The following is a 57,138-nucleotide window of genomic DNA, read 5'->3' as shown; positions in this document are numbered from 1 at the left end:
CTGCGCGGTGGACAGTTCCTCGGTGCGGAACAGCGTGACCGCGCGGTCCGTGTCCGGGATGGCCGCGGCCTGGCCGAGGCCCGCGTCGACCAGACGGGTACGCACTTCGTCGACCACGGGCCCCAGATCCAGCTGCACGGTGTCGCCGGAGACGCGCAGCGGGCCCTCGCCGGACCCGGTGAGCATGTGCACCACGGCGGAGTGCGCCCGTTCGTTGGCGGTCTCCCACGCCTGCTGGAACGCGTCGCTCGTCACGACGCGGGTGACGACGCCCTCGACGACGCCCCGGACGGCGGAACGCAGCGGTACGGTCAGGTTCTCGGCGGCCTCGGCCACGCCGGGCGGGGCGCCGGCGTCCAGGAGGGCCTTCGTGAGGGCGTCCGTGACCGCCTCGACGTTCACGTTGGCCACCACACGGTCGGTCAGCCGCTCGATCATGACGTCCTGGACGGCCGGTTCGGACGCCAGCGGCGCCACGGTCTGCACGTACCGGCCGGTGTCGGAGACCTCGTCGTCCACCCAGAAGGCGACCACGGCCAGCGGCGCGAGCAGCAGCGCCAGCACGAGCAGCACACCGGCGCCCGCGCCGCGCGCTCGGCGGTGCCGTACCCGCGCGGCCCGGCGCAGCCGGTCGTACTCGGCCTGCTCCTGCGCGCTCAGGACACGGCCGGACGCCCCGGACCCACCGGAAGGGGGCGGGGCGGATGCTCCGGTCGGGGCCATGGCACCTCCTCGTGGGGCGGACGGCGCGGCCCGGGGCCGCGTCCACCGGGGTCAGGTGGTCGTGGGGGGCCTGCGGGACGCGCCGGCGACGCCCGCTCCGCGCAGCGCGGCCCGCCAGGTGAAGGCCAGCCCCGCCTCGGCGAGTCCGAGCAGCACCAGCCACAGACCGAGCAGTCGCGTCAGCGCCCGGGCCGACTCCGCGGGCAGGGCCAGCACCACGACGCCCGCGACGAGGGCCAGCACGGCGACGCCGAGGACGAAGCCGCGGTGCGGCAGGTCCGTGGCGGCGAGGGCGGTGTAGAGCGTCAGCATGCCGGACACGAGCCAGACCAGTCCGACGATCAGGGACAGCGCGGTGATGGTCTGCAGCGGATTGCGCAGGCACAGCACCCCGGCCAGGACGAACAGCACGGCCAGCAGGAGACTGGGCAGGCGGTGGCCCTGCTCGATCCGGGCGAAGGTCTCGACGAACCGGAACACCCCGGCGGCCAGCAGGTACAGGCCGACGAGGACCGCCACGACCTGCAGGGTCGCCTCCGGCCAGACCAGCAGCAGGACGCCCGGCACGAGTGTCGCGACGGCCGAGGCGAGGAGCCAGGTCCAGGACCGCCCGAGGGTCGTCAGGACCTGCGCGGGATCCGCCCCGCGGGCGGGTCCGGGGGCTCCGGGCCCGTACCCGGCGCCGGGGTGCGGTGTCCGGCCTGGCGAGGCGGTCATGGTTCCTCCTGGGGGCGGGGCGCTCCCGGACCGCCGCAGGCGGCGGGCCCTCGGACCAGCGTCGCGGCGGCCGCCGGGCGCCGGGTCACCCGCGGCGGGTGATCCGTGGCCGGGGCACGCGGCGTTGAGGTGGTAGTCAGCGCGCACCGGTTGCCCGCGGGCCGGGCACAGGAGAGACATGAGAGATGAACCAACCAGCGGGCGACCCGATCGGGCACGACTTCAAGCGCCACCTGCGGCAGCCGGGGGCGCGGCGGCGCGCGGCGATCATCGCGCTGGTGCGTCCCGCGCTCATCGCGGCCGGACTCGTCGCCGTCTACTACGTGCTGCCCCTGGACGGGCGGCGTCTGACGCCCGGTGACGAGGTGGTGCTCGCGAGCGGCCTGCTGCTGGTCGTGGTGGTCTTCTGGTGGGAGGTGCGGGCCATCGTGCGGTCGTCCCATCCCCGTCTGAAGGCCGCCGAGGCGCTGGCCACGACGCTGGCGCCGTTCCTGCTGCTGTTCGCGAGCTCCTACTTCCTCGTCGAGCACACCACTCCGGGCTCGTTCAGCGAGCCGCTGACCAAGACGGACTCCCTGTACTTCACGCTCACCACGTTCGCCACCGTCGGCTACGGGGACATCGTGGCCCGCTCCCAGACCGGGCGGGTGCTGGCCATGCTGCAGATGGCGGGCGGCCTGATGCTGGTCGGCATCGCCGCGAAGATCCTCGCCGGCGCCGTGCGGGCGAGTCTGCGCCGGCAGGGCCGGCACCCGGAGGACCCCCCTCGCGACCGGAGGACAGAACCATGACCGCAGCGAGTTCCACCACCGGTTTCCTGTCCCCCGCGGAGCGGGCCGCCGAGGGCCGCAACGCACGGCGGCGCTCCCCGCGTTCGTCGCACGCCGGGTTCGAGCCGGGGCCGGGCCGGTTCGACCCGGTCGAGGTGGTGGAGCGCCAGTCGGCGACGCGCGTCCCGGAGTTGGTGCCGATCCGCTACGGCCGCATGCTCGAGTCCCCGTTCCGTTTCTACCGGGGCGCCGCGGCGATCATGGCGGCGGATCTCGGGGCCCGGGCCGACACCGGGCTGCGCGTCCAGCTCTGCGGGGACGCCCATCTGCTGAACTTCCGGCTGCTGGCCTCGCCCGAGCGCCATCTGGTGTTCGACATCAACGACTTCGACGAGACGCTGCCCGGCCCGTTCGAGTGGGACGTGAAACGGCTCGCGGCCAGCTTCGCCATCGCCGGACGGGCCGCCGGCTTCACGCCGGAGGAGCAGGACAGGGCGGTGCGGACCTGCGTCCAGGCGTACCGGCGGCGGATGCGGGAGTTCGCGGGCATGCGCACCCTGGACATCTGGTACGCGCAGGACGACGCCGACCGCATGCGGGAGCTGATGGCCGCGTCGATGACCAAGGAGGTGCGGCGCCGCACCGCCGAGGCGACGGCGAAGGCCCGCACCCGCACCCACCTCCAGGCCTACGCGAAACTCACGGCGGCCACCCCCGGGGGCCGGCTGATCGCCCCGGACCCGCCGCTGATCACCCCGCTGCGGGACCTGCTGACGGGCTCCGCCTCGCACGCGCAGGAGAGGGAACTGCAGAACGTCCTGGACGGCTACGCCCGCTCCCTGTCGTCGGAGCGGCGGCATCTGCTGCGCCGGTTCCGGCTGGTGGACATCGCCCGCAAGGTCGTGGGCGTCGGCAGTGTCGGCACCCGCTGCTGGATCGTGCTCATGCTCGGCCGGGACGACGACGATCCGCTGCTGCTCCAGGCCAAGGAGGCCCAGGAGTCGGTGCTCGCGCCGCACACCGACGGCATCCGTTACGACAACGAGGGCCGCCGCGTGGTCGCGGGGCAGCGGCTGATCCAGACGACCAGCGACATCCTGCTGGGCTGGACGCACGCCGTGGGCCTCGACGGGAACGAACGGGACTTCTACGTAAGGCAGTTGCGCGACTGGAAGGGCATCGCGCGTCCGGAGACCATGGCCCCCGGGATGCTCCGGCTGTTCGCGCGGCTGTGCGGGGCGAGTCTGGCCCGGGCCCACGCCCGCTCCGGCGACCCCATCGCCATCGCGGCCTATCTGGGCGGCGGCGACCGCTTCGACCGCGCGCTCGTCCTGTTCGCCCAGGCCTACGCCGACCAGAACGAGCGGGACTTCGAGGCGCTCGGCGCGGCGGCGCGCTCCGGCAGGGTCAGCACGGCGTCTCTGTAAGGGCCGCGAGGGACGGGGCGTGACGGACGTGACGGACGTGACGGGCGTCGGGCGCCGGGCGTGACGGAAGCCGGTGTCGCTCCGCCCGGCCGGTGTCGCTCCGCCCGGCCGGGGTCACTCCGGCAGCTGGCGCATCTCCACGACCCGCAGCCCCAGCGACTGGAAGCGGGCCAGCAGCTCGTACAGGTGCGCCGAGTCGACCACGGGGCCGAACAGCACGGTCTGACCGGCCATCACCACGTGGTCCAGCTCCGGGAAGACCTTGGCCAGGGTGTCGGACATCTGCCCGTCGACGCGGATCTCGTACTGCATGTGCTGCTCCCGGGCGTGATACCGCAGGGCTCACAGCAGCCGCAGGTCGCGGGCGCGGCGGACCGCGTCGGCGCGCCGGCTCACCGCGAGCTTGCGGTAGATGCTCTTGAGGTGGGTCTTCACCGTGTTCACGGACACGTGGAGTTCGGCGGCGATCTCCTCGGTCGACATCATCTCGGCCAGCGCGAGCAGGACGTCCCGCTCGCGCGCGCTCAGCTCCTCCACGGCCAGGGCCGGGACCCGGGCGGGCGGGGCGGCCCCGGGGTCGCGCGGGGCGCGGGACCGGTCCGGGTCCAGGACGAGCCAGCCGCCGGCCAGCTCCCGCAGCCGGCCGGTGCCGAGCAGCGGGCGGATCCAGGGGCCGGCCTCCAGGAACGGCCGGCGCAGTTGTTCGCGCCGTCCGTCCAGGAGCGCGCGGGCCACGAGGCGGCGGGCGAGGGCCGGGTCGCCGGTGTCGTGAGCGGCCTGGGCGTGGACGAGCGTGGCGCGGACGGTCACCGCGGGGCCGGGCCGGTCGTCCCCGGGCAGGTTGCCGACGATCGCGAGCGCCTCGTGGGGGCGGCCTTCCGCGAGCCGGGCCCGGGCCGTCTGGACCGCGCCGGCCGTACGGTGGTGCGCGAGTCGCTCCACCGCCTTTCCGGCCGGGCCGGGACGTCCCTGGGCCAGGTGGGCCGCGGAGGCGAGCAGGGCGCTCTGGTCCCGCACCCAGGGTGAACTCTCGGCCGCCGGTACGGGCGTGTCCGCCGCCGCCAGCGCGGCCCGGGCGTCCCCGCGGGCGAGCAGCAGCCGTCCCCGGGTGAGGGCCCGGCCCGCGGCGACCACCGGGTCCTCGGCCGGCCCGGCGGGCGCCGCCTCGTCGAGGAGTGCCTGGGCCTCGTCGAGTTCGTCGCGGTCGATGTGCACGGCGGCGAGGACCACGGGCCCGAGTCCGGCGCCGGGCCGCCGGGGCAGGCCGTAGCGCTCCGCCTGGAGGGCCGCCGCGAGGGCCTTGTGCTCCGCCCGGCCGGGCCAGCCGTTGAGCTGGTCGATCAGTGCCAGATGGCCGAGGGCGTCCCACCGGGGCAGCGCCATGTCCGCTCCGCCCGGGCGTCCGGCGACCGCCGCCAGGGTGGCCCGGGCGTCGTCGAACCGTCCGGCCCACAGCCGGGCGGCTCCCAGGTGGGTGAGGAGGAGGGCGGTGAGTTCCGGGTGCTCGTCGAGGAGCCGCGCGGGCACGTCCTGCCGCAGGAGCCGGGCCTGCTCGGCGGCGGACTCCGCGCGGGCCGGGGAGCCGGTCAGCCGGGCGGCCAGGGCTTCCAGCAGGGCGAATCCGAGCCGGACGGGTGCGGGCGCGGTCTCGTCCCGGGCCAGTTCCTCCCCGGCCCGGCGCAGCGGGGGCAGGGCGTGTTCGAGGTCGCGACGGGCCAGTTCGCGGGCCGCGCGGACGAGGTCTGGTGCCGGGCCGGTGACGTCGGGGCTCATCCGCGCGAACAGGCCGGCCAGGTCCTCGGAGCGCAGGCCGGTGAAGAGCCGGCCGAGCGCGAGGTCGTCGACGAGGGCGCGGGCGGTGAACTCCCAGTCGTCCGCCGCGGCGCCCTGCACGAGCGCTTCGCGCAGCGCTCCGGAACGCCGCAGCCACCGGGCGGCCCGGCCGCGCAGCTCCGGCTCCAGGCCGGGCGAGCGCTCCCGGAGGTGGGCGCGGAGGATCTCCGCGAACAGCGGGTGCAGGCTGTACCACGACTGTCCGAGGTAGTGGACGAACGCGTTGTCCCGGTGCAGGGCGGCGAGGACGGTCCCGGCGTCGGCGCGCAGGGTGAGCGCGTTGACCAGGTCGGGGCAGAAGCGGTCCAGGACGCTGATGCTGAGCAGCAGGTCCTGGGTGCCGGGTGCCTGCCGGGCGAGCACCTCGGCCAACAGGAAGTCGGCCACGGCGCTGTGGTCGGCCTCGAACTGCTTGACGTAGGCGTCGGGGTCCGTGCTCTGCCGGGCGGCGAGCGCGCACAGCCGCAGCCCGGCGGCCCAGCCCTCGGTCCGCTCGACCAGGGCCCGCACAGCCGTCGCGTGCAGGTGCAGGCCGTGGCGTGACAGCAGTTCCTGGGCCTCCTCGGAGGTGAAGGCCAGCTCCGCGTCGCGGATCTCCGTCATCTCGCCCGACGCCCGGTAGCGGTGCAGCGGCAGCAGGGGTTCCGTGCGGGTGACCAGGACCAGGCGCAGGCCTCGTCCCGCGTACTGCAGGACGAACCGCAACTGCTCCGCCGTCTCGGGCGAGGTCACCCGGTCGAACTCGTCGAGGACGACGACGGTGGGGCGGTCGCGGCGCTCCAGGGCGGCGGCGACGCGGGCCAGGGTCTGCCGGTCGACGCGGCTCCCCTCGGCGGGGCGGCCCGCCTCGCCCGGCACGGGGACCCCGGCGGCGCGCAGCGCCTCCAGCAGGTAGGCCCAGAAGATGCCGGGCGCCTGGTCGGCGGTGTCGGCCGTGAGCCAGACGACGGGGTCGCGCAGCCCCGCGGCCCAGTCGGCGACCAGCAGGGTCTTGCCGGCCCCGGCCGCCCCGTTGACCACCGTCAGGGGTGTGCCGAGCGCCTGGTCCAGGTGCCGGGTCAGCCGCGCCCGCCGTACGAAGGTGCCGGGACGCTTCGGTACCGCGAATCGGGTGCGCAGCAATGTCTCGCCCACAGGGTCGACGCCCGCCGGAGGCGGCTCCACGTCGATCTCGCCCGTCCCGGCCATAGGCTCACCACCGCTCACCGTCCGCCGGATCACGAACAACGCTCGTCTCCAGGTTCGCAGCATCGACGCTCAGACGCATGTGCGAGCGGGGAGGGCTGCCCGGGGGCAGGGATGAGGAGCGGGGTGCGGGCGAGGGAGAACCGCAGGCCAGGGGCGGGCGAGTGCGGATGGGCAGGGCGACAGGTCAGATGCCCGGGCGGCGGGAGAGCGGGGCGGCAGGTCAGTTGCCCGGGCGGCGGACGAGCGGGGCGGCAGGTCAGATGCCCGGGCGGCGGACGAGCGGGGCGACAGCCCCACGACCAGCCGGGAGCGGGCCCGGCAGGGCGGCCGCCCCGCGGCAAGCCCACCCGGGCCAGGCAACGCCACACCCCCGCGGCAAGCCGAGAGCGGGCCAAGCCGCGCCACACTCCCGCGGGCAACCGCACACGAGCCAAGCCGCGCCACACCCCCCCCGGGCGGGCCGGGCAACCCGGCAGCCCGATGGGGCGGAGCGTGCTCGCACGTGTCGGCCGTGACCACCCGTGGCGGGCGATGTGGCCGCCCCACCCGGCGCGGTTCGCTGGGACGGTACGCGTCGTCCGCCCGGCGGCGCGTGGGAGACGCCATCGCTCACGGAGCCGCACGGCAGCGCCGGGGCGGCTCGGAACAGGGGAACCGATCATGTGCCGCTGGCTCGCCTACTCGGGCACCCCCGTACTGCTCGACGACATCCTCTACCGCCCGAAGCACTCGCTGATCGACCAGAGCCTGCACGCGCGGATGGGCGTGGAGACCACCAACGGCGACGGGTTCGGCGTCGGCTGGTACGCCTGGCACCTGCGCACCCCGGCCGTCGTCCGTGACACGGGACCGGCCTGGAGCAACCGCAACCTCCGGGAGATCGCCGACCACGTCCGCTCGCCGCTGTTCTTCGCGCACGTGCGCGCCTCCACCGGCACGGCCGTGCAGCAGACCAACTGCCACCCCTTCCGCCACGAACACTGGATGTGGATGCACAACGGGGCGATCAGCGGCTACTCCGCCCTGCGCCGGGACCTCATGATGGCCGTGGACCCGGACCTGTTCTCGTCGCTTGAGGGCACGACGGACTCCGAGGTGATGTTCCACGTGGCTCTGACCTTCGGCCTGGACGGCGACCCGCCCGGCGCGGTGGCCCGGATGGCGGGGCTCGTCGAGCGGCTGGGCCACGAGCACGGCGTGCCCGATCCGCTCCAGATGACGATCGCCGTGACCGACGGCGAACGGATGTGGTTCTTCCGCTACTCCAGCGGCGGGGAGTCACGGACGCTGTACTACAGCAGCCAGGTCGAGGACATCCGGGCCCTGCACCCCGACATCGCGTTCCTTCGGCACATCTCCGACGAGACCCGGCTGATCGTGTCGGAGCCGCTGGGCGATCTCCCCGGCGTGTGGAACGCCGTGCCGGAGAGCAGTTACGGCGTCGTCCAGACCGGCCGGGACGTGCTGCGGCACTTCGAGCCGGAGCCCGTCTGAGCCGGCCCCGGCCGCCTCAGCCCAGCCGCGCGGCGAACACCTCGTACGCCTGCCGGTCGAAGAGCACGAACCTGACCTTCTCGACCGCCGTGTCCGCCGCCCGTACGGTCTCGACCGCGATGCGCGCGCCGTCGTCCATGGGCCAGCCGTAGACGCCGGTGGAGATGGCGGGGAACGCGACCGTGCGGGCGCCGAGTTCGTCGGCGACGCGCAGGGACTCGCGGTAGCAGGAGGCGAGCAGCCCGGAGCGGTCCTCGGTGGCGCTGTACACGGGGCCGACCGTGTGGATGACCCAGCGGGCGTCCAGGTCGCCCGCGGTGGTCGCGACCGCCCGGCCGGTGGGCAGGCCCTTGCCGAACCGCGAGGCCCGCAGCGTGCGGCAGGCGTCGAGGATGGCGGGGCCGCCGCGCCGGTGGATCGCTCCGTCGACCCCTCCCCCGCCCAGCAGCGAGGAGTTGGCGGCGTTGACGATGGCGTCGGCGCGCTCGCGGGTGATGTCGCCCTGGGCCAGTTCGATGGTGGTCACGTCTGCCTCAGTCGCTTCCAGACGGCCTTCGCCGCGTTGTGCCCGGACATCCCGTGGACCCCGGGGCCCGGCGGGGTCGCCGACGAGCAGAGGAACACGGCCGGGTGGGGCGTGTGGTAGGGGAAGAGGGTGAGCTTCGGGCGCAGCAGGAGCTGGAGACCGGAGGCCGCTCCGGAGGCGATGTCGCCGCCGACGTAGTTCGCGTTGCGCGCGGCGAGTTCGCGCGGTCCGGCGGTGGCGCGGGCCAGCACCCGGTCGCGGAATCCTGGGGCGAAGCGCTCCAGTTGACGCTCGACGGCGTCGGTGAGGTCGCCCGTCCAGCCGTTCGGGACGTGTCCGTACGCCCAGAAGACGTGCTTGCCCTCGGGGGCCCGGGTCGGGTCGACGACGCTCGGCTGGACCGTGATGAGGAACGGCTTGTCGGGGGCGCGGTTCTCGCGGGACGCCGCGTTCAGGGCGGCGCCGATCTCCGCGCGGTCGGCTCCGATCTGCACCGTGCCGGCGGCACGCGCCTCCTTCGCGGTCCACGGCACGGGCCCGTCCAGCGCATAGTCGATCTTGAAGACGCCCGGCCCGTAGCGGTAGCCGGCGTAGTGGTCGCCGAAACCGGCGATGCGGGCCAGGGCCGTGGGCGAGGTGTCGAAGACGTACGCCCGGGCGGGCGGCAGGTCGTCGAGGCGCTTGACCTCGAAGTCGGTGTGGACGCTGCCGCCCAGGTCGCGAAGATGGGCGGTGAGGGCGTCGGCGATCGCCTGGGAGCCGCCGCGGGCGACCGGCCAGCCGCGGGCGTGCGCCGCGAGGGCGAAGACCAGGCCGACGGCGCCGGTGGCGAATCCGCCGAGGGGGGCCATGACATGGGCGACGAGCCCGGCGAACAGCGCCCTGGCCGGTTCGTCGCGGAAGCGGCGCATCAGCCAGGTCGACGGCGGCAGGCCGACGAGGCCGAAGCGGGCGAGGGTGACCGGGTCGCGGGGCAGTGCGGTGAGCGGCAGGGACATGAAGTCCCGGGCGAGCGCGTCCCACTTGTGCAGGAAGGGCTCGACCAGCCTGCGGTACGTGCCGGCGTCGCGCGGCCCGAAGGAGGCGGCCGTCTCACCGACCGACCGGGAGAGCACGGCGGCCGTGCCGTCCGGGAAGGGGTGCGCCATGGGCAGTTCGGCGTGCAGCCACTGCAGTCCGTAGCGCTGCAGGGGCAGGGCGCGGAACGCCGGGGAGTTGACCGCGAGCGGGTGTGCGGCGGCGCACGGGTCGTGCCGGAAGCCCGGCAGGGTGAGCTCCTCGGTGCGCGATCCGCCGCCCACCGTGTCCCGGGCCTCGAAGACGGCGACGGAGAAGCCGCGGCGGGCCAGCTCCACGGCCGCGGTCAGCCCGTTCGGTCCCGCACCCACTACGACGGCATCGAGCATCGACGGCACCTTCGGACCCCTTCGTCAGCCGACGGCCACTGATGGTCAGGATATGCCCGGGGGCGGACCGTCACCGGCCGTGGGTGACGTCCGCCGCGGAGGGCGGCCCTCCGGCCGCACCGGCCACCCGGCACACACGCCGGGTGACCACCCCGCTGCGGCCGCCGGGCTCCGGGCTCCCGCGCTCGGTCACGCCCCGCCCGTCACCCGGTCACGTCACGCCCCTCCCGCCAGCAGCGCCGCCACCCGGCGGGCCGTGGCCGCGTCGCGGGCCGCCGTGAACGGCAGGGCGTTGCCGCCGGTGATGCGGAACGGCTCGCCCGTGCGGGTCAGATGGGCGCCGCCCGCCTCCTCCACCAGGAGCAGACCGGCCGCGTGGTCCCACGCCGCCTCCCAGGAGAAAGCGGTGGCGTCCAACTGCCCCCGGGCGATGGCGAGGTACTCCAGCCCGGCCGAGCCGCACGGGCGCGGTGCCAGGCCCTCGGTGCGCAGGCCGAGCAGGGCGTGCTTCTGCTCGTCCGTCGTGTAGTCCGGGTGGGAGGTGGCCACGCGCAGGTCCCGGCCGGGCTCGGGCACACCGGCGAACAGCCGCTCCCCGTCGAGGTAGGCGCCCTTGCCGCGCTGGGCGGTGGCGAGCCGGTCGCGGGCGGGCGCGTAGGTCCAGGACGCGAGCACGCTGCCGCCGAGGGCCAGCGCGACCAGGGTGCAGAACCCGGCTTCGCCGCGCACGAACTGCCGGGTGCCGTCGACCGGGTCGACGATCCAGACCGGGGCCTCGCCGCGTATCGCCTCGTAGGACGCCGGGTTGGCGTGGACGGCCTCCTCGCCGACGACGACCGAGCCGGGCAGCAGGTCGACGAGGGCTTCGGTCAGATACAGCTCGGCCCTGCGGTCGGCGTCGGTCACCAGGTCGTGCGGGCCGCTCTTCTGGTCGATCTCGTGCGCGGCGAGCTGACGCCAGCGCGGCATGATCTCGGCGGCCGCGGCCTTGCGGACCGCGTCCTCGACGTCACGGGCGTGCTGTGCGAGAAACTCTTCGATGGTTTCGTTGCTGTCGATCACCCCTCCATCACAACACGCGCCACTGACAAACCCCACCCGCCGGGTGGAGCGGGGGCGGCGCCGCGGTGAACAGCGGCGCCCGCGGGCCGGTCAGCGGCCGACGGCGTAGCCCTGCATGCCGCGCGGGTTGGCCGCCGCCGACAGGACGCCGGTCTCCGGGTCCCGGGCGACCGCGCACAGCCGGCCCTCCGACCAGGGGGCGCCGACGGTCACGTCGTGGCCGCGCCGCCGCAGCCCGGCCACGACGTCCGGGTCCGTGCGGGCCTCCACGGTGACGCTCCCCGGGAGCATGCCGCGCGGGTAGAACGAGCCCGGGAAGCTGTCGTTGTGCCAGTTCGGGGCGTCGATCGCGCCTTGCAGGTCGGGGCCGCCGCGCACCGGGCCGCGCAGCGCCACCGCCAGCAGGAAGTGCAGCTGCCACTGGTCCTGCTGGTCCCCGCCGGGCGTGCCGAACGCCATGACGGGCACGCCCTCGCGCAGCGCGATCGACGGGGACAGGGTGCTGCGGGGACGGCGGCCGGGGGCGAGGGAGCTGGGCAGGCCCTCCTCCAGCCAGGTCATCTGCAGCCGGGTGCCGAGCGGGAAGCCCAGTTCGGGCACCACGGGGTTGGACTGCAGCCAGCCGCCGCTGGGCGTGGCCGAGACCATGGTGCCCCAGCGGTCGACGATGTCCAGGTGGCAGGTGTCGCCGCGGGTGGTGCCGTCGGAGAGGATCTGCGGTTCGCCGGGCACGGGGGACGTCGGGGGCTTGGCGACGGTCGGTTCGCCGATGCCCAGGGCGTCGAAGCGCTCCTGGGCGCGGGCCGCCCCGCGCGCGTGCGCGGACAGGCGCGGGGTCCGTCCGCCGGGGCTGCCGGGCCTCAGCTCCCGGGCCGCCCGCTCGCCGACGAGGGCGCGGCGGGCCGCGTTGTAGGCGTCGGACAGCAGGTCGTCGAGGGGCACGTCGGCGGCGTCGCCGTACCAGGCCTCCCGGTCGGCCATGGCGAGCTTGCAGTTCTCGACCAGGAGGTGGACGTAGTCGGCCGAGCCGTAGCGGGGCAGCTCGGGCGGGAGCAGGGCCAGTTGCTGCAGGAGGACCGGGCCCTGGCTCCAGGGACCCGGCTTGCAGACGGTCCAGCCGTTCCAGTCGTACGTGACCGGTGTCTCCCAGGTCGCGGACCAGGCGGCGAGGTCGTCGGCCGTGAGGGTGCCGGTGTGGTGGGTGCCGCTGGTGTCCAGGGTGGGGCGCGCGGCCTGCCGGACGAGGGCCTCGGCGATGAATCCGGTGCGCCACACCCGCCGCGCTGCCTCGATCCGCGCCTCCCGGTCGCCGGCCCCGGCGGTCTCGGCGAGCAGCCGCTTCCAGGTGGCGGCGAGCGCGGGGTTGCGGAACAGCTCGCCGGGGCGGGGGGCCTTCCCGCCCGGCAGGTAGACCTCGGCGGACGAGGTCCACTCGGTCTCGAACAGCGCGCGCACGGTCTCGACGGTCTCGCCGACGCGCTCCACGGGCGCGTGGCCGTGCTCGGCGTATCCGATGGCGTACTTCAGGACGTCGTCGAGGGACTTGGTGCCGTGGTCGCGCAGCAGCAGCATCCAGGCGTCGAAGGCGCCCGGCACGGCGGCGGCGAGCGGGCCGGTGCCGGGGACGAGGTCCAGGCCGAGACCGCGGTAGTGCGCGACGCCCGCACCGGCCGGGGCGACGCCCTGCCCGCACAGCACCCGCACCCGGCCGTCGGCCGGCGCGAGCAGGATCGGCACCTCTCCGGCGGGGCCGTTGAGGTGCGGCTCGACGACGTGCAGCACGAAGGCGCCGGCGACGGCCGCGTCACAGGCGTTCCCGCCGTCCTCCAGGACGGCCATCGCGGACTGCGCGGCCAGCCAGTGGGTGGACGACACCATGCCGAAGGTGCCCTGCAGGGTCGGGCGGGACGTGAACATCGCGGTCGGTCACCTCTCGTCGTCGTGCGCCACGGGTCCCCCTGCCCTTGTCGCGGCCACGGTGAAACCTCGTGGCGGGCCGGGCCCGACCAGGCACAAAGCGCCCACGCGCCGCCCAAACCACCGAAACCACGACCACCGACGTCGAGCCACCGTCACCGCGCGGGCACGGAGCGAGTTCGCTCTTCCGCCCCACAGGGACTCGTGTGAAACTGTCGTCCCGTCCGCCGTGCGGACCCGTTCCGCACCGTCCGTTCCCCCACCTGAAGGGCGCCGTGCGTTCACTGTCCCTGCCCCTGGCCCTGACCGCCCGCCTGTCGCCGGTGGCCGTGCTCGCCGTGGCGGGCTGGGCCCTGTCGTCCGGTCCGCTCGCCGCGCCGCAGGCCGCCGAGCACAAGCCGGCGGAGGAGAAGACCGAGACGCAGTCGGCCTCCGCCCCGTCGACGGCGACGGTGTCGAAGACGTACACGGCCGCGCCCGCCCCGTGCGAGAGCGTCGCCGAGAAGACGATCGAGTCGCTGGTGCCGGGCGCCAGGACGGCCGGCAAGGAGATCCCGTCCACGGACTCCGACCTGCGCCGCACCTGCTCGTGGAACGCGCTCAAGGGGTACGACTACCGCTGGCTCGACGTGTCCTACGAGGTCATGGCGTCCGACGAGGCGGCGGAGAAGTCGTACCGGACGCGCCTCGAGGAGAAGAGCGGCGGCGGGGCCGTGCCCGGTCTGGGCGACAGCGCGTACTCGGTCGTGAACCTCACCACCGAGGACAAGCAGCAGACCCGCGAGGGCGTCGTGGTCGCCCGCGCCTCGAACGCGCTCGTGGTGATCACCTACAACGGCAGCGACTTCGAGTCGAAGAAGGCGCCCGACACGGACACGATCAACAAGGGCGCCATCAAGGCCGCGAAGGAAGCGGTGGCGGCGCTGGAGAGCGAGAAGGACTGAGCGCTCCCCAGCGCGGCGGCCCGCCTCAGCCGGTCCTGCGGCGGCCCGGCGCCATCAGCAGCAGGTACAGCAGCATCGACGTGCCCAGGCCCACCGCCCAGCCGTAGTCGGCGAGACCGGCGAGCGCCGGGACGGGGCGGCCGTCGATCAGCGGCTCGAAGCTCGCGCCGCCGACGGCGAGCACGCCGCCCGCCGCGAAGGCGACGACGGCCCGCCAGTTCCAGCCGCCCGTGTACCAGTACCGGCCGCCCGTGCGGTACAGGTCGGCCAGGTCGAGCCGGGAGCGGCGCAGGATCCAGTAGTCGGCGATGAGGATGCCCGCGACGGTGCCGAGCAGCCCGCCGACCAGGCCGAGCCAGGTGAAGATGTAGCCCTGCGGGTCGGAGTACAGCTTCCACGGGAGGATCAGCACGCCGAGGACGCAGGTGGCGAGGGCGCCGGCGCGGAAACTGACGCGGCGGGGCGCGATGTTGGAGAAGTCGAACGCCGGGGAGACCAGGTTGGCCGCCACGTTGACGGACAGGGTCGCGACCAGGACGGTGATCAGCGCGAAGAGCAGGCCCACGGTGTTGTCGGTCTTCGCCGCGAGCTGCACCGGGTCCCAGACGGCCTCGCCGTAGACGGCCTGGGAGCCGGAGGTGACCATCACCGACAGGAACGCGAAGAGGGTCATGGTGGTCGGCAGGCCGAGGGCCTGGCCCCAGGTCTGCGCCTTCTGGCTCCGGCCGTAGCGGGTGAAGTCCGGGATGTTCAGCGACAGGGTCGACCAGAAGCCGATCATGCCCATGAGGGCGGGGGCGAACAGCGTCCAGAAGTCGGCGCCCCAGCCGAGCCTCGAGGGCTGGTCGAGCAGCGGTCCGAAGCCGCCCGCCTTGTCGCTCATCCACCACAGCATCACGAAGGCGCCGACGAGCACGAAGGGGGCGGCCCAGTTCTCGAAGCGGCGGATGGTCTCCATGCCGCGGTGGATGATGACGACCTGCAGCGCCCAGAAGAGCGCGAACGACAGCCACATGGTCCAGGGGTGGCCGCCGACCCGCGCGGCGTCCGTCCAGCCGCCGCCGATCAGCTTCCCGGCCAGGAAGTAGATGGCCTCGCCGCCGATCCAGGTCTGGATGCCGAACCAGCCGCACGCCACCAGCGCCCGTACGACGGCGGGCAGGTTGGCCCCGCGGATGCCGAAGGAGGCCCGCGCGAAGACGGGGAAGGGTATGCCGTACTTGGGTCCCGCGTGCCCGGTGAGCAGCATGGGTATCAGCACGATCACGTTGGCGAGGGCGATGGTGAACACCGCCTGCTTCCAGTCCATGCCGACGGCGATGAGCCCGGAGGCCAGGGTCCAGGAGGCCGTGTTGTGGGCCATGCCGACCCACAGCGCGGAGAAGTTGTACGTGGTCCAGGTGCGCTGGGCGACGGGGACGGGCAGCAGGTCTGCGTTGGCGTAGGGGCCGCTGGGCGCGGGGGCGCCCGGGGCGATCTCCACCCGCCCGTCGGCGAGGGTGACTTGGGTGGTCGGTGGTGGGGCCGTGGGAGCGGTATCGGTCATGGGCCGGGCCAATCGGGGAGGTGGGACGGGAATGGCCGTGCGGGTGATGCCGATGGGGGGTGCGCTCGGGAGGCGTCCTGGGCCCCCTTCCCGGGGCGCCGGGAAGGGGGAGTCGGAAGGCGGTGCGGCGGCAGGGGGTCAGCCGTTGACGGCGGGGATCACCCGGGATCCGTAGGCGTCGATCACGGCCTCCTGCGCGTCGTGCATGTCGTAGACGGCGAACTGGTCCACGCCGAGCGCGCGCAGCGCGTTCAGCTTCTCGATGTGCCGCTCGACGGGGCCGATCAGGCAGAACCGGTCGACGATCTCGTCGGGCACGAACTGGGTGTCGGGGTTGCCGGCGCGGCCGTGGTGGGAGTAGTCGTAGCCCTCGCGCGCCTTGATGTAGTCGGTGAGTTCGTCGGGGACGGCGGCCGAGTGCTCGCCGTACCTGGACACCAGGTCGGCCACGTGGTTGCCGACCATGCCGCCGAACCAGCGGCACTGCTCGCGCGCGTGGGCCAGCGCCTCGGGCGAGTCGTCTTCGGTGACGTAGGCGGGGGCGGCCACGCAGACGGTCACCTCCACCGGGTCGCGCCCGGCGGCGACGGCGGCGTCCTTCACGGCCTTGACCATGTACTCGGTGAGGTAGAGGTCGGCCAGCTGGAGGATGAAGCCGTCCGCCTCCTCGCCGGTCATTTTCAGCGCCTTGGGGCCGTACGCGGCCATCCACACGGGCAGTCGGGCGTCCGGCTTGATCCACGGGAAGCGGACGACGGTGCCGCCGCCGAGGTCGGCCTCCCGGCCGCTGCCGAGGGCCCGGATGACCTTCATGGCCTCGCTGATGCGGGCCAGCGTGTTGGGCTTGCGTCCGGCGACCCGCATCGCCGAGTCGCCGCGGCCGATGCCGCAGACGGTGCGGTTGCCGAACATGTCGTTGAGGGTGGCGAAGGTGGAGGCGGTGACCTCCCAGGTGCGGGTGCCCGGGTTGGTCACCATCGTGCCGACCTTCAGGGTCGTGGTGTTGGCCAGGATCTGGCTGTAGATCACGAACGGCTCCTGCCACAGCACGGCGGAGTCGAAGGTCCAGCCGTGGGAGAAACCGTTGCGTTCCGCGCGCTTCATCAGGCTGATCACCCGCGAGGCCGGCGGGTCGGTCTGCAGGACGAGTCCGAAGTCCATCCGCACCACTCCTAGTTGAGGTACTGACAGGTGGAACGCGGGGTGAAGACGCCGTGCCCGGCGTGTCCGGTGTACTCCCGCTCGGTGACGACGGGCACGCCGCGCGAGAGCACCGTCTCGACCCGGCCGGTGACGCGCCGTCCCTCGTAGGCCGAGTAGTCGACGTTCATGTGGTGGGTCTCGGCCGAGAGGACCTGCTCGGCGTGCGGGTCGTAGATCACGACGTCGGCGTCCGCGCCGGGGGCGATCGTGCCCTTCTTCGGGTAGAGGCCGAACATCCGGGCCGGGGTGGCGCAGGCGATCTCGATCCAGCGGCGCCGGGAGATGTGCCCGTCGACGACGGCCTGGTGCAGCAGGTCCATGCGGTTCTCGACGCCCGGCAGGCCGTTGGGGATCTTGGAGAAGTCGCCGCGGCCGAGTTCCTTCTGGCCCGTGAAGCAGAAGGGGCAGTGGTCGGTGGAGACGACCTGGAGGTCGTTCGTGCGCAGCCCCTGCCACAGCTTCGCCTGGTGCTCGCGGGGCCGCAGGGGCGTGCTGCACACGTACTTCGCGCCCTCGAAGTCGGGCTCGGCGAGGTTGTCGGTGGACAGGAACAGGTACTGCGGGCAGGTCTCGCCGAAGACGGGCAGCCCTTCGTCCCGGGCCCGGGCCAGTTCGGCGACCGCCTCCATCGCCGAGACGTGCACGACGTACAGCGGCGCCCCGGCGACCTGGGCGAGCTTGATGGCGCGGTGGGTGGCCTCGGCCTCCAGCAGGGCCTTGCGGACCTCGCCGTGGTGGCGCGGGTCCCTCTCGCCGCGGGCCAGGGCCTGTTCGACCAGGACGTCGATCGCGATGCCGTTCTCGGCGTGCATCATGATCAGGCCGCCGTTGCCGGCGGAGCGCTGCATGGCGCGCAGGATCTGGCCGTCGTCGCTGTAGAAGACGCCCGGATAGGCCATGAACTGCTTGAAGGAGGTGATGCCCTCCTCCACCAGGTGGTCCATCTCCTTGAGCGTGTGCTCGTCGACGTCGGAGACGATCATGTGGAAGCCGTAGTCGATCGCGCAGTTGCCGTCGGCCTTGGCGTGCCAGGCGTCGAGGCCCTCGCGCAGGCTGTGCCCGACGCTCTGCACGGCGAAGTCGATGATCGTCGTCGTGCCGCCCCAGGCGGCGGCGCGGGTGCCGGTCTCGAAGGTGTCGGAGGCGAAGGTGCCGCCGAACGGCAGCTCCATGTGGGTGTGGGCGTCGACACCGCCGGGGATGACGTACTTTCCGGTGGCGTCGATGGTGCGGTCGGCGGTGAAGGCCGCCGCGGCCGGGGTGTGGGAGGTGGCGAGGGCGGCGATTCGGCCGTCCTCGATCAGGACGTCGGCGTGGATCTCGTCGGATGCGGTGATCACCAGGCCGCCGCGGATCACTGTACGGCTGCTCATGTCGTGGTCGCTCCCCTCGGTCGGTGCGTGCCGGTGGTGGGTGGTTGCCCGCGCAGGACCCGCGCCCCTAGAGGCCCGTGAGCGGCCCGTACGTCGCGGGCGCCCGGTCCCGGTAGAACTGCCAGCGGTCGCGGACCTCCCGGAGCCTGGCCATGTCCAGGTCGCGGACGATCAGTTCCGGCTGCTTGTCGCTCGCCACCTCGCCGACGAACCGGGCCTCGGGGTCCACGAAGTACGACGTGCCGTAGAAGTCGTTGTCGCCGTACTCCTCCACGCCGACCCGGTTGATCGCGCCGACGAAGTACTCGTTGGCCACGGCCGCCGCCGGCTGCTCCAGCTGCCAGAGGTAGCCGGACAGGCCCCGGGAGGTGGCCGAGGGGTTGAAGACCAGTTCGGCGCCCGCGAGGCCCAGGGCGCGCCAGCCCTCGGGGAAGTGCCGGTCGTAGCAGATGTAGACGCCGACCCTGCCGACCGCGGTGTCGAAGACGGGCCAGCCGGAGTTGCCGGGGCGGAAGTAGAACTTCTCCCAGAAGCCCCTCACCTGGGGGATGTGGGTCTTGCGGTACTTGCCGAGGTAGGAGCCGTCCGCGTCGATCACGGCGGCGGTGTTGTAGAGGACGCCGGGCTGCTCCTCCTCGTACATCGGCAGCACCAGCACCAGGCCGAGTTCCCTCGCGAGGGCCTGGAAGCGGCGGACGATCGGGCCCTCGGGGATCTGCTCGGCGTACGCGTAGAAGGCGGGGTCCTGCACCTGGCAGAAGTACGGGCCGTAGAACAGCTCCTGGAAGCAGAGGACCTGGGTGCCCTGCGCGGCGGCGTCGCGGGCCGCCTGCTCGTGGACCTGGATCATCGACTCCTTGTCGCCGGTCCAGGCGGTCTGGAAGACGGCGGCACGGATCACTCGGCTCATCGGGACCTCCGGTCGCTCGGTGTGCCGTGAGCCTAGGAAGCCGGGACGTCGTCGTTGAGTGGCACCGTGTCACGTCCCGGGGCGTGCGGCGTGCCACCGTGTCACTCTCGAACGGGCTCATGTTTCACCGCCGTTGTCCCAGGTGGTCGCGTGTTTCACTGCTGTTGCGCGTCGTGCGCGAGGAGGGCGATGTGCACCGAGGCGGCCTGCTCGAAGTCGTCGAGGTCCACCCCGAGCCGGACCTGTATGGCCTCCAGGCGGCGGTAGAGCGCCGGCCGGGAGACGTGGTGGAGCTGCGCGGTGCGGGACTTGTTGCGGCCGGTGGCGAGATAGGTGCGCAGCACGGACAGCAGGTCCTCGTCCGCCGCGCACAGCAGGCCGTCCAGCTCCCGTTCCGCGAAGGACTGCACGTGCGGGTCGTCGCGCAGCAGGCGGATCAGACCGCGCAGGTGGACGTCCCTCAGGCGGACGACCGGGGGCAGGTCGAGGGCGGCGGAGGAGTCGGCGACGGCGTCCGCGACGTGCTGGGCCTCGCGCAGACCGGTGGGCACCTCGTCCCAGGCGGCCCGGGGTTCGGCCGCCGCGACGACCGTGCGGTCCGTGCCCGACTCCGTGCGCAGCCGGGTCGCGAAGTGCGTGGCGAGAGCGCCCGCGTCCTGGTCACGGGCGAGGCTGAGCAGCACGGCCGTGACGCCGTCGGCCAGTTCGGCCACCAGCCCGGACAGTCCGAGCAGCCGCAGCAGCCGTTCCAGCCGTGCGGGGTCTTTGTCGCGGACGGCCAGCGGGACGAACGTCCGCCGGTTGACGGGCAGTCCGGCCGCCCGGGCCCGGGGCAGCAGCTGCCGCGCCGGTACGACGCCGCTGACCAGGTCGGTCAGCAGACTCTGCGCGGACTGCTCCTCCCAGGAGCACGCCGCGCCGCCGCCGAGCATGCGGTGCAGGACGAGGGCCTCGGCGGCGCGGTCGGCCAGCAGCCGCCCGGTGGCGGTGTCGCCGCGATAGCCGCACAGCACGATCCGGCCCCAGTGCTCCCCGCGCCCGCCCAGTTCGGCCCGGATCCAGCCGTCGCCCTCGGTGCCGCCCCCCGTGCCTGAGCGGCCTGGGCGGTGCCCCCAGGCCTGCCGGGCGATGCGCTCCCAGTCGCGCAGCACGTCGTCCACGGCCGGCCGCTCCCCCGCCGTGCCGAGGACGCGGTGGGCGAGGTTGGTGACGACGACCGGGCAGGCGCTGTGCCGGGCGATCTCGTCGAGCAGGCGCTGCAGCGGGGCGCCCGCGGTGATCAGGGCGGTCAGTTCGGTGCGTACGGCCTCGGAGAGGCTGACGGCGGCGAACTTCCGCCGCACCAGCCGCGACTGGACCTCCTCGGTCAGCTGCGCGAAGGGGAAGGGCCGGTGCAGGACGACCAGGGGCAGTCCGCACCGCTCGGCCGCCCGGCGCATCACGTCCGGCGCGGCGGGGAAGGCGCGGCCGAGTCCGAGGACGACGGCGGCGGCCTCCGCGCGGTGCAGCGACCGGACGTACTCGGCCTGCTTGCCCTCGTCTCCGGCGAGCAGCACGCCGGTGGTGAGGATCATCTCGCCGCCGCTGAGCATCACCCCGACGTCGGCGGCCTCGGCGACGTGCACCCAGCGCACCGGCCGGTCGAGGTGACCGGCCCCGGCCACCACCTCGGGCTCCCCGGCCAGCACCCGTTCCAGGCCGAGGACCTGACGGACCGACAGCGCGGGTCCCAGGGACTCCGAGGTGGTGGTCATGATGCCGTTCCCCTTGGTCGGGCCGCCGCTAGCGGACGCTGCGCAGGGCGTCCTCGAGGATCGCGGCGCCTTCCTCGGCCTCCGCGACGTTGAGGGACAGCGGCGGGGCGACGCGCAGCGAACTGGTGTTGTGCCCCCCGCCCTTGCCGATCAGCAGACCGCCCTCGCGGGCCGCCTCCAGCACGGCCGCCGCCGTCTTCGGATCGGCCTCGTCGGTGCCGGGCCTGGTGATCTCGATGCCGATCATCAGCCCGCGCCCGCGTACCTCCCGGACCGCCGGGCAGTGCGCCGCGGCGGACCGCAGCCGCTCGATGAGCAGGCCGCCGACGCGCCGGGCGTTGCCCTGCAGGTCGTGTTCCAGCAGGTAGTTCAGGTTGGCGAGACCGGCCGCCATGGTGATCTGGGTGCCGCCGAAGGTGGAGATGCTCTGGGAGTCAAGGCAGTTCATGATCTCGGAGCGGGCGACGACCCCTCCGATGGACATGCCGTTGCCGATGCCCTTGGCGAAGGTCATGATGTCCGGCGGCCCGTTCCGCCCGTGCGCCTGCCAGCCCCAGAAGTGCTCCCCGGTGCGGCCCCAGCCGGTCTGCACCTCGTCGGCGATCCACAGGATGCCGTGCTCCTGCAGCACGTCGCGGAAGGCGGCGTACAGCCCGTCGGGCGGGGAGGTGAAGCCGCCGACGCCCTGGATGGGCTCGGCGATCAGCGCGGCCGGCGGGCGGGTGTGGCCGAGCAGGTCCTTGAGGTCGTCGACGCAGGCCTCGATGAAGGCGGAGTCGTCGAGCGAGGCGTACGGTCCGCGGGTGCGCACACCGCCGTGGACGTACAGCGTCTGCAGCGGGGAAAGGGAGGTCGGGGACCAGCCCTTGTTGCCGGTGATGCCGACGGCGCTGAAGGAACGGCCGTGGTAGCTGTTGCGCATGGCCAGGATGGTGTTGCTGCGCCGGTAGGTGGTGGCGAGCAGCAGGGCGGTGTCGTTGGCCTCGGTGCCCGAGGTGGTGAAGAACACCCTGGCGTCCGGGATGCCGCTCAATCGGGCGACGCGCTCGGCCAGTTCCACCATGGGCCGGTTGAGGTAGAGGGTCGAGGAGTGCACGATCCGCGCCGCCTGCTCGCTGACCGCCTTGGTCACCTCGGGCAGCGCGTGCGCGGTCATGGTGGTGAGGATGCCGCCGAAGAAGTCGAGGTACCGGTTGCCCCGGGCGTCCCAGACGTGCCGGCCCTCGCCGTGGGTGATCTCGATCGGTTCCTCGTAGTAGAGGGCGAGCCAGTCGGGGAGCACGGCCCGGTGTCGGCCCAGCAGGTCGTTGGTCACGGCTGCACCAGTCCTTCGTAGGCGTCGGGTCGGCGGTCGCGGTAGAAGGCCCACTGCTGCCGCACCTCTTCGATGAGGTCGAAGTCGAGGTCGCGGACGAGCAGTTCCTCCTTGCTGTCGCTGGCGACGTCGCCGACGAACTGGCCGCGCGGGTCGACGAAGTACGACGTCCCGTAGAAGTCGTTGTCCCCGTACTCCTCCTGTCCCACGCGGTTGATCGCGGCGACGTAGTACTCGTTGGCGACGGCCGCGGCGGGCTGCTCCAGCCGCCACAGGTGGGAGGACAGCCCCCGGTGCGTGGCGGAGGGGTTGTAGACCAGCTGGGCGCCGGCCAGGCCGAGCTGCCGCCAGCCCTCCGGGAAGTGCCGGTCGTAGCAGATGTAGACGCCGACCCGGCCGACCGAGGTGTCGAAGACGGGCCAGCCGAGGTTGCCGGGTTTGAAGTAGTACTTCTCCCAGAAGCCCTTGACCTGCGGGATGTGGTGCTTGCGGTACTTGCCGAGGTAGCTGCCGTCGGAGTCGATGACGGCGGCGGTGTTGTAGTAGAAGCCGGACTGCTCGATCTCGAACACCGGCACGACGATCACCATGCCGGTCTCGCGGGCCAGGGCCCGCATCCGGCGCACGGTCGGGCCGTCGGGCACGGGCTCGGCCCAGCGGTAGTGCTCGGGCTCCTGGACCTGGCAGAAGTAGGGGCTGTTGAAGACTTCCTGGAAGCCGATGATCCTCGCGCCCCGGCGGGCCGCCTCGCGGGCGTACTCCTCGTGTTTCGCCACCATGGACTCGGTGTCGCCGGTCCAGGTGGCCTGGACCAGAGCGGCACGTACGACGTTGGCCATGAGCTGCTCCTTCGACGCGACGTCTGCGCCTCTACGCCCGTAGAAGCGGGCCGTAGAGCCACGAACGTAAGCCTCCGGCCCGGGCTTGCCAAGACCATCGTCGCCAACCCGCGGGGTCGCGCGCCATTGGCACTCCTGTGGGTGAGTCGCCGGGACCGCTGCGGGGCCGCTCAGGAGGCGAATCCGGCGACGCGCAGGGCGTGCACGAGATCCCAGCGGCGATCGTCCGACACGGCCCCGGCGACCTCCAGCAGCAGGGGGACGAGGCGCTGCGGGTCGGGTGCGACGCTGCGGGCCGCCTCCTCCGGGGTGCGGGCCCTGACGTAGGCGTCGAGCAGGACCCGCACCTCGCGGTCCCGCGCCTCGGCGGCCAGTTCGAGGACGGCCCGGCCGATCTCGCCCGGGGGCCGGGCGACGCCCTGCCGCAGCATCTGCCGTCCGTCGCCCGCGCGCCCGGCCGCGGTCAGCACGTCGGCGGCGGCGACCAGCCGGCCGGCGGGCAGCGAGGCGGCCTCCCACAGCAGCGTCTGCCAGTCCGCCTCCAGGCCGGCGCGCTGGAGTTCGCCCGCGAGCAGGGGAAAGCGGGCCGGGTCCCAGTGCGCGGCCTCGGCGAGCAGGGCGTGCGCCTCGCCGCTGCGTCCCTCGCCGCGCAGCCGCGCCAGCACCTCCACGGTCCGTACGATCTCGGCCCGCTCCGGGGCGCCGACGGCACCGGCCACCGGTGCCGCCTCCTCTCCCGCCGTCTCCTCGGCGGCCCCGGCGAAGCGGGCGCCGCGCGGGGTGCGGCCGGTGGCGGGAGCGGGTGCGGGAAGGGTGGGCACGGCGGCGGGCGCCACCTCCGCCGCCACGGCCTCCTCCTCGGCCATCCCGGCGAACCGCGCCCCTCCGCGACGGCGCTTGCGTTGCTTGGTGGTGGAGGGTTCGGGGGTGGGAGTGGGAGTGGGGCTGGCCTGAGATTCCTCGGGGCGGGGGGTGCGTGTGACGTGTCCGGGCCTGGGCGCGGACGCGGCCGCAGCGGGGAAGTCGGCGGCGGCAGGGTCAGGGGACGCGGGAGCCTCGGGGGCGGGCACGGCGCCGGGGGGTGTGGCCCAGGGCGCGGACGCGGCCACAGCCGGGAAGTCGGTGTCAGCGGAGCCCACAGACGCGGCACCCTCCGGGCCGGGCGCCATACCGGCGGCCGAGGCCGAAGCCGCCGGAGAGGGCTGGCGAGCGGCCGGGGTCGCCCCCGGGGCGGTCGGAGCCGGGCCCGGGGCCGTCGGAGTCCAGCCGGGAGCCGTCGGACCCTGGGCGGTCGGGGCCCAGTCCGGAGCCATCGGAGTCGAACCAGAAGCCGTCGACGCCTGCCCCTGTGCAGTCGGCGTCCAGCCCGAAGCCGTCGGAGCCGGACCCTGGGCGGTCGGGGCGTAGCCCGAAGCCGTCGAAGCAGGCCCCTGGGCAGTCGACGTCCAGCCCGGAGCCATCGGAGTCGAACCCGAAGCCGTCGGAGTCGGACCCTGGCCGGTGGCCGTCGCGCCGCCGCCCCTTCCTGCGGCCCCCGGCCCCGCATGCCCGCCCGGCGACGGCCCGCGCCTGTAGGCCACCGCACCGCCGGTCACCGGCGTCGGCGGCTGTACCGGCGTCGGCGGAGACACCGGCCCCTGGCCGGACCCGCCCCCGCCCACACTCACGCCCGCGCCCACACCCGCGCCCCCGCTCCCCGTCCCGTCACCGTCCCCCGCGCGCCGGGCGGCCCCGGGGCCGTTCGGGTCGGTCCATGGAGGAGGGCCGGGCGGGCGCCGGGTCCCGTCCGGGGACGCGGGCGGGATCCGGCCCGGCCGGTCCAGGCGGGCCATGCGCGCCCGCAGTTCCGCGCACCGCGCGCTCGCGCGTTCGTGGTCGTCGCGTGCCCAGGCCAGGTCGAGGCGGAAGGCGTCCGCCTGCTCGCGGGTGGGGGCGGCGGCCAGCCGGCGGGTCAGGTCGCCCTGGCGTTCCGCCGCGTACCTCTGCTCGCGGAGCATGACGTCCAGCTGGTCGGCGAGGGCGTCGCGGCCGCCGGGCCGGTCGTCGAACGCGTGGAGCGCGGCGGTGTGCAGCACACGGGCACGCTCCGTCTCCTGCCCGGCGGCCGCGGGGCCGTAGCGCCCGGAGTAGTCCCGGAGCACCGCCTCCACCACGTCCCAGGGCGGCACCTCACGGCCGTCGAGACAGGCCCGCATGCCCTCGGGGTCCCGCTGCCAGAACACCGCGCACCACCCGCCGGACGAGTCGAGACGCGCCAGCAGGCCGTCCAGGTAGCTTGCGAACTCCCGCAGTCCTGCCGGGAGTTGATCCGCCGTCATCGCTCCACTCCCGCCAGGCCGAAGCACTCCGCGCAGTAGGCAACACCAGTCGTGTTACGGCGGTGCTACAGGGAGTTTGCAGACGCGGAGCAGCGGCCCGTGCGACCGCGTCAGACCGGGACCGGCACGCACTGGCCGGCGATTTCGTCCATGGACAGGCCGAGCACCCCGGCCAGCGCCGCCACGGTGAAGAAGGCCGGGGTCGGAGCCCGTCCGGTCTCGATCTTCCGGAGGGTCTCGGCGGAGATGCCGGCGCCCGCCGCGATCTCCGCCATGCTCCGGTCGCCTCGCGCCTCACGCAGCAGCCTGCCGAGCCGCTCGCCGCGTTCGCGCTCTTCGGGGGTGAGAGGGGTGCGCACCATGGCACCATTCTAATACCGGTATAGTAATTGGCATGGTGGAGCTGAAAACCGACACATCTATCGATGCCATGTACGACGCCGGCCAGGTCGTGGCCCGCGCCCTGACAGCCGTCCGGCAGGCCGCCGGCGTGGGCGTCAGCCTGCGGGACCTGGACGAGGTGGCGCACGGCGTGCTGCGCGAGGCGGGCGCGACCTCGCCGTTCCTGGGGTACCGGCCCCATTTCGCCCCGACCCCCTTCCCCGCGACCCTCTGCGTCTCGGTCAACGACGCGATCGTGCACGGCGTCCCGGACCGCTACCGGCTGCGCGACGGCGACCTCGTGTCGATCGACTTCGGCGCCGAGCTGGACGGCTGGGTCGGCGACTCGGCCCTCAGCTTCGTCGTGGGCCGGCCGCGCCCGGCCGACCTGCGCCTGATCGAGACCGCCGAGCGGGCCCTGGCGGCCGGCATCGAGGCCGCGGTCGTCGGCAACCGCATCGGGGACATCGCGCACGCCATCGGGACGGTGTGCCGCGGCGCCGGCTACGGCATCCCGGAGGGCTTCGGCGGCCACGGCATCGGCCGCCGTATGCACGAGGACCCCTCGGTGCCGAACGAGGGGCGGCCGGGCCGGGGCATGCGGCTGCGGCACGGCATGGTGCTGGCGATCGAGCCCATGGTCATCGCCGGCGGCATCGACACCTTCTACGCGGCCCCCGACGGCTGGACCCTGAAGACGGACGACGGCTCCCGCGCGGCCCACGCGGAGCACACGGTGGCGGTCACGGACGCGGGGCCGAGGGTGCTCACCGCCCGCTGACCCGGGGCCGCGGGCTTGCTTTTGCCCGCATATGCCGTGAAGGTGCCCGTCCCCGGCGATCGTGCGAAGGTGTTCTACGAGCGCGCCCCAGGTGTAACGCGCTGCCACCCGGGTTACCCGACCCCGGCACGTCGACCAGCGAGGGCGTCCCCGGCGCCCGGGCGCCGGGGACGCCGGGAACGGAAGGCCCATGAGCAGCGGCTTCACCAGCCCGGAGGGCTACGGCTCGGACCCCTTCGGAGAATTCCTCGCACGCTTCTTCGGCGGACCCCGCCCGGGCCCCCGCCAGATCGACCTCGGCCGGCTGCTGAGCCAGCCGGCCCGGGAGCTCGTCCGGGGCGCCGCCCAGTACGCCGCCGAGCACGGCAGCCGGGACCTCGACACGGAGCACCTGCTGCGGGCGGCGCTGTCCACCGAACCCACCCGGACCCTGCTCAGCAAGGCGGGCGCGAACCCCGACTCGCTGGCCTCCCAGATCGACGAGCGGTCGGGCCCGGCCCAGCACACCCCGGACGACGCCCCGCCGCCGACCGCGCTCTCCCTCACCCCGGCCGCCAAGCGGGCGCTGCTCGACGCGCACGACATGGCCCGGGCCCGCGGCTACGGCTACATCGGCCCCGAGCACGTCCTCAGCGCCCTGGCCGCCAATCCGGACTCGGCCGCCGGGCACATCCTGAACGCGGCCAAGTTCGCGCCCTCCAACCCGCCCGAGGCACCGGAGGCCCCCCAGGCCGAGCGGCCGCGCGTGACGAACACCCCGACCCTGGACAAGTACGGCCGCGACCTCACCGAACTGGCCCGGCAGGGCCGGATCGACCCGGTGATCGGCCGGGAGCAGGAGATCGAGCAGACCGTCGAGGTCCTCTCCCGCCGCGGCAAGAACAACCCCGTGCTCATCGGTGACGCGGGCGTCGGCAAGACCGCCGTCGTGGAGGGCCTGGCCCAGCGCGTCTCCGAGGGGGACGTGCCCGAGCTGCTGGTCGGGCGCCGGGTGGTCGCCCTGGACCTGACGGGTGTGGTCGCGGGCACCCGCTACCGGGGCGACTTCGAGGAGCGGATGAACAACATCGTGGGCGAGATCCGCGCCCACTCCGACCAGTTGATCATCTTCATCGACGAACTGCACACCGTGGTCGGCGCCGGTGCCGGGGGCGGCGAGGGCGGCTCCATGGACGCGGGCAACATCCTCAAGCCCGCCCTGGCCCGCGGTGAGCTGCACATCGTCGGCGCGACGACCCTGGAGGAGTACCGCCGGATCGAGAAGGACGCGGCGCTGGCCCGCCGCTTCCAGCCGATCATGGTGCCCGAGCCGACGGCGGCGGACGCCATCGAGATCCTGCGCGGCCTGCAGGACCGCTACGAGGCCCACCACCAGGTCCGCTACACCGACGAGGCGCTCGTGGCCGCCGTCGAGCTGTCCGACCGCTACCTCACCGACCGCCGGCTGCCCGACAAGGCGATCGACCTGATCGACCAGGCCGGCGCCCGGGTGCGGCTGCGGGCCCGGACCAAGGGCACGGACGTGCGGACCATGGAGCGGGAGCTGGAGCAGCTCACCCGGGACAAGGACCAGGCCGTCGCGGACGAGCAGTACGAGCAGGCCACCCAGTTGCGCGACCGGATCGCGGAGCTGAAGCAGCGGATCACCGACGCCGGGGGCGAGGGCGAGGTCGACGAGGGCCAGGACCTGGTCGTCGGGGCGGAGGCGATCGCCGAGGTGGTGTCCCGGCAGACGGGCATCCCGGTCAGCAGCCTCACCCAGGAGGAGAAGGACCGCCTGCTGGGCCTGGAGGAGCACCTCCACCAGCGGGTCGTCGGCCAGGACGAGGCGGTCCGGGTGGTCTCGGACGCGGTCCTGCGCTCCCGTGCCGGGCTCGCGGCGCCCGACCGCCCGATCGGCAGCTTCCTCTTCCTCGGCCCGACCGGCGTCGGCAAGACCGAGCTGGCCCGGGCGCTCGCGGAGGCCCTGTTCGGCAGTGAGGACCGGATGGTCCGCCTGGACATGAGCGAGTACCAGGAGCGCCACACGGTCAGCCGCCTGGTCGGTGCCCCGCCCGGCTACGTCGGGCACGAGGAGGCGGGCCAGCTCACCGAGGTCGTCCGCCGCCACCCGTACTCGCTCCTGCTGCTGGACGAGGTCGAGAAGGCCCACCCGGACGTCTTCAACATCCTGCTCCAGGTGCTCGACGACGGGCGGCTGACCGACTCCCAGGGCCGCACGGTCGACTTCACCAACACGGTCATCGTGATGACCAGCAACCTCGGCTCCGAGGCGATCACCCGCCGCGGCGCCATGGTCGGGTTCGCCTCGGGCGGCGCGGACGCGGACGAGGAGGCGCGCCGCGAGCAGATCCTGCGCCCCCTGCGCGAGCACTTCCGGCCGGAGTTCCTCAACCGCATCGACGAGATCGTCGTCTTCCGCCAGCTCACCACGGAGCAGTTGCGCCGGATCACCGATCTCCTGCTGGACCGCACCCGCTCGCTCGTGCGGAGCAAGGGCGTCACCGTCGAGTTCACCGACCGGGCCGTGGAGTGGCTGGCCGACCACGGCTACCAGCCGGAGTACGGCGCCCGGCCGCTGCGCCGCACGATCCAGCGCGAGGTGGACAACGAACTGTCACGCCTGTTGCTGGACGGCAGTGTCGGCGAGGGCGGCCGGGTGACGGTGGACGTGGCGGACGGTCGGCTCGCGTTCAGTACGGAGCCCCGGTAGGGGCGCGGGGGCCGCACGGGCCCCCGCCCTCCCGCTGCCCGGCACTCAACGCGCCGGCCGCACCACCATCGCCGACCCGCCACCGCGCCGCACGGTCTCGGCGGCTGCCAGCCACTTCCCGCCCGGCAGCCGCTGCACCCCCGTGGCCGCCCCGATCTCCGGGTTGGCCTTGAAGGAGTGCCCGACCGCTTCGAGTTGCTTCCGCACGCCGGGGTCGAGCCCCGGCTCCAGGTCCGTCTGCGCGGCGTTGCGCTGGCTGGCCCGGGGCGCGGCGATCGCGTCGACGAGCGGCATGCCCCGGTCGAGGAACCCGGTGAGCGTCTGCAGCACGGTCGTGATGATCGTCGCCCCGCCCGGCGACCCCAGCGCCACCACGGGCTTGCCGTGCCGGTCGAGCACGATCGTCGGCGCCATGGAGGAGCGCGGCCGCTTGCCCGGGCCCGGCAGGTTCGGGTCGTGCACGGCCGGGTTCGCCGGGGTGAAGGAGAAGTCCGTCAGCTCGTTGTTGAGGATGAAGCCGCGGCCGGGCACGGTGATGCCGCTGCCGCCCGTCTGCTCGATGGTGAGCGTGTAGGAGACGACGTTGCCCCACTTGTCGGCCACGGTCAGATGGGTGGTGCTGTCGCCCTCGTACGTCGTGGGAGCGGCCGTGCCGCCGGCGTCGCACGCCTCGGGGTCGCGCGGGTCCCCGGGCGCCACGGGGCTCGTGAGCACCGCGTCGTCCTCGATGAGGCAGGCGCGTGCGTCGGCGTGGCGCTGCGACAGCAGTTCCTTCGCCGGTACGTCCTCGAAGGCGGGGTCGCCCACCCACCGGCCCCGGTCCGCGAAGGCGATCCGGCTGGCCTCGATGAACCGGTGCAGGTACCGGGCCCGGCTCGCCGTCGACAGGTCGGTCCGCTCCAGCATGTTGAGCGCCTGGCCCACCGTCGTGCCGCCGGAGGAGGACGGCGCCATGGAGTAGACGCCGAGGCCCCGGTAGGAGGTCCGGCTGGGTGCCTGGAGCTTGGTGCGGTACGCCGCGAGGTCCTTCGCGGTCAGGTCGCCCGGCCGCGCGTTCCACCCGGAACCGGGGTCCACCGGCGGCTTGTTGACGGTGTCGACGATGTCCCGGCCGATGCCGCCGCGGTAGAGGGCGCCGACTCCCTTGCGGGCGAGCTCGGCGTAGGTGCGCGCGAGGTCGGGGTTCTTGAAGGTCGAGCCCACGGCGGGCAGTTCGCCGCCCGGCAGGAACAGCTCGGCGGTGTCCGGGAAGTAGCGGAAGCGCGTCTCGTTGGCGGCCGTCTGCGCGCGGAAGGTCTCGTCGACCGTGAAGCCGTCGCGGGCGAGGCGCTCGGCCGGCTTCAGGACGCCCGCGAGCCGCTTGCTGCCCCACCGGTCGAGGGCGCTCTGCCAAGTGGCGGGCGTGCCGGGGGTGCCGACGCTCAGTCCGCTGCTGACGGCCTCGGCGAAGGGGACGGGCTTGCCGTCCTCGACGAACAGGTTCCGGTCGGCGCTCAGCGGGGCGGTCTCGCGGCCGTCGATGGTGCGTACCGTGCGGGAGGCGGCGTCGTAGTAGACGAAGTAGCCGCCGCCGCCGATGCCCGCGGAGTAGGGCTCGGTGACGCCGAGCGCGGCGGCGGTGGCGACGGCCGCGTCCACGGCGTTGCCGCCCTTCCTGAGAATCTCGATGCCGGCGGCGGAGGCGTCCGGGTCGACGCTGGAGACCGCGCCGCCGTAGCCGACGGCCAGGGGCGTCTTCTCCTCGCCGGCGCTCCGCGCGGTGGGCGGCGCCGCCGCTCCCACCGAGACCACCACGGCGGCCGAAACCGCCAGGACCATCAGATTCCGTGCGACAGGGCGACGCATCCGCACCTCCAGTCAAAGGCCGTCCGCGCAGCCTAATTCATCGACATGCCCTCGTCAGGTGTACGCCGAACGCGTGTCCGCCCGGCCCGCTACCATGCGCGCCCATGAACGACGACGTGCGCAACATCGTGCTGGGCGTGATAGCGGCGGGCATCAGCGCCGCACTCGGCTGGGTGGCCAGGACGTACCTGTACCGGCGCAGGCTGCGCAGGAAGCAGGCGTTCTTCGGGCTGCCCGACAACTCCGAGTCCCTGCTGGTGGTCAACCGGGGCGCGGCGGGACCGGAGTTCGCGGTGATGCGCTACGACGTGTTCGCGCTGCTCGAACTCGCGGCGCTGATCAAGGACTGCAACGCCCACGCCCAGATCCTGCCGCACGACACGGCGCGTCAGGGCTTCGGCGAGCGCACCGAGTTCTGCGTCGGCGGCCCGGCGTCCAACCGCCGGATGGCGGCCCATCTGTCGTCGCTGCTGCCGGGGGTGCGGGTGAACGTGGACTCCGAACCGAGCCCGGACCGCGGCTCGTTCCAGATCGGCACCGAGCGCTACCGCGTGGAGCACGGCAAGGAGGAGTACGCGCTGCTCGCCCGGCTCACCGCGGACCGCAGCCGGACCACCCGTCCCGTCTTCCTCTTCTGCGGCCAGACGTCGATCACCAACCAGGCCACCACCCGCTATCTCGCCCGCAATCACGAGCGGCTGAGCCGCAAGTACGGCGGCAGTCCCTTCGTGCTGCTGCTCAAGGTGATCAACTCGCAGGCCTACGGGCCGGACGTGGTGGAGCTGGTGGAGGACGTCACCCGGGCGGCGCAGACCCCGCTGCCCGCCGCGGCTCCACGCAACACCCACCGCGCGTCCTGAGTTCCTCCACTTCTCAACAATCGTTACTGGCACGTAACTTACCGACGGGTTACCCCTGGTAAGGGCCCGAGGTTACCGTCTGGTCACTTTGCACTGACACGAGTGAGGAGTGACCGTGGGACCCCACCGCAAGGCCCTGCGCACCACCGCCGTAGGCGCCGTCTCGGCGACCCTGGTCGCCGGCACCGCCCTCGGGATCGCCCCCACCGCCCAGGCCGCGCCGCACCCCGTCCGCTTCGTGGACATCGCCGGCGACGGCGGCACCGTCCTGAAGGCCAACGTCGTCACCCCGGCCGGGGCGCGCGGCACCGAGCGCTTCCCGCTGCTCGTGCTGCCCACGAGCTGGGGCTTGCCCCAAGTCGAGTACCTCGCCCAGGCGCAGCAACTCGCCGACTCCGGGTACGTCGTGGTCACCTACAACGTGCGCGGCTTCTGGCAGTCGGGCGGCGAGATCGAGGTGGCCGGCCCGCCCGACGTCGCGGACGCCTCGAAGGTCATCGACTGGGCGCTCGCCCACACCCCCTCCGACGCCTCGCACATCGGCATGGCGGGCGTCTCCTACGGCGCCGGCATCAGCCTGCTGACCGCCGCGCACGACAAGCGCGTCAGGGCGGTCGCCTCGCTGAGCGGCTGGGCCGACCTGATCGGCTCGATCTACGCCGGGCGCACCCAGCACGTCCAGGCGGCCGCCCTGCTGGACGGCGCGAGCATCGTCACGGGCCGTCAGGGCGCGGAGGTGCGGCAGGTCTTCGACGACTTCTACAGCTCGAACCTGGCGAAGGAACCGGAGCTCATCGCCTGGGGAAAGAAACGTTCCGCTGCGACCTACGTGGACCGGATCAACGACAACGGTACGGCGATCATGCTCGCCAACGCCTGGGGCGACTCGGTCTTCCCGCCCAACCAGTACGCCGACTTCTACGAGAAGCTCACCGGCCCCAAGCGGCTGGAGATGCGCCCCGGGGACCACGCCACCCCCGAGCTGACCGGACTGTTCGGACTGCCCAACGACGTGTGGAAGGACACCCGGCGCTGGTTCGACCACCACCTCAGAGGCGAGGACAACGGCATCGACCGCGAGCCGCCCGTCCGGCTCAAGTCCCGCTCCTCCGGCGGCTACGAGGGCTACCCGGACTGGAAGTCGGTCGGCGCCGACGAGCGGAAGATCGCCCTGGCGGACTCCCGGACCATCCGCGCGAACGTCAACTCCGGGGCGGACGGCGGAGTCGTCTTCCTCTCCAGCATCCTCGACCAGGTGGCCAAGCTGCCCCCGATGGCCTCGATCCCGCTGCTCCCCCGCCGCTGGGCGGCGGTGTGGCAGTCCGGGAAGTACGCCACGGCCCAGCAGGTCCGCGGAACGGCCAGGCTGCACACGACCCTCACACCGACCAAGGAGAGCGGCACCCTCGTCGCCTACCTGTACGACGTGGGGCCGCTCGGCCTCGGCAAGCTGGTCTCCCACGCGCCGTACACCTTCCACGGGCGCACCCCCGGAAAGCCGTTCGGCGTCGACGTGGAGCTGTACTCCACGGCCTACGACGTCCCGGCCGGGCATCGCCTCGCCCTGGTCGTCGACACGGTCGACCCGCTCTACATCGAGCACAACCCGTCCGGCGCGCAGCTGACCTTCTCCTCGCCGGCGAACGACCCGTCGTACGTGTCGGTTCCGCTGCGCGAGCAGTGATCTCCGGCTGCCGCCGGACGGGCCTGGCCGATGTGGACCGCCGCCCCCGCGGCCTTCGGGCCGTGGGGGCCACGCCCCGGTGGGGACGCCCCGCAGACCGGGCGGGCGGTCTGCTCACCCCCGGCGGGTTCGGCGGAATCTGGCGAAGTCCCCCTCTCCGACAGGGATGAAGGGCACATCGTAGTCGAGGTCCGGCACGAGGAGCCGTCCGGTACCTGCCCGTTCAGTGCTTGAGGATCTTGGAGAGGAAGTCCTTGGCGCGGTCGCTGCTGGGGTTGGTGAAGAACTCGTCGGGCGTGCGGTCCTCGACGATCCGGCCGTCCGCCATGAAGACGACCCGGTTGGCGGCCGAGCGGGCGAAGCCCATCTCGTGGGTGACGACGATCATGGTCATGCCCTCGCGGGCGAGCTGCCGCATGACCTCGAGGACCTCGTTGATCATCTCCGGGTCGAGGGCCGAGGTCGGCTCGTCGAAGAGCATCACCTTGGGCTCCATGGCCAGGGCGCGGGCGATCGCCACGCGCTGCTGCTGGCCGCCGGAGAGCTGTGCCGGGTACTTGTCCGCCTGGTCGGCGACGCCGACCCGCTCGAGGAGCCGGTGGGAGCGCCGGTCGGCCTCCTCCTTCCGGCGCCCGCGGACCTTGATCTGCCCCAGGGAGACGTTCTGCAGGACGGTCTTGTGGGCGAACAGGTTGAACGACTGGAAGACCATGCCGACGTCGGCGCGCAGCCGCGCCAGGGGCTTGCCCTCCTCCGGCAGCGGCTGCCCGTCGACGAGGATCTCCCCGGACCCGATGGTCTCCAGCCGGTTGATCGCCCGGCACAGGGTCGATTTCCCCGACCCCGACGGGCCGATGACCACGACCACCTCTCCCCGGTTCACGGTGAGGTCGATGCCCTGCAGGACATGGAGGTCACCGAAGTGCTTGTTGACGTCACGCAGCTCGATCAGCGGATCGACGGCCATACTCAGCCCTACTCACTCTCAGCTGTGTGGTGGTTGCCGCAACGTATCCAGGCGGGATCCGAGGCGCGGAGCGACACGCACTTTTCGATCATTAGCCGTATTTACGTCGGACTTTGGGCCAACGCTTCCGGCCAGGGGGTTCATGACTCCGCGACTTCGGCGTACAGCTGGGACAGCTCGGGCACCCCGTGTGCGGCCCACTCGTGCCCGGAGTCCACGACGTCGAACTCCCGTCCGGAGGCGAGCCGGACCACCGGCTGCCCGTCGGGGCGGATCTCCCAGGCGGCACCCGGGACGGTGCGCACGATGACGGTGCCCAGGTAGAGCCCGGCGTCGTTGCCAAGCCAGGCCAGGGTCTCCTCGTCGTCCCGCCAGCGCGGCACCAGCTGGTCCAGCTCCTCCAGGGAGGACGCCGAGTCGTCCAGCAGGACACCCTCCCGGGAGGCCTGGGAGCGGAGCAGCTCGCACTCGGCGAGGAGTTCCGCGATGCCGGTCGGATCGGGGAGCCCGAGCTTCTGGCGCCGGTTGCCCAGGAAAGGGATGTTCATACGTCCAGCGTGTCATTCGTAGCGCCGTATGCACCACAGGGCGCGCGGACCTCCGGTGACGGTCGAGTTCACGCCGACTTCACGCGGGGCGCGTTGACGGGTCCCGTCCGCCTCCCTAACTTCACCGTGCGCCGTGCGCAACGGCCGTCGTGGAGTCTTCTGTCCGGTCCCCGCGTCGCGTGGGCTCGCGTCGTGTCGCGAAGAGCGGGAGGAGTCGGCCGTGCGCCGATGTGTCCGGGGGATGCTCGTCGTCCTGGCCCTGTCCGGGTTCTTGATCCCGGCCGTCCCGGCCCCGGCCGCCGAGCCGGAACGGGCCGCGCCGGTCCCGCTTGAGCGGCTGTTCGACAACGTCGCCGTCAGCGACGACGACCGGCCCGGGCAGGCGGATTTCGACGGCGCCGGGGCCTCCCTGTCCGCGCGGGACCTGACGGCCGCGGGCTGGACGCCCGGCCGCGTCCTCACGGTCCAGGGGGCCCGGCTGACCTGGCCGAAGCGGCGGCCCGGCGAGCCGGACAACGTCCGCGCCGCCGGGCAGCACGTCCGCGTCACGGGCCGCGGCGACGCCCTGGCCTTCCTCGTGGCGGGCACCGCCGGCACCGAGGTGGGCGGCACCGGCACGGTCACCTACGCGGGCGGCGCCCGGTCCGGCTACCGGCTGACCGCGCCCGACTGGCGCACCGGCCCGCTCGCCACGAAGGCCGTGGCCCTGCCGCACGTCAACACCCCGGCCGGTCAACTCGCCGAGCGCGCCCGGCTGTACGTGGTGACCGTGCCGCTGGTCCCGGGACGTACCGTCGCCTCGGTCCGGTTGCCGGACGCGGCCGGGCTGCACGTCTTCGCCCTGTCGGTGCGCACCGCCACGCGGGGCTGGACCGGCAGCTGGGCGACGTCCACGGGCGGTTACAGCGCGGTGGGGCCCTGGACGGACCGCACCCTGCGGCTGGTCGTGCACACCTCGGCCGGCGGGCCCCGGGTGCGGGTGCGGTTCGACAACACCTTCGCGGCGGCGCCGGTGCGGATCGGCCGCGCGACGGTGGCGGTGCGGGACGCGGGCGCCGCCTCGCGGGGCACCCCGGTGCCGCTGTCGTTCGGCGGCGCCGAGGGCACGGTGATCCCGGCCGGGGCGCAGGCGTACAGCGACCCCCTCGGCTTCGCCGTGCCCGCCGGCGGCGACCTGCTGGTGAGCTTCCACCTGCCCGGCACGGTGACGGCGGCGCCCGTGCACCGGCTCGCACAGCAGCGGTCGTACGTCAGCGAGCCGGGTGATCACGCGGCGGACGGTTCCGCGGCGGCCTACACCTCGGTGATCACCGGCTGGCCGCTGCTCGCCGGGGTCGACGTGGGCGGCGGGCCCGGATCGGTGGTGCTGCTCGGGGACTCCGTCACCGACGGCGACAAGTCCACGGTGGACGCCAACCGCCGCTGGCCGGACGTCCTGGCCGGCCGGCTGCTCGGCCAGAGCGACGTGCCGCGCTATGGCGTGCTGAACCAGGGCATCTCGGGCAACCGCGTGGTCACCGACCGGTACCCCGGAGACGGGGTGTCCGCGGACACCGCCGGGGTGAGTGCCCTGCACCGCTTCGACCGGGACGTCCTCGCCCAGCCGTCGGCACGGACGGCGGTCGTCTTCGAGGGCGTCAACGACCTGCGCTGGGGCGCCTCGGCGCAGCAGGTGATCGCCGGGCTGCGGGAGATCGCCGCGCGCGGGCACGCCCGGGGGCTGCGGATGCTCGCCGCGACGATCCTGCCCTGCGAGGGCGAGACGCGGTGCACGGCCGCCGTCGACGCCGAGCGCGCCGCCGTGAACGCGTGGGTCAGGGACAGCGGGGTCTTCGACGGCGTCCTCGACTTCGACGCCGTCGTGCGCGACCCCGCCCGTCCGGCCCGGATGCTGCCCGCGTACGACAGCGGGGACCACCTGCACCCGGGCGACGCGGGGCTGGCCGCGCTGGCCGGATCGGTCGACCTGCGGCTGCTGCGGCCCTAGCGGGACCGCTCGGGCCGCCTCGCGGACCGGAAGGTCAGACGTCCAGATCCACCACGACCGGCGCGTGGTCCGACGCGCCCTTGCCCTTGCGCTCCTCGCGGTCCACATAGGCGTCGCTGACCGCCTTGGCGAACGGCGCGTTGGCGTACACCAGGTCGATGCGCATGCCGCGGTTCTTCGGGAAGCAGAGCTGGCGGTAGTCCCAGTACGTGAAGGGGTGGTCGTACTTCAGGGGCCGCGGGACCACGTCGGAAAGGCCCGCCTCGCGCAGGGAGGCCAGGGCCGCGCGCTCGGCGGCGGTGACGTGGGTGGAGCCCTCGAAGGCGGCGGGGTCGAAGACGTCGTCGTCCGTGGGTGCCACGTTGTAGTCGCCCATCACCGCGAACGGGCGGCTGCCGGCCGCGTCACCGGCGACGGCGGCCTTGAGCGCCTCGAACCACCGGAGCTTGTAGGCGTAGTGCGGGTGGTCCACCTCGCGGCCGTTGGGCACGTAGACCGACCAGACGCGCAGCGGGCCGCAGGTCGCCGAGATGGCGCGGGGCTCCACCGAGCCGTCGAAGCCGGGGTCGCCCGGCAGGCCCTTGACGACGTCCTCGATGCCGACGCGGGAGAGCACCGCCACGCCGTTCCACCGGCCGGTGGCGTGGACCGCCGACTCGTAGCCCAGCTCGCGCAGCTGCTCCGACGGGAACTGCTCCTCGGAGACCTTGGCCTCCTGGAGGCACAGCACGTCCGTGCCGCTGCTCTCCAGCCAGGCCAGGAGCCGGGGCAGGCGGGCGGTGATCGAGTTCACGTTCCAGGTCGCGATGCGCATGTCCCACAACCTACCCGGAGGGTCTGACAAGCCCGCCCGGCCCCGTCAGACCTCGGCCGAGTCCCCGGGCGCCAGCCGCAGGTGCGCGGAGCCGCCGAGCTGCCCGATCTGGCGGTCGTAGATCGGCCGGGCCAGGTCCGTGAGCAGGGCGTCGTGGATGTCGTAGGCCCGCTGCGGCCGCACCTCGCGGACGTAGTCGATCACCTCGCTGATCTTGCTCCAGGGCGCCATGACGGGGAGCATCAGCGTCTCGACCGGGTGGTCGGGGACGGTGAGGGCGTCGCCGGGGTGGAAGACCCGGCCGCCGTCGATCAGGTAGCCGACGTTGGTGATGCGCGGGATGTCCGGGTGGATCACCGCGTGCAGCTCGCCGTGCACCTGGACGTCGAAGCCGGCGGCGGTGAAGGCGTCGCCGTGGCCGACGGTGTGGACACGGCCCGGGAAGGCGGAGGAGATCTTCTCCGCGACCGCCTTCAGGGTCCAGATCTCAGCCGCCGGGTTGGCCTCCATCGCGGCGCGCAGCCGGAACTCGTCGAAGTGGTCGGGGTGCTCGTGGGTCACCAGGATCGCGTCCGCGCCGAGCGCGGCGTCCTCCTCGGTGAACCCGCCGGGGTCGAGGACGAGGGTCCGGCCGTCCTTCTCCAGACGGACGCAGGCGTGCGACTTCTTCGTGAGCTTCATGCCTCCATCCTGCCCCCGCGCTCCCGCGCCCGGGCTCACTCCTGGGGCGTGGTCTCCTCCAGGACGACCTGCTGCGCCACCTTGAACGCGCTGTTGGCCGCCGGTACGCCGCAGTAGACGGCCGCCTGCAGCAGCACTTCCCTGATCTCGTCCGGGGTGAGGCCGTTGCGCAGGGCGGCCCGGGTGTGGAAGGCCAGCTCGTCGAGGTGGCCGCCGGCGACGAGGGCGGTGAGGGTGATGCAGCTGCGGGTGCGGCGGTCCAGGCCGGGGCGGTCCCAGATCTCGCCCCAGGCGTAGCGGGTGACGAACTCCTGGAAGTCCCCGGAGAAGTCCCCGGCCTGCTCCAGTGCCCGGTCGACGTGCGCGTCGCCGAGCACCTCGCGGCGGACCTTGATGCCGGCGTCGTAGGGGTCGGGCCGTCCCTGGGGCTGCGGCGGAACGGCGGCGGGGGCGATCTCGGCGACCGGCCCGGTCTGCGGGGGCTGCGGCGGTGCCGGGGACGGGGCCTGCTTGAGGGCGGCGGCCGTGGGCAGGGCGATCTGCCCGGTGGAGGTCTCGAAGGCGGGCTGCCAGGCGGTGGAGAAGTGCCGTACGAGCAGGTCCGTGACCGCGGCGGGCTGCTCCACCGGCACCAGGTGGGAGGCGCCGGGCACGACGGCGAGGCGGGCGTCGGGGATGCCGGCGACCAGGGTGCGGGCCTCGGCGGGGCCGGTGACCTGGTCGTCCGAGCCGACGAGGACCAGGGTCGGCACGCCGATCCGGCCGAGTTCGGTCCGGATGTCGAAGGAGGCGAGCGCCTCGCAGGCGGCGATGTAGCAGCCGGGGTCGGTGGTGCGCACCATCTGCACGGCCCACTCGGTGATCGCGGGCTGCGCGGCGGCGAACCCGCCGGTGAACCAGCGCTCGGGGGCGGTGCGGGCGATGGGGTCGAGGCCGTTGGTGCGGACGATCACGCCGCGCTGCCGGAACTCGTCGGCCGTGCCGAAGCGCGGCGAGGCGGCGATCAGGGCGAGGGAGGCGAGGCGCTCGGGGTGGCGCAGGGCCAGCTCGATGCCGACCGCGCCGCCGAGCGCGCAGCCCGCGTAGCCGAAGCGCTGCACGCCGAGCCCTTCCAGGGTGACCAGCAGCCGGGTGGTGAGGTCGGAGACGGAGCCCGCCGGGTACGCCGGCGCGCCGCCGTGCCCCGGCAGGTCGAACCGGAAGACGCGCCACTGCTTGACCAGTTCGGGGATCTGACGGTCCCACATGTGCCAGGTGGTACCCAGTGAGGGACCGAGGATCAGGACCGGAGCGTCTTCGGGCCCGTCGAAGCGGTATTGCAGGGTGTTCGGTGGTGTCTCACTCACGCCCCAGACCCTCTCACGTCTCACGGGATGCCCCTATAACGGGGGTTTGGTGGATACCGTCCTGACCAGGTTGAAGACCTCTCGGGCGGCATATCGCTTGAGGCATCGAATGATCTCACGTCGGGTCTTGCCCTCCTGGGTGCGGCGTTCGTGGTACGCCTGGGTGCGGGGATCGCAGCGCAGCCGGGTGAACACGATGCGGTGCAGGGCGGCGTTCGCCTGCCGGTCGCCGCCCTGGTTGAGGCGACGCGAGATCCTGCGGCCCGAGGAGTACTCGATGGGACTGACCCCGCACAAAGCGGCGAAGGACGCCTCGGTGCTCAGCCGCTCGGGATTGTCTCCCATGGTGATCAGCAAAGTGACGGCACTGTCGGGGCCGATGCCCACGGGTACGAGCAGTTGCGGGGCATGGCGCTCGACGAGCCGGGTCAGGCGTCGGTTCAGCTCGTCGATCTGCCCGGTGAGCTGCTCGATGCGCTCGGCGAGCATGCTCAGGGTCATATGGGTGGCTTGGGCCACCGCGTCCTCGTCGCCCCCGCCGTCGTGCAGGTCGAGGCGCGCGCATGTGCGGAACAGCTCGCGGTTGCCCAGACCAGACAAGCGTTCCCGTAGAGCGGGGTCGGCTATGACCAGGACGGCCTTGAGCTGATTGATCGCCTGGGTCCGTGCCTTGACCGCGGAGTCCTTTGCGAGTTTGAACATCCGGGCGCTGTGCACCGGACCGTCGCCGGTTTTGGCCCCGGCCCGGGCGCGACCGCTGAGCACGGCCCGCGCAGCAGCCTGCGCATCGAGCGGGTCCGACTTCCCGAGCAGCCGGCGGGCCGTGCGGTCGGGCCGGTTCACTTCGTACACCTGGACGTGCTGAGCCATCAGGTGGCGGGACAGGCCCGCGCCGAAGGTGCCGGTGCCCTCCACACCGGCCCGGCGCACCGTCCCCAGCTTGCGGGCCCAGACGAGCAGCCGACGGTAGCCGGCCGCCGTGGCCGGAAAGGACTTGGTGCCCAGTACCTGACCCAGTGGGCAGAGAACGGCGGCGACATGGACCTCGCCGTGCGTGCCCACGCCCAGGACGACCTCGCCCGGAACGGGAGGATCCGCGCTCGAGGAGGTGCTGCGCTGTCTGGTCGTCATGGTGGTTCGCCTCCCGCGTGGTGACCTGCTGGGTGGCTGGCACCGGGTTGGTCGGGCGGTCTGAACCGTGATGGCGCCTGATGTGCGGCAAGGCCCCTATTGGGACACGCCCTGTGGCTCGGTGACTGACAGCAGACACCATCCCGCGACGACAGTCGACAAGCCCGTGACTGGACACTTCGGTCAAAGATCTCATGAGTCAGACCCCGCCCGGGACGGCGCTGCGCGACCTTCCCACCGACAGCGGCACAAAAGCATCGTCCGATCACTTTCGGAAGCCTTCGTCTCGACCGGTGGCCAACTGCTGCCGCATGACGAGAGGATGGCCTGCTTCCTCGTCCGCTCGCGACCGGCATTGCCAGACACCCGGTATGTCCCGCTCGGCAGACCTCCTCCGGTACAAGATCTCGCTGTGCCGACCTGCGCTCTCGCGGCGGGAACGATGCTCCTTTTCAACCTTCTCCAACCTTTGGTCACCCAGTACCGCACTAAACGCGCGATAGCCCGCGCGCGGCCAGCGCCCCTGTCGGGGGAGGTCAGCCAAAGACAGCGCTCCCACGTGATCTTGCCCCGACGCCTCCGGCAAGCCGCCCCGCGCGTGGACCGCGCTGACCCGGTACGAACAAGCCCGGGTCGCCAGGGGTCCGACGACAGCCACTGACCGCCGCAGCGGCTCGCCGACCGGGCCCGCCAGGGGCACGCTGGGAACCATGAGCAGCGCGCCGATCGTCGTACACCCGCCCTCCCGCACTGGCGGCCGCAGAGTCACCGTGCACTCCGGGGCCCGGGACGAGATCCTCGGCACCGCCTACAGCGATCACGATCTGGTGGTGTTCCTCGAAGGAGCGGGCGTCCAGGACGCCGACAGCATCCTGGACGACGACCGGTGGGTTGAATGGCGCGGCGGCCGCGCGCACCAGTGGACCACTGCCTGACTACCTGTGCTGAGCTGCCGTCGGCGCTCAGGGGCTGCGGCCCGTTCAGTCACGGAACCGATCCGTTCTGGCCGATCCGTCGCCACGGGAGGATGTGCGTTCTCATGCGAAGGGACCTTTGAGTGCCTGTTCGGACGTACCAGGGGGCAGCCAAGCGGGCAGCTGTCCCCGTCGGTGCCCAAGCCACTGGTGCAGGTGCCGGAGAAACTCGCCTGGTTCGATTTGCACCTCGTCGCTGCCCGCAGCCGGGACAGGTCGGCCGCGGGCCTCAACCGGGCGGTGCGGCAGCGACCTACGGGCGCCGGATCAGGAAGTAGCGGCGGAAAGCGATGCGTTGTCACTCCTCCTTGGGCTCAGAGATGGCGTCGAGCATCGCCTGCGCCTCTGGCGTGACCTCCAGGCTCGGATTGTTCTTGACCGCGCGCATCTCGGGCAGCCTCAGCGACCCCAACTGCTCGGCGGTGAGCGGCCCGCCGCTGCCTACGGTGTACGCCTCCAAGAGCATGGCGGAGTATCGGTCTCTCTCCATCGTGATGACACGCTTGCGATACATGACCATGGCCAGTTCCACGAGCTTCAGCGCATCTCGCTCGTCCACCTCCCGTGCCACAGAGAGCAAGGTCCGCAGGTGCTCGGGCACCGTGTCATCGGGCCGAACGTCACACCACTGCTCGGCGACCAGTTCGCGGACACGGCGTTCGGTGACCTCCAGAGCTTTGGCCAGGTACGGGAACAGGGCCGGCTCAGGAGGATTGTCGATCTCTGTCCAGTACATCTTGTTCCACCAGGTCACTGAGCGTTTGAATTCGCAGTCGGCCGCCATCTGCTGGTATGTCTTGCCGCGCCGGTTCAACTCGGCGACACGGTAGGTGAATACGTTTGCCGTGCGGAGAGCATCAGCAGAGGTTTACGTCCTGTCAACTCTCGTTGAGAGTGACGCTGCGTTCTGGTATTGCCCTTCGCACACGGCAGCGCGCCGGCGCTGCCCCAGTGAGCGAAATCGGCCCACGGCCCGCTCGGAGTATCCGAAAGCGGCGGCCAAAGCCGCAGTGCCTGTGGCAGCGTCTACCCAGAGGAAAATACAGGGGGGACATGCCTGACCAGCAGCAGCGGCGCGTGCGGCTTCGCCTTGCGCGGCAGACGCCGTCACCGGCCCGGGTCCGTGCGAGAGTCCGAGACTCTACACAGAATTCCGACACCGCGTCAGAGCGGAAGCGGATCCCGTGGATTCACGTCGGCACGGTGATCGGCGTCGTCGCAGGTGTCGGGAGCCTCGTGTTCACCGGTATCGCTACCTCGGAGCGGTCACCGCTCAAGAACAGCTCGCACAGGCCAGGGAAGACAGCGAACAACAGCAGCGCAATCAGGCAAGTCGTATGGCGTTCTGGGAGGAGGACGCCGGGCGCCTGGAAGATGAAGCGCTCCGTCTGGTCAACAGGTCCGCCGACCCTGTTACCAACATCGACGTCCGCCTTGCCGTCACTTATCTGGGCAAGGAGTACCAGATCTCAGCGCGGGACATCAACGTCCCGCCATGCATGGAGGTCGTCTACCGGCCGGCGAAGATGACTGCTTGGCTGGACGACGGCCAGTTGGTGAACCTAAGCCGGATGACCGGCTGGAGCACACTGCTCGTCGCATTCACTGACAGCGCTGGAGTGGACTGGGCAAGAGGGACGACGTTCCTCCTCGGAGGGGTGGAGGGGAAGAACGTCTACGAGAAGGGCGGCAAGCCCACAGGGAGCCTCCTGCCTTCAGAGACGACAGCGACGAAGCCGGTGGAGCCCTGCGGGACGGGAAGCTGAACGACAGGGATCGACGAAGGGCGTCTACCCGAGGCGGTGAGGGTTTGAACGCCCTGTGGTGTTCCTAGCTTTCCAGGAAGGCCGGTGGCAGCCCTTGCCTGACCTGGTCACGTCTCATCTGCCGCCTCGAGCAACGCCTTCAGCCGCCGCTCGACGGCACTCTGGCGCAAGACCGCGGTCGCTTTCGGTTCCACGCCCAGGAGGGCGTCACGGAACGCGGGAAGCATGTCGGCAACCGCATTCCGCGTCCGGGTGCTCTACCTCAACCAGCCGGCTGGCCTGGACGCCGAGTGGCTGTTCGCCTCCGCGCACCTGCCGAAGGCGAAATTTGCTGCGCATGGAGGACGGCTCGGTCATGCTGACCGCGTCCACCGCGTCCACCGCGTCCACCGCGTCCACCGCGCCCGAGCGACCGCCTTCGGGGAGTCCGTGGCCCGCTCCCGCTACGACCTCCAGTTCATCACCGCCCCGAACGGCGCCGTGCAGCCGACGCGCTCCGTACGGTGTTCGCCGGGACTCGCGTGGTCACCGCGGCGGCCAGCGACGCCGACGACAAGGAGAGCGGCCTCGTGGTCCACTCGCAGAAGTCCGGCGAGTTCCTCCTGCGGATCACCCGAGCCCGGCTGCGCGGCGCGACACTCGTGAGCATGCTGGCGTTCAAGGACGCGAAGTCGTCCTCGACACGCTGGAGCGGAGCGCGGCGGCCGTCGCCCCGATTTGCCCGCCCCAGGCCAGCGCCCGGCCGCACCCCGTAGTCAGATGAACCGTCGTGCGACGGTAAGGGCCCGGCGTCCCGAAGCCGGGATGCCGGGCCGGCCCCCTTACCGGGGCGCGATCAGGCGGGGCGGATGTTCTCAGCCTGCGGGCCCTTCTGGCCCTGCGTAACGTCGAACTCGACCTTCTGGCCCTCCTGCAGCTCGCGGTAGCCCTGGCTGGCGATGTTGGAGTAGTGGGCGAAGACGTCGGGGCCGCCGCCCTCCTGCTCGATGAAGCCGAAGCCCTTCTCGCTGTTGAACCACTTCACTGTGCCCTTGGCCATGACTGTCTCCTTTGAGGGAAACCGGGCACGCACGCTGCGCGACCGGGAGGTGATCGCCCTGGTCCGGAGAGGCGCTGAACAGCAAGAACGCCCGTGATGGCGATCACGGGCGAACGGAACTTCGGAACCACGACTGCTGATCACAACGCTATAACGGCATGACGGAAGCCGCTAGCGAAAACGCGCCAGCATCAGGCCCGGAACGAAAGGCTGGATCGCCCGTGAGGCTCAGCCGATGGTGATCAAGCAGTTTCGCGCCCTTCTTCTGCACAAGGCGGTGGCGAGGCATGGCCTCCCCGCCGCCGAGTGTTTTCCGGGTGGGCCTCACCGATCATGCGTGACCGGCTCTTCCCGACACGAACGCGGATCAGGTCGCCTGGGCCATGCGCTGCCAGGCGGCGGCGAGCTTGGCCACGTCGACGCCTTCGCGCCTCAAGGGAGCGCCGAGGGCACCCGAGTCTCGACTACTGCGAGTGGGACCAGTGCCGAGGCCCGCCGGGAGGCAGCGAACGCCGGAAAACACGACAGGGTGCACGAGGTCTTCTCCAGCACCGGGCGAACGGCCACGGAAGGTGGTACCGCTTTCACCACTCCCTATCCCCGGTCGCCGGCGTGATCCGATCGTGCCGACGCACCCACTGCGGGTCCCCCGCTCCGTCGGGAAAAGGAGATCGCACAGGCAATGGATCACCCTGTCCCGCTCTCCGGGTACCGTCAGGGTATGAGTCATCCGCACCCCGAACTGAAAGCCGCCCCGCCCCTTCCCGAGGGAGGGCTTCGGGTCATCGCCCTGGGCGGTCTGGGGGAGATCGGCCGCAACATGACCGTCTTCGAGCACGCGGGCAAGCTGCTCGTCGTCGACTGCGGTGTGCTGTTCCCCGAGGAGACCCAGCCCGGTGTGGACGTGATCCTGCCGGACTTCACCTCGATCCGGGACCGGCTGGACGACGTCGTGGCCGTGGTGCTCACCCACGGCCACGAGGACCACATCGGCGGCGTGCCGTACCTGCTGCGCGAGCGGCGCGACATCCCCGTCGTCGGCTCGAAGCTGACGCTGGCGTTCCTGGAGGCCAAGCTCAAGGAACACGGCATCCGGCCGCGTACGGTGCGGGTGCGGGAGGGCGACCGGCGCGGTTTCGGGCCCTTCGACTGCGAGTTCGTGGCGGTCAACCACTCCATCCCCGACAGCCTCGCGGTCGCGATCCGCACCCGGGCCGGGATGGTGCTGCACACCGGCGACTTCAAGATGGACCAGTTCCCCCTCGACGACCGGATCACCGATCTGCGCGCCTTCGCCCGCCTCGGCGAGGAGGGCGTGGACCTGTTCCTCACCGACTCCACCAACGCCGAAGTACCCGGCTTCACCACCTCCGAGCGTGAGCTGAACCCGGCGATCGAGCAGGTGATGCGCACCGCGCCGCGCCGGGTCATCGTCTCCAGCTTCGCCAGCCATGTGCACCGCATCCAGCAGGTCCTGGACGCCGCCCACCAGCACGGCCGCAAGGTCGCCTTCGTCGGCCGGTCGATGGTCCGCAACATGGGCATCGCCCGTGACCTGGGCTATCTGAAGGTCCCCTCCGGTCTGGTCGTGAGCACGAAGGAGCTGGAGAAGCTCCCGGACCACAAGGTCACTCTGGTGTGCACTGGCTCCCAGGGCGAACCGATGGCCGCGCTGTCACGCATGGCCAACCGCGACCACATGATCCGCATCGGCAAGGGCGACACCGTCCTGCTCGCCAGCTCCCTCATCCCCGGCAACGAGAACGCCATCTACCGGGTGATCAACGGACTCACCCGGTGGGGCGCCCACGTGGTCCACAAGGGCAACGCCAAGGTGCACGTCTCCGGGCATGCCAGCGCCGGTGAACTCGTCTACTGCTACAACATCGTCAAACCCCGCAACGTCATGCCGGTACACGGTGAATGGCGCCACCTGCGGGCCAACGGCGACCTCGCCATCCGTACCGGCGTCGACCCCGACCGGGTCGTCATCGCCGAGGACGGCGTCGTCGTCGACCTCGTCGACGGGCGCGCGTCCATCACCGGCAAGGTCCCCGCCGGCAACGTCTACGTGGACGGCATGGAAGTCGGTGGCGCCACCGAAGCGTCCCTCAAGGACCGCCTCACCCTCGCGGAGGAGGGCGTCGTCACGGTGGTGGCGATCGTCGACGCAGACACCGGCGCCCTCGCCGAGGCCCCCGACTTCCTGGCCCGCGGCTTCGTCCACGACGACACCACCTTCGAACCGGTCATCCCCGTCATCGAGAAGACCCTGGCCACCGCGGCCGAGGAAGGCGTCGGGGACGCGCGCCAACTCGAACAACTTCTCGCCCGCGCCGTGGCGAACTGGGCGTTCCGCACCCACCGCCGCAAGCCCCTCATCATCCCCGTCATCATCGACGCCTGAGCCACAGCACGGCAGCACGGCAGCACGGCCCCCGGCCCCGGTCGCGGCCCCGCCGGCACCGAGGTCGGGCACGGGAGTCAGCAGCCACCCCCGGCTCCTGCCCGGCGGCCACCATGCAGGAGAAGACGGTGCCCTGCCCACCGGCACGTCATGGCTGCGATCGCAAATTCAGCGTCCCCAAGAACAGCGCTGGAAGACAAACTGCATGACGAGCCGAACGCGTCACGCGGGCACGCACAGTCAGCTTCACGGCGATGCTCCACCGGAGCGCTCCAGTGAGGCTTCGTCTCACGGCTCCGGGCAGAGGCTCGCCAAGGATGCTCCCCGGCGGGGCCTCGGTCTATCACCGGCGCTGTCACGCGTCTGTCACCAACTAGGCCGGCGCCACCGGACCGCAAAGCGCTGACCTGCTACAACGCACACACCACGGACTGGCGTGGACGCCCATAGACGGTCTCTACCACCTGTGCCAGGTGGTACCCAGTGAGGGACCGAGGATCAGGACCGGAGCGTCTTCGGGCCCGTCGAAGCGGTATTCCAGGGTGTTCGGTGGTGTCTCGCTCACGCGTCAGACCCTCTCACGTGTCACGAGATCTCACACGGCCGGGGGAACCCGGTCAGACCGACCGGGCCTCGGACCTCGTCGACCGCGACGTCGTCGCCGGCGCCCCGAACCGGCGCTGGGTCGCGGACCTCAACCACGTGAAGGAGATCTCTACCGAACCAGGAACGGTTCACGGCGTGCTCCGGAGGAAGACGGCGGGCTCAGCACAGGCCCCGTCTTGCGCGTGCACCACCAGATGATCGCGGTGATCACGATGACGGCGAGGGCCGGAATGAGCAGGGTGGGGGAACCGACTCCGGAGGACCGGTCGGAGAGTTGCCCGCCCAGGTCGACGCGCAGCAGCGACGCGCCGAGCAGGGCGCCCGTGTTGAGAATGGCGTGGAGGACGATCGCGATCTCCAGGCCGCCGGTGCGCCAGGTGATGATCGCCAGGCACGTCCACAGCACGAAGTACCAGATGTTGATGTAGAGGTCGGTGGAACCGTGCACAGCCGTGAACAGCACACTCGACACGAGTACACCGGCGACGACTCCCACTCGTGGGCTGCGGGTCCAGCTGCCGATGACGCGGAACATCAACCCGCGGACCCCGTATTCCTCTCCCGTGGTCTGCAGTGGTGTGAGGAGGAGGGTGGCGACGAAGATGCCGACGAGGTCGGAGTGCGACCAGGCCACCTCGGTACTCGGGGCCAGCAGACCGATCAGGTTGACGGCGGCCCAGACGGGGCCGAACACGAGAAGGGCCTTGCCGAACAGGTCGAACCGGAACCGGGAGGTCACCGAGTGCAGTGAGGCGCCGGGCACGCCGTAGAGCCAGCGCTGGATGAGCATGCTCCACGGGATGAGCAAGGCGAGTGAAATCATCGAGCCGGCATGGAAGAGCGGGGTGTAGTCGTCGCCGCCGATGATGGGCGGGGTGTCGCCCATCCGCTGGTCGATGGGGGCGAGCGCCCTGCCGATGGCGGTGGGGAATACGACGAGTCCGGCCAGCAGCAGGACGATCGCGAGAATGCCGCGTCCGATGCGGCGCTTCTCGCCGGCGAGAACGCGGTGGTAGGCCACTCCGCCGGGTACGGCGCGCACGAGGCGCGGCGGGGCGGGCATGAGGAGCCAGCTGGGTGTGGTCATTGTGTTCATGTGCCTTTCTCCTGGACGGATCAGCGGCCGGCGGCGTCGAGCAGGGAGGAGTACCACAGCCGGAGGGCGCGCTCCATGCTTGCCAGGAAGGCTCCGGCGCCCGGGGTGATGTTCAGTCACGGCGGCAGCTGGACGGGCGCTTCGAACGTCCCGCCCCTTTCCGCGGCCTGTGGGGTGTGTGAGAGGGGTTCGGCGGGCTGCGGCAGGTTCGGTCCCACGCCGATCAGAGGCAGCAGCACCGAGAAGGTGCTGATCCCTCTGCTCAGCGTCGGACGGTCGGCGCCGCAGCGGGCTCGCCGTCCCCCGGCCGAGGCGGGGCGGGAGCGAGCTGATGCGGTTGTCCGGCCGCAGGGCAGGAGTGGCAGCGCTTGATCCCGAAGTTGCTCGTCGCCACCTCGATGACGCTGCCTTCGACCGGGAAGACCGCAGGCAGCTTCGACTCGGCCACATGTCTTGCGTCCTGGACCAGGCGTGCGCGGAACTTGCTGTCGTCCAGCCGCGCCCAGTGCCGCACGTCGGCGGCGTACGTCCGGAACAGCGAGCGCAAGGGGAGTTGCCACCAGCGGAACGGCCGCAGTCCCCTTCCGTCTCCTGGCATCAGACATTTCGACGCCATCCGTCGCCTTGATGACAAATGCCCGCACCTCTCAGCCGTCGGCCGCGACGCCACTAGTACACCGTACTAGTAGAACGCTAGCACACTGTACTAGTCGCCTCGCAAGGGGCCGAGGAGCAGGACAAGAGCGGGGCAAGGCACGGCGGCAAAGCTGAGCGTTCGAGCGGTCGCGGCACGTGTGGAGTCCAGCGACGAAGCCCGGGAAGAACAGGCGGATCTTCCGCGAGCAGCAGGAGGAAGATCGCCCCCGGCTGCGCCCCCTGATCCGCGGCGCCTACGAGCGGGGTGCGACGACCGGCTGGAGCGGCCTGCCGCCGGAGTTCAAGGCTTGCTCGTCGCGTCCGTCGCTGCGGGCCTGCCGTGGCAGCGGGCCCACTTGCGTCCGCCTCCGCAGGGGCAGGGGGCGTTGTGCGGCCGGTGGGTGTCGGCTTCCGCGTACTGGCGCATGATCAGCGCTGGGGGTCGTCCCCGTCGCAGCAGTCCGGCCATGGCACGCATCGGGCCGTCGATGTGGTGGAAGAACGCCGTGTAGCCGGCGCACAGGTGGTTGAGGCCCGGCTCGCCGTCCGGTGTGGTGGTGAAACGGTCCTTGGGGCAGCCGCCGTGGCAGGCGAAACGGACGTCGCAGTCCAGGCAGTAGCGAGGCAGGGTGTCGTGTTTGTCCTGACCGAACTTTCGCTGGCGCGGTGAGTCGACCAGTTCCAGCAGGTGCCGGTCGCCGATGTTGCCGAGCAGGTGCTCGGGCTCGACGAAGTGGTCGCAGGAATAAAGGTCCCCGTTGTGTTCCAGGGCGAGAGCACTGCCACAGGACCTGGAGTGCACGCAGAGGGAGGGCTGTTCGCCGTACCAGTTGGCCAGCGCCGCGTCGAACATCTGGACGTAGATCCGGCCGACGTCGTGGCGTACCCAGTCCTCGAAGACGTCGATGAGGAACCGGCCGTACTGGTGCCCGGTCACCGACCGGCCGCTGACGCGGTCGCCCTCCTGCCGGTACAGGGGCCGCTCCTTGGCGCGGGTGCCCCAACCGGCCTCGGCCCGGGGCAGGTTGTCCGCGGTGACGCGTTCCACGATCGGGATGAACTGCATGTGCTCGGCGCCGCAGTCGTCGCGCAGGAAGGCATAGACCTCGCGGCCGTGCCCGGCGTTGGCGTCGTGCAGGGTGGTCAGCGCGTTCCATTGCACGCCGTGCCGGCGCAGGTGGCCGAGTCCGCGCAGCACACGGTCGAAGGTGGACTTGCCGCCCTTGTCGACCCGGTAGGCGTCGTGCATCTCGCGCGGGCCGTCGAGGGAGAGCCCGACCAGGAAGTCGTGGTCCCGGAAGAAGCGGGCCCACTCGGCGTCGATCAGCGTGCCGTTGGTCTGGATGGTGTTGACGATCCGCTGCCCGGGACGGGCGTAGCGCCGCTCGTATTCCACGGACCGGCGGAAGAAGTCGAGGCCCATCAGCGTGGGCTCACCTCCCTGCCAGGCCACCGTGACCTCGGGTGCCGGGCCGTGCGCCTCGATCAGCTGACGGATGTAGGCATCCAGCAGTTCGTCCGCCATACGGAACCTGCTGCCCTCGTAGAGCAGTTCCTTCGACAGGAAGAAGCAGTAGGTGCAGTCCAGGTTGCAGACCGCCCCGGTCGGCTTGGCCAGCAGGTGGAACGGGCGGCGGCGGACGGTCGGATCCGGCAGCTCTACGCTGTTCATCGGCCCAGGATCGACGGCACGCACCGCTTCCCGCGTCACCCGTGCGGGGTGACGCGGGAGAAGCCCCCGGATGACCCCATGACCCCCTTCTCGGATGCCGCGTGCGTGACCGGCCGCCACGGTCCGGGAAGGCGGGGAGGGAGGGGAAGCCGGTGCCGAAGCCGGTGCCGCCCTTCCGAGCATGTGGCGGGGCCCGCCCGGGGTGATCACCCCGGGCGGGTGAGGTGCGCCCGGACCGGTCGCTGGTGCCCTGGAAGCCTGCGGACGGAAGGGCGTGGCGGATGAACGGTGAGGCCTGGGCCATGGTCGCGGTGGCGGGCGTCACCGCCGGATACGCCCTGGTCTCCCGCCGACTGGCGTCGACACCGGTGTCGTCGGCGATGGTGTTCGTGGCCTCCGGGGTGCTGCTGGGACCCGCCGTGCTCGATGTCATCGATCCGGAGCGCGACGCCGGGCAGATCCTCACCCTGCTCGAAGCCGCTCTCGCACTGGTGCTCTTCAGCGACGCCATGACGGTGCGCGGCCGGGATCTGCGCTTCGGCGGCTTCCTGCCGGGTCGGCTGCTCGGCATCGGTCTGCCCCTGAGCATCGGGGCGGGCTGGCTGCTGGCCTGGCCCCTGCTGCCCGGCCTGACTCTCTGGGAGCTCGCCCTGGTCGGTGCCGTCCTCGCTCCGACGGATGCGGCGCTGGGCAAGAGCGCCATGACCAGCCCGCGGGTTCCCGCTCTCGTCCGGCACGGGCTGAACGTGGAGAGCGGTCTGAACGACGGGATGGTACTGCCGTTCTTCGTCCTCTTCCTGGCCGGTATCCCGGGCACGTCCGCCGCCGAGGAGGGGATCGCGGGCGTCTTCTGGCGGGCGCTGGTACTGAGCACGGTGCTGGGCCTGCTGGTCGGCGGGGCCGGCGGCCGGCTGTTGGAGGCGGCTCAGCGGAGGAGACGGGTCTCGCGGGAGTGGGCACAGCTCTTCGTCCCGGCCGTCGCCGCGGCGTCGTACGGACTGGGCGTCGTGGTGGACGGCAGCGGCTTCATCGCCGCCTGGGTCGCCGGATTCGCCTTCGGTCTCGCCCTGCGCCGCTCCCGGCCCGCCGGGCAGGCCGCCGGCCCGCACGAGGACGCCGGCCCCACTGCCGCCTTCAGCGAACGCCTCGGTGACCTCCTGGCCTCGGTCAGCCTGCTCGTCTTCGGCGCGGTGCTGCTCGGCCCGACGCTGGACGACCTGAGCTGGCGGATCGTCGGCTACGCGATGCTCAGCCTCACCGTCGTGCGGATGCTGCCGGTGGCCGTCGCGCTCGCCGGCAGCGGGCTGCGGCCGCCCACGGTGGCCTACATCGGCTGGTTCGGGCCACGAGGGCTCGTATCCGTGGTGCTGGGGTTGCTCGTTCTGGAAGAAGGCGTCCGCGGTGTGGATCTGCTGGGCAGGGTGGTCGCGGTCACCGTCGGCCTGAGCGTCCTCCTGCACGGCGTCTCGGCCGTCGTCCTCGCCGACCGGTACGGCCGATGGCGCGAGGAGGCCACGGCCGCGGGGCGCGAGCTGCGCGAGACGGTGCCCGTTCCCGGCAGTGGCCGGCGGCGTGTCCCGGGGTGGTGAGGGCGCACACCACCGGTGCGAGCGGGTGTCCCCTCCCGTGAAGCACGTTCACCCGCGACGGGTGAGGTAGGAGACGCCTCGAGTGGTCACGGTGGGAGGGAGCCGGTCCGGACCGGGGGTGACGAGGAGATCCGCCATGGCCAAGCCCTTCAGAGGGAAGATCGCCCTCGACATCCGTGACGCGCAGCCCGACTGGACGCCGTTCCTCGCGCCCAGGGCGCCCGAGAACAGTCCCAATGTGCTGCTGATCGCGTGGGACGACGTCGGCTACGGGACGATGGACTGTTTCGGTGGCCCGGTGAAGACGCCGGCGATGTCGCGGATCGCCGACATGGGGGTGCGCTACTCGAACTTCCACACCACGGCGCTGTGCTCCCCGACCAGGGCCTCACTGCTGACCGGGAGGAACGCGACGTCGAACGGGATGGCGACGATCGCCGAGTTCAGTGCCGGATTCCCGGGGATCTCCACCCGCATCCCGTTCGAGAACGGGTTCGTCTCGGAGGTCCTGGGCGAGCGCGGCTACAACACGTACTGCGTCGGCAAGTGGCACCTCACCCCCGGTGAGGAGATCAACATGGCCGCGTACAAGGGGCGCTGGCCCCTCGGGCGCGGCTTCGAGCGGTTCTACGGCTTCCTCGGCGGCGAGTCCAGCTGCTGGTACCCGGACCTGATCCACGACAACCACCCGGTCGACCCGCCGGCCACGCCCGAAGAGGGCTACCACATCGCCAAGGACTTCTCCGACAAGGCCATCGAGTTCATCCGGGACGCCAAGGTCGTCGACCCCGGCAAACCCTTCTTCCTGTACCTCTCCCTCGACGCGGCCCACGCGCCGCACCACGTGTTCAAGGAGTGGGCCGACCGTTACAGGGGCGTCTTCGACGAGGGCTACGAAGCGATCCGCCCGGGCATCCTGCGGCGTCAGAAGGAACTCGGCCTGCTGCCCCGGAACACCGAGCTCTCCCCGATCAATCCGCATGGCGAGCCCGCGGTGAGCGGGCCGGACGGCCAGCCGTGGCCGCTGCTGGACACCGTGCGGCCCTGGGACGAGCTCAGCGCCGATGAGCGGCGGCTGTTCGTCCGGATGGCCGAGATCTTCGCCGGATACGTCTCCTACAGCGACGACCAACTGGGCCGGGTGCTCGACTTCCTGGAGTCCTCGGGCGAACTCGACAACACGATCATCGTGGCCGTGTCCGACAACGGGGCCAGCGGTGAGGGCGGTCCGGACGGGACGTTCAACGAGTGGCGGTTCTTCAACGGGCTGCCCACACCGGCCGAGCTGTCCCTGGAACACATCGACGAGCTGGGCGGCCCGACGTCGTACAACCACTACAACACCGGGTGGGCCTGGGCGTTCGACACGCCGTTCCCGTACTGGAAGCGCTGGGCCGGCTACGAGGGCGGTGTGGCCGACATGTGCCTGGTCGCCTGGCCCGCGGGGATCGAGGTCCGGGGAGAGGTGCGCGACCAGTACGTCCACGCGGTGGACGTCGTGCCCACGCTCTACGACCTGCTCGGCATCGAGCCGCCCGAGACGCTCAAGGGCCATCCGCAGAACCCGATCGAGGGCGAGAGCTTCAAGGCGTCGCTCACCGACCACGAAGCGCCCGGACGGCGGACGCAGTTCTACGCGATGCTGGGTCAGCGGTCGATCTACCACGAAGGCTGGCTCGCCTGCACGGTGCACCCGCCGCTGAGCGGATGGGGCGGCTTCGCCCACGACGTGTGGGAGCTCTACGACCTCACCACCGACCGCGCGCAGTCGACCGACCTGGCCGCACGGGAACCGGCCCGGCTGGAGACCCTCAAGAGCCTCTGGTACTACTACGCCGGCGTCTACAACGGGCTGCCCCTGGACGACCGCACCGCGCTCGAACAGTCTCTGGCCGAGCGCCCGCACGGAAGCCCCGAGCGCGGCCGCTACGTGTACTACCCCGGCACCGCGGCGGTGCCCGAGCAGTCCGGCGTCGTGATCAGCGGCCGGTCGTACACCATCGCCGCCGGGGTCGACGTCGACTCGTCCGACGCCGAGGGCGTGCTGTACGCCCACGGCGGTGTGGCGGGGGGCCACAGCCTCTACGTCAAGGACCATCGCCTGCACTACGCGTTCAACTGGGTCGGCAGCAACCTCCAGGTCGTGGACGCCGGCCAGGAGATCCCGGCGGGCCGGCATGTGCTCGCGGCCGAGTTCGCGGCGCACGGCCGCAGCACGGACCCCGCCATGCCCGGTGCCGTGGGCACCCTCACCCTCTACGTGGACGAGCAGGAGGTGGGCCGCGACGACATCGTCACGCAGCCCGGCGACTTCTGTGTCGTCGGCGACGGGATCTGTGTGGGCCGCGACGACGCCTCACCGGTCACGCCGGACTACGACGGGCCGTTCCCGTTCACCGGAGGCACGATCGACAAGGTGGTCGTCGACGTCTCGGGCGAGCGCTACGTCGACCACGAGGCTCAGGTACGGGGCTGGTTCATGACCGACTGAACAGCGGACCACCGACGGACATCGAGCCGGGGAAAGGAGCCTGCGGATGACCGGGGAAGCGACGAGGGCGGAGGGCGCCGCCGCCCCGGCATGCCGAACGCGCCCCTTTCGCTGTTCTCGTCCGGATGACGCTGCACGCGTTCGAACGAGCCGGTCCGGCCCCTGAGACGTACCTGCCGACCCGCGTCGCGGCGCTGGTGGCCATGAGCGCGTCCTCAAGCCTCGTACCTGCTCGGCAGACGCGCCCGCGTGGTGACCGCCGCCCGCGGCATCGGTCAAGCCCTCGGGCTGCCCCCGCTGCCCGACTCGGTGCCCCGGGGGCGAGGAAGAAGGAGCGGAGACATGAATCTGGCCTATGACTACCCGGTCCTGGGGGCGTTCTGGACGATCATGTGGATCTTCCTCTGGGTCCTGTGGATCGTTCTGCTCTTCCGGATCATCGGAGACATCTTCCGGGACGACACACTCGGCGGAGGGGCCAAGACAGGATGGCTCCTCTTCGTGGTCCTCCTGCCCTTCCTCGGCGTGTTCGTCTACGTCCTGGCCCGCGGCAAAGGCATGGGCGACCGCGAAGTGCGGCATGCCCAGGCCCGGCAGGAGGCGTTCGACGACTACATCCGCCAGACGGCCGGCCGCGGCGCGGCGCCGGGAAACGAGGCGGACCAACTCGCCAAACTCTCCGAGGTCCGCGCCAGGGGTGACATCACGGACGCCGAGTTCCAGCGGGCCAAGGAGAAGATCCTCCATTGAGCCCGGGATCGGGGCCGCGGCCCCGATCCCGTGTCCGGCCCGTCGAGACCGTGCTGGCAGTGGTCACTTGGAGGAGTGATCGGCGGTACGCGCCCGTTCTCACGGATGCCACGGCGGCTGTGAGCGGAGCCGTGAGCGGAGCCGTGATCACCGCGCCGCAGGGGACATCGCCGCGCCCGTCGCCGAGGACGCCCGCCTGCTCGGCCTGCGCCGTCGTGGGCGGGGCGCGCGCCCCGCCCACGGCGCCTCCGCCTCGGCTGGTCACGCATGCCGCACGGCTCAGCCAGGACGTCCTGTACTTCGTCCGGCGGGCGTGGGCGCGGCCCGGGCCCCGTGCGCCGTGCCGACCCCAACACGACCGCCCACAGGGCCGGTTGGGTCGCTTCGCACGGCATCGTGGCCGGTCGGCGACGGTGTACCGGCCCGGTGGGAGACCCCTGGGTATAGTGCAGGCGTTTTGGAGAACCGGCGGCGGCCCGGAGCCGGCCGGCCTCGCGCGCGGCCTCGCGCTCAGCGGCGTCGGCGACCCTGAGGACCCCCGGGTGACCGCATCACTGAGGAGGCCGGCATGGAACCCGTCACGCTGATCACCGGTGGCTCGACCGGAATCGGCGCCGCCACCGCCCGCGCCCTGCTCAAACAGGGCCACCGCGTGGCCGTCACCGGACGTGACGCGGACAAGCTGGCCGCCTTCGCCGCCTCGGCCGGAGCGGACGGGCGACTGGTGACCGTCACCGGCGACGCCGGTGACGAGCACGACGTCGCGTCCGCCGTGCGCCGTGTCGTGGACGCGTGGGGCAGGCTGGACAACGTCATCGCCAACGCCGGTTTCTCGCTGCCCGGCAACCTGGAGAGCCACGCTCCCGCGGACATGCGCGCCATGGTCCTCACCAACGTGCTGGGCCCGGCCCTGCTCGTGCGGGAGACCCTGCCGCACCTCAGGGAGTCCAAGGGCCGGATCCTGATCATCGGTTCGGTCGCCGGGGTGCGCAACACGCCCGGCAACCTGTACTCGGTCACCAAGTGGGCCGCGCACGCGCTGGCCGAGAACACCCGGCTGCTGGTCGGCAAGGACGGGGTCGGCGTGACCGTCATCGCCCCCGGGGTGG

At 72.2% G+C, this 57,138-nt stretch carries 46 protein-coding genes (2 of these 46 only partly in view); 17 read left to right on the top strand and 29 right to left on the bottom strand.

What is annotated here, in order from left to right; translation table 11 throughout:
- Positions 1–723, bottom strand: the 5' portion of a protein-coding gene (locus ABZY20_RS11515) for a hypothetical protein (protein WP_356440029.1). 621 nt of this gene lie to the left of the window's left edge; the window shows 723 of its 1,344 coding nt (coding positions 1–723); it begins with the start codon at positions 721–723; its stop codon lies beyond the left edge, outside the window.
- A 51-nt stretch (positions 724–774) separates the two neighbouring features.
- Positions 775–1,440, bottom strand: a complete 666-nt coding sequence (locus tag ABZY20_RS11510) for a DUF308 domain-containing protein (protein WP_356440027.1) — start codon at positions 1,438–1,440, stop codon at positions 775–777.
- Between the two features lie 185 nt (positions 1,441–1,625).
- Between ABZY20_RS11510 and ABZY20_RS11505 the strand changes: the two genes are divergently transcribed.
- Together ABZY20_RS11505 and ABZY20_RS11500 are read left to right on the top strand one after the other, a co-directional pair.
- A complete protein-coding gene (locus tag ABZY20_RS11505; protein WP_356440024.1) occupies positions 1,626–2,231 on the top strand; it encodes a potassium channel family protein in 606 nt (201 codons plus the stop codon).
- Positions 2,228–3,637, top strand: a complete 1,410-nt coding sequence (locus tag ABZY20_RS11500) for a DUF2252 domain-containing protein (RefSeq protein WP_356440021.1) — start codon at positions 2,228–2,230, stop codon at positions 3,635–3,637. The genes ABZY20_RS11505 and ABZY20_RS11500 overlap by 4 nt, the downstream gene beginning before the upstream one ends.
- Before the next feature lie 114 nt (positions 3,638–3,751).
- Here the strand turns inward: ABZY20_RS11500 and ABZY20_RS11495 are convergent, their stop codons facing one another.
- A complete protein-coding gene (locus ABZY20_RS11495) occupies positions 3,752–3,949 on the bottom strand; it encodes a hypothetical protein (protein WP_356440018.1) in 198 nt (65 codons plus the stop codon).
- 30 nt (positions 3,950–3,979) lie between these two features.
- Positions 3,980–6,658, bottom strand: coding sequence for a LuxR C-terminal-related transcriptional regulator (locus ABZY20_RS11490; protein ID WP_356440015.1), 2,679 nt, complete (start codon positions 6,656–6,658; stop codon positions 3,980–3,982).
- Between the two features lie 660 nt (positions 6,659–7,318).
- Here ABZY20_RS11490 and ABZY20_RS11485 point away from each other — a divergent pair.
- Positions 7,319–8,152 carry a class II glutamine amidotransferase gene (locus ABZY20_RS11485; RefSeq protein ID WP_356440012.1) on the top strand — a complete coding sequence of 278 codons (834 nt, stop codon included), beginning with the start codon at positions 7,319–7,321 and terminating at the stop codon, positions 8,150–8,152.
- A 16-nt stretch (positions 8,153–8,168) separates the two neighbouring features.
- Here the strand turns inward: ABZY20_RS11485 and ABZY20_RS11480 are convergent, their stop codons facing one another.
- The 4 genes from ABZY20_RS11480 to ABZY20_RS11465 all read right to left on the bottom strand — a co-directional run bounded on the left by ABZY20_RS11480 (position 8,169) and on the right by ABZY20_RS11465 (position 13,063).
- The gene (locus ABZY20_RS11480) at positions 8,169–8,678 is read right to left on the bottom strand and encodes an O-acetyl-ADP-ribose deacetylase (RefSeq protein WP_356440009.1); all 510 of its coding nucleotides are present in this window, start codon (positions 8,676–8,678) and stop codon (positions 8,169–8,171) included.
- Positions 8,675–10,084 (bottom strand): NAD(P)/FAD-dependent oxidoreductase, encoded by a 1,410-nt coding sequence (locus ABZY20_RS11475; RefSeq protein WP_356440006.1) that lies wholly within the window; start codon positions 10,082–10,084, stop codon positions 8,675–8,677. Before ABZY20_RS11475 ends, ABZY20_RS11480 begins: the two co-directional genes overlap by 4 nt.
- Before the next feature lie 216 nt (positions 10,085–10,300).
- Positions 10,301–11,146 (bottom strand): inositol monophosphatase family protein, encoded by an 846-nt coding sequence (locus ABZY20_RS11470; RefSeq protein ID WP_356440003.1) that lies wholly within the window; start codon positions 11,144–11,146, stop codon positions 10,301–10,303.
- A gap of 90 nt (positions 11,147–11,236) precedes the next feature.
- Positions 11,237–13,063, bottom strand: coding sequence for a gamma-glutamyltransferase (locus tag ABZY20_RS11465; protein WP_356440000.1), 1,827 nt, complete (start codon positions 13,061–13,063; stop codon positions 11,237–11,239).
- Positions 13,064–13,338: 275 nt separating this feature from the next.
- On the opposite strand from ABZY20_RS11465, the gene ABZY20_RS11460 reads away from it, so the two are divergent.
- On the top strand, positions 13,339–14,007 hold the full coding sequence (locus ABZY20_RS11460; protein WP_356439997.1) for a hypothetical protein: 669 nt from the start codon (positions 13,339–13,341) through the stop codon (positions 14,005–14,007).
- A 25-nt stretch (positions 14,008–14,032) separates the two neighbouring features.
- Here ABZY20_RS11460 and ABZY20_RS11455 read toward each other — a convergent pair whose 3' ends face one another.
- From ABZY20_RS11455 to ABZY20_RS11415, 9 genes are all read right to left on the bottom strand, one after another.
- Complete coding sequence (locus ABZY20_RS11455) at positions 14,033–15,553, bottom strand: NCS1 family nucleobase:cation symporter-1 (protein WP_356439994.1); 1,521 nt, start codon at positions 15,551–15,553, stop codon at positions 14,033–14,035.
- Between the two features lie 138 nt (positions 15,554–15,691).
- A complete protein-coding gene (locus ABZY20_RS11450) occupies positions 15,692–16,714 on the bottom strand; it encodes a TIGR03842 family LLM class F420-dependent oxidoreductase (RefSeq protein ID WP_356439992.1) in 1,023 nt (340 codons plus the stop codon).
- A gap of 11 nt (positions 16,715–16,725) precedes the next feature.
- Positions 16,726–18,129 (bottom strand): dihydropyrimidinase, encoded by a 1,404-nt coding sequence (gene hydA, locus ABZY20_RS11445; RefSeq protein ID WP_356439989.1) that lies wholly within the window; start codon positions 18,127–18,129, stop codon positions 16,726–16,728.
- 67 nt (positions 18,130–18,196) lie between these two features.
- Positions 18,197–19,039 (bottom strand): nitrilase-related carbon-nitrogen hydrolase, encoded by an 843-nt coding sequence (locus ABZY20_RS11440; RefSeq protein WP_356439987.1) that lies wholly within the window; start codon positions 19,037–19,039, stop codon positions 18,197–18,199.
- A 155-nt stretch (positions 19,040–19,194) separates the two neighbouring features.
- The gene (locus ABZY20_RS11435) at positions 19,195–20,793 is read right to left on the bottom strand and encodes a PucR family transcriptional regulator (protein ID WP_356439985.1); all 1,599 of its coding nucleotides are present in this window, start codon (positions 20,791–20,793) and stop codon (positions 19,195–19,197) included.
- Between the two features lie 28 nt (positions 20,794–20,821).
- Positions 20,822–22,108 carry an aspartate aminotransferase family protein gene (locus tag ABZY20_RS11430; RefSeq protein WP_356439984.1) on the bottom strand — a complete coding sequence of 429 codons (1,287 nt, stop codon included), beginning with the start codon at positions 22,106–22,108 and terminating at the stop codon, positions 20,822–20,824.
- Positions 22,105–22,947: a nitrilase-related carbon-nitrogen hydrolase gene (locus ABZY20_RS11425; RefSeq protein ID WP_356439982.1), complete on the bottom strand. Its 843-nt coding sequence runs from the start codon at positions 22,945–22,947 to the stop codon at positions 22,105–22,107. The genes ABZY20_RS11430 and ABZY20_RS11425 overlap by 4 nt, the downstream gene beginning before the upstream one ends.
- Before the next feature lie 170 nt (positions 22,948–23,117).
- Complete coding sequence (locus ABZY20_RS11420) at positions 23,118–25,265, bottom strand: hypothetical protein (protein ID WP_356439979.1); 2,148 nt, start codon at positions 25,263–25,265, stop codon at positions 23,118–23,120.
- Positions 25,266–25,375: 110 nt separating this feature from the next.
- Entirely contained in the window at positions 25,376–25,627 is a 252-nt protein-coding gene (locus tag ABZY20_RS11415) for a helix-turn-helix transcriptional regulator (RefSeq protein ID WP_356439977.1), read from the bottom strand.
- A 32-nt stretch (positions 25,628–25,659) separates the two neighbouring features.
- Here ABZY20_RS11415 and map point away from each other — a divergent pair, with 32 nt between their 5' ends.
- Both map and ABZY20_RS11405 read left to right on the top strand, forming a co-directional pair.
- Positions 25,660–26,427 carry a type I methionyl aminopeptidase gene (gene map, locus ABZY20_RS11410; protein ID WP_356439974.1) on the top strand — a complete coding sequence of 256 codons (768 nt, stop codon included), beginning with the start codon at positions 25,660–25,662 and terminating at the stop codon, positions 26,425–26,427.
- 190 nt (positions 26,428–26,617) lie between these two features.
- Positions 26,618–29,140: an ATP-dependent Clp protease ATP-binding subunit gene (locus tag ABZY20_RS11405; protein ID WP_356439972.1), complete on the top strand. Its 2,523-nt coding sequence runs from the start codon at positions 26,618–26,620 to the stop codon at positions 29,138–29,140.
- A gap of 45 nt (positions 29,141–29,185) precedes the next feature.
- On the opposite strand, the gene ggt is transcribed toward ABZY20_RS11405, so the two are convergent.
- Complete coding sequence (ggt, locus tag ABZY20_RS11400) at positions 29,186–30,985, bottom strand: gamma-glutamyltransferase (protein WP_356439969.1); 1,800 nt, start codon at positions 30,983–30,985, stop codon at positions 29,186–29,188.
- A 104-nt stretch (positions 30,986–31,089) separates the two neighbouring features.
- Here ggt and ABZY20_RS11395 point away from each other — a divergent pair, with 104 nt between their 5' ends.
- Complete coding sequence (locus tag ABZY20_RS11395) at positions 31,090–31,845, top strand: hypothetical protein (RefSeq protein WP_356439967.1); 756 nt, start codon at positions 31,090–31,092, stop codon at positions 31,843–31,845.
- Positions 31,846–31,960: 115 nt separating this feature from the next.
- Positions 31,961–33,529, top strand: coding sequence for a CocE/NonD family hydrolase (locus ABZY20_RS11390; RefSeq protein ID WP_356439964.1), 1,569 nt, complete (start codon positions 31,961–31,963; stop codon positions 33,527–33,529).
- A gap of 223 nt (positions 33,530–33,752) precedes the next feature.
- Here ABZY20_RS11390 and ABZY20_RS11385 read toward each other — a convergent pair whose 3' ends face one another.
- Both ABZY20_RS11385 and ABZY20_RS11380 read right to left on the bottom strand, forming a co-directional pair.
- On the bottom strand, positions 33,753–34,496 hold the full coding sequence (locus ABZY20_RS11385; RefSeq protein WP_356439961.1) for an amino acid ABC transporter ATP-binding protein: 744 nt from the start codon (positions 34,494–34,496) through the stop codon (positions 33,753–33,755).
- 140 nt (positions 34,497–34,636) lie between these two features.
- Positions 34,637–35,044, bottom strand: coding sequence for a DUF6278 family protein (locus tag ABZY20_RS11380; RefSeq protein WP_356439958.1), 408 nt, complete (start codon positions 35,042–35,044; stop codon positions 34,637–34,639).
- Between the two features lie 241 nt (positions 35,045–35,285).
- On the opposite strand from ABZY20_RS11380, the gene ABZY20_RS11375 reads away from it, so the two are divergent.
- A complete protein-coding gene (locus tag ABZY20_RS11375) occupies positions 35,286–37,031 on the top strand; it encodes an SGNH/GDSL hydrolase family protein (protein WP_356440720.1) in 1,746 nt (581 codons plus the stop codon).
- 34 nt (positions 37,032–37,065) lie between these two features.
- On the opposite strand, the gene ABZY20_RS11370 is transcribed toward ABZY20_RS11375, so the two are convergent.
- Genes ABZY20_RS11370 through ABZY20_RS11355 form a run of 4 tightly spaced genes read right to left on the bottom strand, consistent with a single transcriptional unit; the run spans position 37,066 to position 41,003 of the window.
- Complete coding sequence (locus ABZY20_RS11370) at positions 37,066–37,845, bottom strand: exodeoxyribonuclease III (protein WP_356439956.1); 780 nt, start codon at positions 37,843–37,845, stop codon at positions 37,066–37,068.
- Between the two features lie 45 nt (positions 37,846–37,890).
- Positions 37,891–38,526 carry an MBL fold metallo-hydrolase gene (locus ABZY20_RS11365; protein WP_356439953.1) on the bottom strand — a complete coding sequence of 212 codons (636 nt, stop codon included), beginning with the start codon at positions 38,524–38,526 and terminating at the stop codon, positions 37,891–37,893.
- A gap of 35 nt (positions 38,527–38,561) precedes the next feature.
- Entirely contained in the window at positions 38,562–39,872 is a 1,311-nt protein-coding gene (pcaC, locus tag ABZY20_RS11360; RefSeq protein WP_356439950.1) for a 4-carboxymuconolactone decarboxylase, read from the bottom strand.
- A gap of 33 nt (positions 39,873–39,905) precedes the next feature.
- Positions 39,906–41,003, bottom strand: a complete 1,098-nt coding sequence (locus ABZY20_RS11355; protein WP_356439948.1) for an IS110 family transposase — start codon at positions 41,001–41,003, stop codon at positions 39,906–39,908.
- Positions 41,004–41,713: 710 nt separating this feature from the next.
- Between ABZY20_RS11355 and ABZY20_RS11350 the strand changes: the two genes are divergently transcribed.
- A complete protein-coding gene (locus tag ABZY20_RS11350; RefSeq protein ID WP_356439946.1) occupies positions 41,714–41,938 on the top strand; it encodes a hypothetical protein in 225 nt (74 codons plus the stop codon).
- A gap of 337 nt (positions 41,939–42,275) precedes the next feature.
- On the opposite strand, the gene ABZY20_RS11345 is transcribed toward ABZY20_RS11350, so the two are convergent.
- A complete protein-coding gene (locus ABZY20_RS11345; protein WP_356439943.1) occupies positions 42,276–42,791 on the bottom strand; it encodes a hypothetical protein in 516 nt (171 codons plus the stop codon).
- Positions 42,792–43,314: 523 nt separating this feature from the next.
- Here ABZY20_RS11345 and ABZY20_RS11340 point away from each other — a divergent pair.
- Both ABZY20_RS11340 and ABZY20_RS11335 read left to right on the top strand, forming a co-directional pair.
- Positions 43,315–43,743, top strand: coding sequence for a hypothetical protein (locus ABZY20_RS11340; RefSeq protein WP_356439941.1), 429 nt, complete (start codon positions 43,315–43,317; stop codon positions 43,741–43,743).
- A gap of 503 nt (positions 43,744–44,246) precedes the next feature.
- Positions 44,247–44,498, top strand: a complete 252-nt coding sequence (locus tag ABZY20_RS11335; protein WP_356439939.1) for a hypothetical protein — start codon at positions 44,247–44,249, stop codon at positions 44,496–44,498.
- Positions 44,499–44,578: 80 nt separating this feature from the next.
- On the opposite strand, the gene ABZY20_RS11330 is transcribed toward ABZY20_RS11335, so the two are convergent.
- Positions 44,579–44,782, bottom strand: a complete 204-nt coding sequence (locus ABZY20_RS11330) for a cold-shock protein (RefSeq protein WP_014670069.1) — start codon at positions 44,780–44,782, stop codon at positions 44,579–44,581.
- A 721-nt stretch (positions 44,783–45,503) separates the two neighbouring features.
- On the opposite strand from ABZY20_RS11330, the gene ABZY20_RS11325 reads away from it, so the two are divergent.
- Positions 45,504–47,189 carry a ribonuclease J gene (locus ABZY20_RS11325; RefSeq protein ID WP_356439936.1) on the top strand — a complete coding sequence of 562 codons (1,686 nt, stop codon included), beginning with the start codon at positions 45,504–45,506 and terminating at the stop codon, positions 47,187–47,189.
- A 715-nt stretch (positions 47,190–47,904) separates the two neighbouring features.
- Here ABZY20_RS11325 and ABZY20_RS11320 read toward each other — a convergent pair.
- From ABZY20_RS11320 to ABZY20_RS11310, 3 genes are all read right to left on the bottom strand, one after another.
- Positions 47,905–48,891, bottom strand: a complete 987-nt coding sequence (locus ABZY20_RS11320; RefSeq protein WP_356439934.1) for a type II CAAX endopeptidase family protein — start codon at positions 48,889–48,891, stop codon at positions 47,905–47,907.
- A gap of 262 nt (positions 48,892–49,153) precedes the next feature.
- On the bottom strand, positions 49,154–49,489 hold the full coding sequence (locus ABZY20_RS11315) for a hypothetical protein (RefSeq protein WP_356439932.1): 336 nt from the start codon (positions 49,487–49,489) through the stop codon (positions 49,154–49,156).
- A gap of 339 nt (positions 49,490–49,828) precedes the next feature.
- The gene (locus ABZY20_RS11310) at positions 49,829–51,199 is read right to left on the bottom strand and encodes an anaerobic sulfatase maturase (protein WP_356439929.1); all 1,371 of its coding nucleotides are present in this window, start codon (positions 51,197–51,199) and stop codon (positions 49,829–49,831) included.
- A gap of 281 nt (positions 51,200–51,480) precedes the next feature.
- Here ABZY20_RS11310 and ABZY20_RS11305 point away from each other — a divergent pair, with 281 nt between their 5' ends.
- The 4 genes from ABZY20_RS11305 to ABZY20_RS11290 all read left to right on the top strand — a co-directional run.
- Positions 51,481–52,788: a cation:proton antiporter gene (locus ABZY20_RS11305; RefSeq protein WP_356439926.1), complete on the top strand. Its 1,308-nt coding sequence runs from the start codon at positions 51,481–51,483 to the stop codon at positions 52,786–52,788.
- Positions 52,789–52,924: 136 nt separating this feature from the next.
- Positions 52,925–55,279, top strand: coding sequence for an arylsulfatase (locus tag ABZY20_RS11300; protein ID WP_356439923.1), 2,355 nt, complete (start codon positions 52,925–52,927; stop codon positions 55,277–55,279).
- 342 nt (positions 55,280–55,621) lie between these two features.
- A complete protein-coding gene (locus ABZY20_RS11295) occupies positions 55,622–56,029 on the top strand; it encodes an SHOCT domain-containing protein (RefSeq protein ID WP_356439921.1) in 408 nt (135 codons plus the stop codon).
- A gap of 568 nt (positions 56,030–56,597) precedes the next feature.
- Positions 56,598–57,138, top strand: partial view of an SDR family oxidoreductase gene (locus tag ABZY20_RS11290; RefSeq protein WP_356439918.1) — the 5' portion only. 158 nt of this gene lie beyond the right edge of the window; only the first 541 of its 699 coding nucleotides appear in the window; it begins with the start codon at positions 56,598–56,600; its stop codon lies off the right edge, out of view.

The sequence above is a fragment of the Streptomyces sp. NPDC006624 genome, from assembly GCF_040611555.1.
Lineage (GTDB): Bacteria > Actinomycetota > Actinomycetes > Streptomycetales > Streptomycetaceae > Streptomyces.
Note: the sequence above shows the minus strand (reverse complement) of the source record. Positions and strands in the feature narration are given on the sequence as shown.

Bases quoted from the DNA above. Each gene is read 5' to 3' on its own strand.
- ABZY20_RS11510 (WP_356440027.1), bottom strand. From the start codon at position 1,440: ATGACCGCCTCGCCAGGCCGGACACCGCACCCCGGCGCCGGGTACGGG.
- ABZY20_RS11505 (WP_356440024.1), top strand. From the start codon at position 1,626: ATGAACCAACCAGCGGGCGACCCGATCGGGCACGACTTCAAGCGCCAC.
- ABZY20_RS11500 (WP_356440021.1), top strand. From the start codon at position 2,228: ATGACCGCAGCGAGTTCCACCACCGGTTTCCTGTCCCCCGCGGAGCGG.
- ABZY20_RS11495 (WP_356440018.1), bottom strand. From the start codon at position 3,949: ATGCAGTACGAGATCCGCGTCGACGGGCAGATGTCCGACACCCTGGCC.
- ABZY20_RS11490 (WP_356440015.1), bottom strand. From the start codon at position 6,658: ATGGCCGGGACGGGCGAGATCGACGTGGAGCCGCCTCCGGCGGGCGTC.
- ABZY20_RS11485 (WP_356440012.1), top strand. From the start codon at position 7,319: ATGTGCCGCTGGCTCGCCTACTCGGGCACCCCCGTACTGCTCGACGAC.
- ABZY20_RS11475 (WP_356440006.1), bottom strand. From the start codon at position 10,084: ATGCTCGATGCCGTCGTAGTGGGTGCGGGACCGAACGGGCTGACCGCG.
- ABZY20_RS11465 (WP_356440000.1), bottom strand. From the start codon at position 13,063: ATGTTCACGTCCCGCCCGACCCTGCAGGGCACCTTCGGCATGGTGTCG.
- ABZY20_RS11455 (WP_356439994.1), bottom strand. From the start codon at position 15,553: ATGACCGATACCGCTCCCACGGCCCCACCACCGACCACCCAAGTCACC.
- ABZY20_RS11450 (WP_356439992.1), bottom strand. From the start codon at position 16,714: ATGGACTTCGGACTCGTCCTGCAGACCGACCCGCCGGCCTCGCGGGTG.
- hydA (WP_356439989.1), bottom strand. From the start codon at position 18,129: ATGAGCAGCCGTACAGTGATCCGCGGCGGCCTGGTGATCACCGCATCC.
- ABZY20_RS11440 (WP_356439987.1), bottom strand. From the start codon at position 19,039: ATGAGCCGAGTGATCCGTGCCGCCGTCTTCCAGACCGCCTGGACCGGC.
- ABZY20_RS11435 (WP_356439985.1), bottom strand. From the start codon at position 20,793: ATGACCACCACCTCGGAGTCCCTGGGACCCGCGCTGTCGGTCCGTCAG.
- ABZY20_RS11425 (WP_356439982.1), bottom strand. From the start codon at position 22,947: ATGGCCAACGTCGTACGTGCCGCTCTGGTCCAGGCCACCTGGACCGGC.
- ABZY20_RS11420 (WP_356439979.1), bottom strand. From the start codon at position 25,265: ATGACGGCGGATCAACTCCCGGCAGGACTGCGGGAGTTCGCAAGCTAC.
- ABZY20_RS11415 (WP_356439977.1), bottom strand. From the start codon at position 25,627: ATGGTGCGCACCCCTCTCACCCCCGAAGAGCGCGAACGCGGCGAGCGG.
- map (WP_356439974.1), top strand. From the start codon at position 25,660: ATGGTGGAGCTGAAAACCGACACATCTATCGATGCCATGTACGACGCC.
- ABZY20_RS11405 (WP_356439972.1), top strand. From the start codon at position 26,618: ATGAGCAGCGGCTTCACCAGCCCGGAGGGCTACGGCTCGGACCCCTTC.
- ggt (WP_356439969.1), bottom strand. From the start codon at position 30,985: ATGCGTCGCCCTGTCGCACGGAATCTGATGGTCCTGGCGGTTTCGGCC.
- ABZY20_RS11395 (WP_356439967.1), top strand. From the start codon at position 31,090: ATGAACGACGACGTGCGCAACATCGTGCTGGGCGTGATAGCGGCGGGC.
- ABZY20_RS11385 (WP_356439961.1), bottom strand. From the start codon at position 34,496: ATGGCCGTCGATCCGCTGATCGAGCTGCGTGACGTCAACAAGCACTTC.
- ABZY20_RS11380 (WP_356439958.1), bottom strand. From the start codon at position 35,044: ATGAACATCCCTTTCCTGGGCAACCGGCGCCAGAAGCTCGGGCTCCCC.
- ABZY20_RS11375 (WP_356440720.1), top strand. From the start codon at position 35,286: ATGCTCGTCGTCCTGGCCCTGTCCGGGTTCTTGATCCCGGCCGTCCCG.
- ABZY20_RS11370 (WP_356439956.1), bottom strand. From the start codon at position 37,845: ATGCGCATCGCGACCTGGAACGTGAACTCGATCACCGCCCGCCTGCCC.
- ABZY20_RS11365 (WP_356439953.1), bottom strand. From the start codon at position 38,526: ATGAAGCTCACGAAGAAGTCGCACGCCTGCGTCCGTCTGGAGAAGGAC.
- ABZY20_RS11355 (WP_356439948.1), bottom strand. From the start codon at position 41,003: ATGACGACCAGACAGCGCAGCACCTCCTCGAGCGCGGATCCTCCCGTT.
- ABZY20_RS11350 (WP_356439946.1), top strand. From the start codon at position 41,714: ATGAGCAGCGCGCCGATCGTCGTACACCCGCCCTCCCGCACTGGCGGC.
- ABZY20_RS11340 (WP_356439941.1), top strand. From the start codon at position 43,315: ATGGCGTTCTGGGAGGAGGACGCCGGGCGCCTGGAAGATGAAGCGCTC.
- ABZY20_RS11330 (WP_014670069.1), bottom strand. From the start codon at position 44,782: ATGGCCAAGGGCACAGTGAAGTGGTTCAACAGCGAGAAGGGCTTCGGC.
- ABZY20_RS11325 (WP_356439936.1), top strand. From the start codon at position 45,504: ATGAGTCATCCGCACCCCGAACTGAAAGCCGCCCCGCCCCTTCCCGAG.
- ABZY20_RS11320 (WP_356439934.1), bottom strand. From the start codon at position 48,891: ATGAACACAATGACCACACCCAGCTGGCTCCTCATGCCCGCCCCGCCG.
- ABZY20_RS11315 (WP_356439932.1), bottom strand. From the start codon at position 49,489: ATGCCAGGAGACGGAAGGGGACTGCGGCCGTTCCGCTGGTGGCAACTC.
- ABZY20_RS11310 (WP_356439929.1), bottom strand. From the start codon at position 51,199: ATGAACAGCGTAGAGCTGCCGGATCCGACCGTCCGCCGCCGCCCGTTC.
- ABZY20_RS11305 (WP_356439926.1), top strand. From the start codon at position 51,481: ATGAACGGTGAGGCCTGGGCCATGGTCGCGGTGGCGGGCGTCACCGCC.
- ABZY20_RS11300 (WP_356439923.1), top strand. From the start codon at position 52,925: ATGGCCAAGCCCTTCAGAGGGAAGATCGCCCTCGACATCCGTGACGCG.
- ABZY20_RS11295 (WP_356439921.1), top strand. From the start codon at position 55,622: ATGAATCTGGCCTATGACTACCCGGTCCTGGGGGCGTTCTGGACGATC.